The organism is Telluria sp. GW821-FHT07G12, assembly GCF_059418525.1.
In genome coordinates this window covers 1,421,878-1,479,548 of the sequence record NZ_JBWKQA010000001.1, presented here as the reverse complement: position 1 = coordinate 1,479,548, position 57,671 = coordinate 1,421,878, and the positions used below count along the sequence as shown (strand labels likewise).

Sequence of the window (57,671 nt, the reverse complement as noted above, 5' to 3'; positions counted from 1 at the left end):
TGCCATGAGAAATGTCGATGTACATGACCAGATCATTAATCTGATCGTCGGCTGCACATACTGCTTGTCTTGTGACTGTGATTTTCATGGCAAGTGGCAGTCACTGTAACTGCCCATCCGCGTCCCGCACCTCCGGCGCCCCCAGCCCCAGGTTCTTCAACTGCGGCAGCACCCGCGCCTTATCCCCCACCGCAATCACCTTCATCCGCTCCGGCACCAGATATTTGGTAGCCGCCGCCTGCACCTGCGCCGCCGTCACGCGCCGGAACTGCTCCGGCAAGGTCTGCCAGTAATCCGCCGGCAGGTCGAACAGATACGGTTCGGCCAGGCTCGCGACGATGGTGGAGTTGGTCTCGAACTGCCCCGGCAGCGAATACACCTGCGAGTCGCGCGCGCCCGCCAGTTCGGCGGCCGGCATCGTCGTCGAACGCATCCCGCGCACCTCCTTGAAGATCTCGGAGATGGAGGCGCCCGTGACATCGGTGCGCACGCTCCCGGCAATCACGAACGGCCCCGGCGTGCGGTCGTAGCGGAAGGCCGAGAACACGCCGTAGCTGTAGCCCTTGTCTTCGCGCAGGTTGAGGTTGATGCGGCTCGAGAACAGGCCGCCGAGCGCCGCGTTCATCACCTGCAGCGCCGGGTAATCCGGGGTCTTGCGGTTCGCCGCCAGCTGGGTCACGCGCAGCGCGGTCTGCGGGGCGCCCGGCTTGTCGACCATGACCAGGCGCGCCTTCGTCCCTTCCGCATCGCCCGGCGCCACCGGCGTCGGCAGCACGCGTGGCCAGCCGCCGAAGCGGCTTGTGGCCAGCGCGCGCAGGTCGTCCAGGCTGATGTCGCCGGAGACGATCAGGGCCGCGTTGGCCGGCACGTAGTGGCGGCGCCAGAACTGGTGCAGGTCGTCGCGGGTGACGGCGCGGATCGTCTGCTCGGTGCCGAGCTGGCCGTAGCCGTAGGGGTGTTTGGCGCCGTACAGCGCGCCGGCGCCGGCGACCGCCGCCACCTGCTCGGGGTTGTCGCGCTGCTGGGTCAGTGCGCCCATACGCGCGGCGCGCTGGCGCTCGACTTCGGCAGTGGGGAAGGCCGGGTTCTGGACCACGTCGGCCATCACGTCCAGCGCCTGTGCAAAGGTCGAGCGCAGCGACAGCAGCGAAACCGTCGACGCATCCGTGCTGCTGGCGCTGCCGAGGAAGGCGCCGAGCTGCGCGATCTCGTCGGCGATGCGCGGCGCGCTGCGGGTGGCCGTCCCTTCCTGCAGCATCTGGGCGGTGAAGCCGGACAGGCCGGGCGCGTCGTCCGGGTTGGCGTCGGAGCCGCTTTTCACCACCAGCTCGGCCGCCACCAGCGGCAGCGCCGGATTGTAGTGGTGGATCACGCGCAGGCCGTTCGGCAGTGTGAAACTTTCCCCCGTGGGCAGCGTGAACTTCGGCGCCGGGCCGGGTTTCGGCGGCTGGCGGCGCCAGGCTTCGTCGCGGTTGATGCCGGCGGCGGCCGCGGTCCTGACGCCGGCCTTGACCGGCTGGGCCTTCGGATCCGATCCCAGCTCCGGCTTGCCCGGCACGCCTGCCACCACCACGCGCGCATTCGGTTGCAGGTAGCTGCGCGCCACGCGCTGCACGTCGGCAGCGCTCACGCGGCGCAGGCGCGCGATGTCCTTTCCTAGATACCCAGGATCGCCGGTGTACTGGTTGTACTGGTTGACCTGATTCGCCAGGCCCGCGCCGCCCAGCTTCTCGATCGCGGTCAGCATCGCCGTCTCGATGGTATTGCGGGCGCGCTCGACTTCAAGGTCGGAGGGGCCGGTGTCGCGCAGCGATTTCAGCTCGGCGTCGATGGCGCCTTCCAGCTCGGCCGCCTCATGGCCTGGACGGGCCGTGACGTCGATCACGAAGGTGGACGTCAGCGCGTTCGAGTTCTGCGCCGCCGCCGTGTCCTGGGCGATCTGGCGCTCGTAGACCAGCGATTTATACAGGCGCCCGGCCTTGCCGCCGGCAAGGATCTGGGCCGTCACTGCCAGCTCGGCGTCGCCCGGCTGGTAGGCGGGCGGCGTCAGCCAGGCCATGTAGACGCGCGGCAGTTCGACGCGGTCGGCCACCGTCAGGCGGCGCTCGCGCGTGATCGGCGGCGTCGCGACAGTTGGCTTGGCCACCGGCGCACTGCGCTTGAACGTGCCGAAGTACTTCGCCACCAGGGCGCGCGTTTTCGCCTTGTCGATGTCGCCGGCGATCACGATGCTGGCGTTGTTCGGGCCGTAGTAGCGGGTGAAGAAGTCGCGCACGTCGGCCAGTTTCGCATTCTGGATGTCCGCGTGGGAGCCGATCACCGAGGCGTAATACGGGTGATTCTTCGGGAACAGCGCGTGGTTCATCGCCTCCTCGACGATGCCGTAGGGCCGGTTCTCGACGCTCTGGCGGCGCTCGTTACGCACCACGTCCTGCTGGTTCGATAGTGCGGTCTGGTCCAGCACGTCGAGCAGGTAGCCCATGCGGTCGGCATGCACCCACAGCGCCAGCTCCAGCTGGTTTGAGGGCACGGTGTCGTAGTAGTTGGTGCGGTCGTAGTCGGTACTGCCGTTGCTGTCGGTGGCGCCGGCGCCTTCCAGCAGGCGGTCGGCCAGGCCGCGCGGCACGTGGCGCGTCGCGGCGAACATCATGTGCTCGAACAGGTGGGCGAAGCCGGTGAGTCCGGGCGCTTCGTTGGCCGGGCCGACGTGATACCAGATGTTGACCGCGACGATGGGCAGGCGGTGGTCCTCGATCAGGATCAGTTCCAGGCCGTTGGGCAGCGTGGTTTTTTCGAACGCGACCTGCGGCAGGGCGGGCGCCGCGGGCGGGGCCTGGGCGGGCGCGGGCCCGGCGGCAATCGCCAGCATCAGCATCAGGGACGACAGCAAGGGCAGGCGAGCGTTCATGTGCACTCCATCAAACGACAACTCAGTGGCAGACATCGCCGCCACGGTCCGGCGCGGGCAATCCCAGCGGCGTGAGGCGGGCGGATTCCAGGAATTCCCATTCGTAGCGGCCGTCCAGCAGGCGCAATTTCAGCACGCCGGTGCGGCCGCTGTCGCGCATCTCGCTGTTCTTGACTGTTAACAGAAACGGCGTCGGATAGGCGCCGCCGGTGCCGACCACGAACTGGCGCAAGCCGCGTGCTTTGTCGAGACGATTGTCGGCGTCCTGCGGCGCGAAGCGTTCGTAGTCGTGGTCGTGCCCGGACAGCACCAGCTCGGCGCCGGCGTCCTGCAGCAGGCGCCATGCATCGCGCATCTTCGGGATGCTGCCATGTCCGCCGGAGCTGTACAGCGGGTGGTGCCAGAAGGCCAGGGTGCAGCGCGCCGGGTGCGTCGCCAGGTCGGTGCGCAGCCATTCGATCTGGGCGGCGTGCTCGATCGGGGCCAGGTTGCTGTCGAGTGAAACGATGTGCCAGCCCTTGATGTCGAGGCTGTAGTAGCCGCGGCCGGCGCGCTCGCCAAAGTACGCGAAGTAGGGCGCGGCTTTCGGCGTGTAGTACTCGTGGTTGCCGGGCGCCGGCCAGGTGCGGTCCTTGAACTTGCCCCAGGTCGGGCCGTAGCAGTCCGTGAATTCCTTGGTCCTGCCGTGCGGGTAGGTAGCGTCGCCCAGCATCAGGACGATGGCGTCCGGGTCGAGGGCGAGGCCGGCGGCAACGGTGTGCGCAGTGTCGGCCGCGCCCGAATACGCCGGGTCCTTGTAGGCGCAGCGGGCGATGTCGCCGGCTGCATAGACGGTGAGGCCGGATGCGTCGGCGGCCGATGCGGCGGCGGCCAGCAGCAGGCCGCCGGCCGCCACGGCCAGGCGTGTCGCAAGTGCCGGCATCCTCCTTACTCGAGGAAGCGCAGCAGTCCGGTCAGCGCGTGCGCCACGGTCTGCTCGCGCACGGCGCGGCGGTCGCCCTGGAACACCAGGCGCTCGGTATAGGTGGTGCTGCCCTTGGACCAGGCGAAGCAGACGGTGCCGACCGGCTTGCCCGGCACCGCGCCGGTCGGGCCGGCGATGCCGGTGGTGGACACGGCCACGTCGGCATTGCTGTTGGCGACCGCGCCCTCGGCCATGGCGCCGGCCACCTCCACGCTGACGGAGCCGAACTGCGCGATCAGCGCGGCCGGCACATCCAGCATTTCGGTCTTGGAAGCGTTCGAATAGGTCACGAAGCCGCACTCGAACCAGCCGGTCGAGCCGGGGATCTCGGTGATGGCCTGGGACACGCCGCCGCCGGTGCAGGACTCGGCGGTGGCCAGCAGCAGGTTTTTCGTTTCGAGCAGCTTGCCGACCTTGGCCGCAAGTTCAAGAATATCGTTCTCCATGTCGCTCCACTCCCTTATGTTGATGCTGCGCCGGACCATTCTAGCGCGCCTCGGTCCGGTGTGCGCTAAAAACCTTAACCAAAAAACACGCAATAGAAATGATGTAAATACTGATGTTGTGCCGTGCGACATCATCCGAAAACCTGCTGCTATTCTGCTCGCCTGCCGGGCCGCTCCCGGTAGTCTCCATTTATCGATGTAGGAATACCATGCCGTTCGAATGTTCGCGCATGGCCGAGGCGGCATGATCGGCCAGCGCTCGATCCGCACCAAGCTGGTCACGATCGTGATGTCGACCACGCTGGCAGCACTGGCGGTGTCGGTCGGCACCGTGGTCGCCTACGACCTGCGCGGCTATCAGCGTGCGCTGCTGAACGACCTCTCGACCCAGGCCGAGCTGGTGGGCCACATGACCTCGGCCGCGCTGTCGTTCGACGACCCGCGCCTGGCGCGCGAGAACCTGGCCATGCTGCGCTCGCGCCCCACGGTGCGCGCCGCCGCCATCTACGACGCCAACGGCGCCCTGTTCGCGTCCTATCTGGCGCCTGGCGAGGACAGCGCCTTCCCGCCGCATCCCGGCAAGGTAGGGCACCTCAGTAAAAGCTATATTCGGGACGGCGACGAACTGGTCCTGTACAAGTCCATCGTCGAGAACGAGGACCGGCTGGGCACCGTCTACCTGCGCTCCACCAACCAGCTCATGGGCCGGGTGCGCGACTACCTGCTGATCTGCATCGGCACCACCCTGCTGGCATTGCTGGTCGCCTGGCTGCTGGTGCGCCGCCTGGGCCACACGATCACGACCCCGATCGACGCCATCACCACCATCGCGCGCGAGGTGGTCGAGAAGCGCGACTATTCGCGCCGCGCGCCGCGCATCAGCGAAGACGAAGCGGCGGCCCTGGTCGACTCCTTCAATGCGATGCTGACCGAAATCGAGCAGCGCACCCTGGCCCTGGAAGGCTCGAACCGCGAGATCGCGCGCGAGGCCCTGGAGCGCGCCCTCGCCCAGCAGGAAGTTATGCGGCTGAATTCGGAGCTCGAGGAGCGCGTGCACGAGCGCACCATGCAGCTCGAACTGGCCAACTCCGAGCTGGAACTGGCGATCGAGGAGGCGCGCAACGCCAACCAGGCCAAGTCCGCGTTCCTCTCGTCGATGAGCCATGAATTGCGCACGCCGCTGAATGCCATCCTCGGCTTCGCCCAGATCCTGGCCGCCGACAGCCTGCCCACCACACCGGAGCAGAAGAAGGAATTCTCCGGCCACATCCTGAAGTCGGGCCGCCACCTGCTCACGCTCATCAACGAGATCCTCGACCTGGCGAAGGTGGAGGCCGGCGCGCTCACGCTGTCGATGGAGCCGGTCGGCCTGGCCGAGGTGCTGGCGGAATGCCGCACCATGATCGCGCCACAGGCCGCCGCGCGCGGCATCCAGGTGCATTTCCCGGACAACGCCGCAGCCCTGGTCCAGGCCGACCGCACGCGCCTGAAGCAGGTGTTATTGAATCTCCTGTCGAACGCGGTCAAGTACAACCGCGAGGGCGGGGAAGTGGTGGTGGAGTGCACCGCCTGCGGGCCGGACCGGCTGCGCCTCGCGGTGCGCGACACCGGCATGGGCCTGCGCCCGGACCAGGTGGCCGCGCTGTTCCAGCCTTTCAACCGGCTCGGACAGGAGAACGGCGCCCAGGAGGGCACCGGCATCGGCCTGGTCTTCACCCGCCGCCTGGTCGAGATGATGAAGGGCGAGATCGGCGTCACCAGCACCCCGGGCGTGGGCAGCACCTTCTGGATCGAGCTGTCGGCGGCCGCGCCGCTGGTGCAGCTGGCGGCGCCGACGGAAAGCGACGACGGCCAGGCGGCAAGCGCCCCCAGCGGATCGGCGCCGCGCACCATTCTCTACATCGAAGACAACCCGGCCAACCTGCGGCTGGTGCAGGAGATCCTTTCCTTCCGCACCGAACTGCGCCTGCTGAGCGCACCGGACGGCCATGCCGGGCTGGCGCTGGCGCACATGCATCGCCCGGCGATCATCCTGATGGACCTGAACCTGCCCGGCATGAGCGGCTTCGAGGTGCTGGCGCAGCTGCGCCGCGACCCGGCCACCGCGCACATCCCGGTGGTGGCCCTGACCGCGAACGCCATGCCGCAGGATATCGAGCGCGGCCTGTCGGCAGGCTTCGCCCGCTACCTGACAAAACCGATCGACATCGAACAATTTAATGAGGCCATAGACGGCGTGCTGGCCCAGCGCGCCGCAGAAGAAAGGACAGCCCCATGATTTCGCCCTCGGATATCCGGCGTGCGCGCATCCTGGTCGTCGACGACGAACCGGTGAACGTGCAACTGCTCGAATTCCTGCTCAAGACCACCGGCTACGAAAACGTCTCGAGTACCACCGACCCGCGCCAGGTCGCCTCGCTGCATTTGCAGCACCGCTACGACCTGATCATCCTCGACCTGCAGATGCCGCACATGGACGGCTTCCAGGTGATGGAAGCCCTGAAGCCGATGGAGCTCGAGTCCTGGCTGCCGGTGCTGGTGGTGACGGCCGAACCGGACAAGAAGCTGGCCGCCCTCGAGGCCGGGGCGCGCGACTTCATCGGCAAGCCCTTCGACACGGTCGAGGTGCTGACCCGCATCCGGAATCTGTTGGAAGTACGTTTGTTCCATCAGGAGTCGCGCGAGTACGGTGCGCGCATGGAGCGCAAGGTGAGGGAGCGCACCGCCGAGCTGCAGCGCTTCCGCGGCGCGATGGACGCCACCGCCGACGCCATCTTCCTGGTCGACGCGCGCAACATGGCGATGCTCGACGTCAGCGACGGCGCGTGCCGCATGCTGGGCTTTTCGCGCGAGGCGTTGCTGCGCATCGACCCGGTGGCCTTGGGCCTGGCCGAACGGGCCCAGCTCGAGCGCTATGCCGACGATACCTCCACGCCGCGCGAGCACGACATCGTCGAGACCGAACTGCTGCGCGCCGACGGGCAGGGCGCGGTGCCGGTCGAGATCAGCTGGCAGCTGCAGCAGCTGGACCACATGCGCATGCTGATCGCGGTGGCGCGCGACATCAGCGAACGTATCCACGCGGCCCAGCGCCTGAAGCACATCTCGAATTACGACAGCCTGACCGGCCTGCCGAACCGCACCCTGTTCTTCCAGACCCTGCGCGACACCATCGAGCTGGCCCAGGACAAGAACTGGCGCATCGCGGTGCTGTTCATCACCCTCGACCGCTTCAAGGTCATCAACGATTCGCTAGGCCCGGCGCTGGGCGACGAGCTGCTGCGCCAGTTCAGCACGCGCCTGGTGCGCTCCCTGCACCACCGCGACAGCCTCGGACGCCTGGGCGGCGACGAGTTCGCGCTGATCCTCACGACCACGCCCGAGGACAAGGAAGAGGAGGCGGCCAGCGTCGCCAACGAGGTGCGCGAGGCGCTGCGCGCACCGTTCGACTTAAACGGGCAACAGGCCGCGCTGACGGCGAGTATCGGCATCGCCATGTACCCGGACGACGCCGTCGATCCGGGTACCCTGGTCAAGTACGCCGACGTGGCGATGGTCCGTGCCCGCGAGGCCGGGCGCGACGGCTACCGCTTCTTCACGCAGGGGATGAACGTGCAGGTGCTGGCGCGCCTGGACCTCGAGCTGGCGCTGCGCGGCGCCATTGACGACAACCAGTTCGAGCTGCACTACCAGCCCAAGCTCGATTTGAATACAGGAAGGGTGAGCGGGGTCGAGGCCCTGCTGCGCTGGCGCCGTCCCGGCTTCGGCCTGGTCTACCCGGCCGAATTCGTGCCGGTCATGGAGGAAAACGGCATGGTGGTGCGGGCCGGTTCCTGGATCATCAACGAGGCCTGCCGCCAGATCGCCGCCTGGAACAAGCAGGGCGTGCGCGACGTGCGGGTGGCGGTGAACGTCTCCAGCCGCCAGTTCGTCGAGGGCGACCTGGAAGGCGACATCCGCAGTGCGCTGGACAAGCACCAGGTGGAACCGGGCCTGCTGGAGCTGGAGCTGACCGAGAGTGCGCTGATGTCGAACTTCGAGCACACGATCCAGGTACTGGAAAGCCTGAAGGCGCTCGGCATCCGCATCGCGATCGACGACTTCGGCACCGGCTATTCGAGCCTCGCTTACCTGAAGCGCTTCCCGATCGACAAGCTGAAGATCGACATCGCCTTCGTGCGCGACATCACGACCAACCCGGACGATGCCGCGATCGCGCTGGCCATCATCAGCATGGCGCACAGCCTGCACATGCAGGTGATTGCCGAGGGCGTCGAGTCGCGCGCCCAGATGGCCCTGCTGCGCCGCCACTTCTGCGACGAGATCCAGGGCTTCCATTTTTCGCGCGCGCTGCCGCCCGAGGAGCTGGGCAAGCTGGTGCAGGAAAACCGCGCGCAGCCGAGCCGTCCGGCGGCGGACGACCGCAACCTTCAGACCATCCTGATCGTGGACGACGACGTCGACGTGCTGGCCGCCCTGCACCGCCTGTTCCGGCGCGATAACTACCGGGTGCTGACGGCGGCCACGCCGGCCGAAGGCTTCGAGCTGCTGGCGCTGTACCAGGTGCAGGTGATCCTGTGCGACCAGCGCATGCCGGTGATGAGCGGCATCGAGTTCCTGAGCAAGGTGAAGGAGATGTACCCGGACACCATCCGCATCATCCTGTCCGGCTATACGGGCGTGGACACGGTGCTCGATTCGATCAACCGCGGCGCCATCTACCGCTTCTATACCAAGCCGTGGAACGACAACGAGCTGCGCGATAACATACGGCTGGCGTTCCGGCAGTACTGGCTGACGCACGGGCCGTATGACGACCGCAAGAAGCCGCGGGACGAGCGGGCGGCGTGAGCGTCATGCAAAGTGATCCCAGCCGTGCAGGGTCATGTCGAGTGGCGCGCCGTTGGCATCGACCGGGCGCAGCCCGGGCTCCGCTTCAATCGTGCCCACCCGCGTAACCGCCGTCCCCGACCGCACAGCCGCCGCCACAATCGCCTCCCGGTTCGCCGCCGGCGCCGTGAAGCACAACTCATAATCGTCCCCGCCTGCCGCCGTGAAGCGCCGCCGCAGCTCGAGCGGCTGGCGCGCCAGCGCCGGCCCGGCCGGCAAGGCATCGACGTCCAGCACCGCGCCCACCTTCGACGCCGCCAGGATGTGGCCCAGATCGCCCACCAGGCCATCCGAAATATCCAGCGCAGCATGCGCCAGCCGCCGCTCGGCGAGCCGCCGCCCCAGGCTTACGCGCGGCGCCGGCGCATGCATGCGGGGTGCCGCCAGTTCCAGGTCCGCCGGGTCCAGCGCGATCTCGTTCAGGTAGCCGGCCAGCGCCAGGCGGGCGTCGCCCAGGGTGCCGGAAATCCAGATGTCGTCGCCGGGAAGGGCGGCGTCGCGCCGCAGCGCGGTGCCGGGCGCCACTTCCCCGAAGATGGTGATGCAGATATTCAGCGGGCCCTTGGTGGTGTCGCCCCCCACCAGTTCGCAGGCGTGAAGATCGGCCAGCGCGAACAGGCCGCGCGAAAAGCCATCAAGCCAGTCCGGCTCGGCGGCGGGCAGGGCCAGCGCCAGCGTGAAGCCGAGCGGCGCCGCCCCCATCGCAGCCAGGTCCGACAGGTTCACGGCCAGGCATTTGTGGCCGAGATCGTAAGCGTCGGCGCCGGCAAAGAAATGCCGGCCCTCGACCAGCATGTCGGAAGACACCGCCAGTTGCATGCCGGGCGTGGGCGCCAGCAGGGCGCAGTCGTCGCCGACGCCGAGCACGGTACGGCCCGAGGCGTCGGTGCGGTGGCGGCGCGTGAAGTATTGCTTGATGAGGTCGAATTCGGAGAGCATGCGGCGATTCTAATCGACGTCCGGCGCCGGCTGGTATGCTGGCGTGATGAATAAAAAAACGGCGTTTTCCCTGGTACTCGGTTTGATCGCCTTCGCCAGCTACGGCCTGGGTGGCGCTGCCTTTCGGGACTCGCCTTATCTGCCTACGATCATCGGCGCGGCGATTGCCATGCTCGCAGGGCTCATGCAAGCCACGGCAGGCGGATTCTTTGCCGGCATGCTGATCGCGATCGGGTGCTGGCTGCTCCCGGGCCTCATTTTCGGCACTTCCTACGACCGGTACAAGGCTGTCGTCGCCGGTCCCCTGATCGTGGCGTGGGTGCTGGCTGTGGCTGCTGCCTTCTTTCTGCTGGGGCGGCTGCTCGCGATGGGTATCGTTTGGCTGGGACAGAAGTTGGGTGGCCATACGGAGAATTAAGCCGTTGGTAAAAATACGTACACGATTAGAGTATTCACTCTGATAAAATCGTAAGCCCCCCAGTCAGTTCAGTACAGGAAGGCCTGCATAGCATGGATTCGTCAATCGATAAAAAAGAAGAACTACGCCAACAACTGCGTGCTGCAGCGCTCGAATACCACCAGATTCCCCGCCCCGGCAAGATTTCCGTCACCGCCACCAAGCAGCTGCTGAACCAGCGCGACCTGGCGCTGGCCTATTCGCCGGGCGTGGCCGCTCCCTGCGAAGAGATCGTCAAGGACCCGGCCAACTCCTATAAATACACCGCGCGCGGCAACCTGGTCGCCGTCATCTCGAACGGTACTGCCGTCCTCGGCCTGGGCAATATCGGCCCGCTGGCCTCGAAGCCGGTCATGGAAGGCAAGGGCGTGCTGTTCAAGAAGTTCGCCGGCATCGACGTCTTCGACATCGAGATCAACGAAACCGACCCGGACAAGCTGATCGACGTGATCGCGGCGCTCGAGCCGACCTTCGGCGGCGTGAACCTGGAAGACATCAAGGCGCCGGAGTGCTTCTACATCGAGCGCAAGCTGCGCGAGCGGATGAAGATCCCGGTCTTCCACGACGACCAGCACGGCACCGCGATCATCGTCGGCGCCGCCATCCTGAACGGCCTGAAGGTGGTTGGCAAGGACCTGAAGGCGTGCAAGCTGGTGGTATCGGGCGCGGGCGCGGCGGCGCTGGCCTGCCTCGACCTGCTCGTCGACCTCGGCTTCCCGATCGAAAACATCTATGTGACCGACCTGGCCGGCGTGGTCTACAAGGGCCGCGCCGAGCTGATGGACCCGGACAAGGAACGCTTCGCCCAGGACACCCCGCACCGCAGCCTGTCCGAAATCATCCCCGACGCCGACATCTTCCTGGGCCTGTCCGCCGGCGGCGTGCTGAAGCCGGAAATGGTGGCGAAGATGGCGCCGAACCCGCTGATCCTGGCGCTGGCCAACCCGAACCCGGAAATCCTGCCGGAAGACGCCAAGGCCGTGCGCAGCGACGTGATCATCGCCACCGGCCGTTCGGACTACCCGAACCAGGTCAACAACGTCCTCTGCTTCCCCTACATGTTCCGCGGTGCGCTGGACTGCGGCGCGAGCACCATCACGCGCGAGATGGAAATCGCGGTGGTGCACGCGATCGCCGAGCTGGCCCATGCCGAGCAGTCGGACATCGTGGCCTCGGCCTACGGCATCGCCAATCTGTCCTTCGGCCCGGAATACCTGATCCCGATGCCCTTCGACCCGCGCCTGCTGACCCACATCGCGCCGGCGGTGGCGAAGGCCGCGATGGACGGCGGCGTCGCCACCCGTCCGATCCAGGACCTGGCCGCCTACGCCGAGAGCCTGGAGCAGTTCGTGTACCGCAGCGGTTCCTTCATGAAGCCGCTGTTCCAGGTCGCCAAGAGCACCCCGCCGGAGCTCAAGCGCATCGTCTACGCCGAGGGCGAGGACGAGCGCGTGCTGCGCGCGGTGCAGGTGGTGGTCGACGAAAAGCTGGCGCGCCCGATCCTGGTCGGCCGCCCGAAAGTGCTGGAGCAGCGCATCGAGAAGTTCGGCCTGCGCCTGAAGCCGGGCGTGCACTTCGACGTCATCAACCCCGACTTCGACGAGCGCTACCGCGACTACTGGCAGACCTACCACCAGATGGTGATGCGCAAGGGCGTGACCGTGGACATGGCCAAGCTGGCGATGCGCCGCCGCCATACCCTTATCGGCGCGATGATGGTCCACAAGGGCGACGCCGATGGCATGATCTGCGGCACCTACGGCACCACCCACGCCCACCTGGAATTCATCGACAAGGTGCTGGGCCTGCGCCCGGGCGCCAACGTGTATGCGGCGATGAACTTCGTGATCACCGAGGAGCGCCAGCTGGCGATGGTCGACACCCACGTCAACGAGAACCCGACCGCGGAAGAGCTGGCCGAGATCACGATCATGGCGGCCGAGGAGCTGGAGCGCTTCGGCATCACCCCGCGCGCGGCGCTGCTGTCGCACTCGAACTTCGGCACCTCGAACAGCGAGTCGGCGCAGAAGATGCGCGCCGCGCTGGCCCTGGTGCAGCAGAAGGCGCCGAACCTGGAAGTCGACGGCGAGATGCACGGCGACGCCGCCCTGGATTCGAAGCTGCGCGCGAAGATCATGCCGCAGTCGACGCTGAAGGGCGACGCCAACCTGGTGGTCATGCCGAACATCGACGCCGCGAATATCGCCTACAACCTGCTCAAGACCGCGGCCGGCAACGGCATCGCCGTCGGCCCGGTGCTGCTGGGCTGCGCGCGTCCGGTGCACATCCTGACGCCGTCGGCCACCGTGCGCCGGATCGTCAACATGACGGCCCTGTGCGTGGTGGACGCCGTGTCGGCGCGCTGATATTTAACATTTGCAGCCTGGCGCAGTCATGAAAAGGAGGCCGTTCGCGGCCTCTTTTTCATGGGGTTTTCCCCTATGGTTGTGGGAAAAATGTAGAAGTTCCCTACATTTGAAGAACTTGTAATAAACCTTGAGGCAGACGTAACAATGCGTAATCACGCGCCGGTATTCATCCGTTTCAGGTGATAATACTCAAGCATCTGTTGTATCTTTTGCACGATTTCTTCCGTGCAAAGCTTCTGGCATTGGCTCTGTTACAATGCGGGGTTTGTCGGAATTATCTGGTCCGGACTCTCCCTAACGCCAGCCGCCTGCCGCGGCGGCATCCTCGACCAGCACCTGGAATACCTTAGAACATGCAAACAATAAAACGAGCCCTGATTACCGGCATTACGGGCCAGGATGGCGCTTATCTTGCGCAGCTGCTCCTGGAAAAAGGGTATCACGTGACCGGCACCTTCCGCCGGTCCAGCTCGGTCAACTTCTGGCGTATCGCGGAACTGGGCATCGAAAACCACCCCAACCTGTCGCTGGTCGAGTACGACCTGACCGACCTGTCCTCCAGCATCCGCCTGATGGAAGCCACCCGCCCGGACGAAGTCTACAACCTGGCGGCGCAGAGCTTCGTCGGCGTCTCGTTCGAGCAGCCGGTCACCACCGCGTCGATCACCGGCCTGGGCGCCGTCAACCTGCTGGAAGCGATCCGTATCGTGCATCCGAAGGCGCGCTTCTACCAGGCCTCGACCTCCGAGATGTTCGGCAAGGTGCAGGAAGTGCCGCAGATCGAAAGCACCCCGTTCTATCCGCGCAGCCCTTACGGCGTGGCCAAGTTGTATGCGCACTGGATGACCGTCAACTACCGCGAGTCCTATGGCATCTTCGGCAGTTCCGGCATCCTGTTCAACCACGAGTCGCCGCTGCGCGGCCGTGAATTCGTGACCCGCAAGATCACCGACTCAGTAGCCAAGATCGTGCTGAACAAGCTCGAGGTGCTCGAGCTGGGCAACCTGGACGCCAAGCGCGACTGGGGCTATGCGCGCGAATACGTCGAGGGCATGTGGCGCATGCTGCAGGCCGAGCAGCCGGACACCTTCGTGCTGGCCACCAACCGCACCGAAACCGTGCGCGACTTCGTGACCATGGCCTTCAAGGGCGCCAACATCGATATCGAATGGAAGGGCCAGGGCGAGGGCGAGACCGGCCACTGCGGCCGCACCGGCAAGGAACTGGTGCGCGTGTCGTCCAAGTTCTACCGTCCGGCCGAGGTCGACCTGCTGATCGGCGACCCGTCCAAGGCCCAGCGCGAACTGGGCTGGCAAGCCACCACCACGCTCGAGCAGTTGTGCCAGATGATGGTCGACGCCGACCTGCGTCGCAACGAACTGGGATTCTCGTTCTGACATGAACCGCATGGTCACGGAAGAGATCGTTGGCCTGACCGAGCCGCGCGAAGGCGAGGGGAAGCGCGCCCTGATCACCGGGCTGCGCGGTTTCACCGGCTACTACATGGCGCGCGAACTGAGCGCAGCCGGCTATCACGTCCATGGCACCGTGCTGCCGGGCGAGACCACCGGCCCGGACATCTTCGCCGTCGACCTGCTCGACCGCGCCTCGGTGGCCGCAGCCATCGAACAGGTGCGGCCGGACGTGGTCGTGCACCTGGCCGGCATCGCCTTCGTCGCCCACAACGATGCCGATCAGATGTACCGCGTCAACGTGGTCGGCACCCGCAACCTGCTGGAAGCGCTGGCGGCCGGTTCGCACAAGCCGTCCAGCGTGCTGCTGGCGTCTTCCGCCAACATCTACGGCAATGCCGACGTGCCCGTCATCGACGAGCGCGTTGCGCCGGCGCCGGCCAACGACTACGCGGTCAGCAAGCTTGCCATGGAGTACATGGCGCGGCTGTGGATGGACAAGCTGCCGATCGTGATCGCGCGGCCGTTCAACTACACCGGCGTGGGCCAGACCGAGAACTTCCTGTTGCCGAAAATCGTGTCGCACTTCCGCAAGGAGGCGCGCCGCATCGAGCTGGGCAACCTGGCGATCGCACGCGATTTTTCCGACGTGCGCATGGTGACCAGGAGCTACCGCCGCCTGCTGGCCGCCGCTCCGGCGGGGCAGGCCTTCAACGTCTGCTCGGGCCAGCCGCACTCGCTGGAAAGCCTGATCGACATGATGAGCGAGATCGCCGGCTACCGTATCGAAGTGCACGTCAACCCGGCGTTCGTGCGCGCCAACGAGGTGCTCACGCTCACCGGCAGCAACGCCAAGCTGGCCGGGGTCATCGGCAAGATCGAACCGACCCCGCTGCTGGAAACGCTGCGCTGGATGTATACGGCGTGAGTGGAGTGCGAGTCGGCCTGGGAACGACCATGATCGAACCGGGCTTCACTGGCGGACGGCTGGACGGCATCGGGGTGTACACCCGGGCCTTGCTGCGCTACCTGCCGGGTGCGGACTGCGAGGTGCAGCCCTGGTCCTGGCCGGAAGGCGCGACGCCGCCGAGCGAGGGGGCGGCCCTGCCGCAATCCTTCGGGCGCGCCACCCTGGTCGATTTGCTGACGCCCGGCGCGCACCGGATCCACATGCCGGCCGACGTGTTCCACGCCACCGATTACCGCGTGGTGCGGATGGATTGCCCGGTGGTAGCGACCCTGCACGACGCGCTGCCGATCAAGCATCCCGAGTGGTGCAATCCGCGCCTGCGCGGACTGAAGAACTGGCTGCAGCGCAAGGCGGCGCAAAAGGCCGACCACGTGATCGCCGTGTCGCAGTATGCGGTCGAAGAACTGGTCGACTGCTTCGGCGTCGACGAGCGCCGCATCTCGGTGGTGCCGAACGGCGTCGACGAGGAATGGCTGGCGCCGCCGGCGCCGGGCGATATCGCGGCGACGCTGGAAGCCTATGGCCTGCAGCCGGGTTATTTTTTGTTCGTCGGTACGCTGCAGCCGCGCAAGAACGTCGAGCGCCTGCTGGAAGCCTACCTGGCGCTGCCGCAGGCGGTGCGCAGCGAGCGCCAGCTGGTCATCGTCGGCAATGCCGGCGCGCGCTCGGAAGAGCTGCTGCGCCGCATCGCCGCCGCGGTCCAGGATGGCGCCAGGGTGCTGTGGCTGAACCGCCTGACGGACCATGCCCAGCTGCGCCACGTGTATGCCGGCGCCGGGGTGTTCCTGTTCGCCTCGCTGTACGAAGGCTTCGGGATACCCGTGCTCGAGGCCTTCGCCTCCGGGGTGCCGGTGGTGACCTCGAACCTGACCTCGCTGCCGGAGGTGGCGGGCGGGGCGGCGCTGGAAGTCGATCCGCTGGACGTCGGTGCGATTGGCGAGGCCATGCTGGCCCTGGTGCGCGAGCCGGCGCTGCGGGCCCGCTGCATCGCCGCCGGGCGCGCGCGCGCGGCCCAGCTGACCTGGAAGGCAACGGCGCGCCGGACTGCCGACGTCTACCGCTCACTTATTTAATCAAGCCATGCGTATTCTTCACTTCTACAAGACCTACTATCCCGACTCGGTGGGCGGGATCGAACAGGTCATCCGCCAGATGTGCGTCGGGACCGGGCGGCTGGGAGTGACCAACCAGGTCCTGTCGCTGTCGCGCAAGCCGGATCTGCAGCCTTTCGAATTCGAGGGGCATATGGTGCACCGGGTGCCGCAGAACTTCGAACTGGCGTCGAACGCGGTGTCGGTGCAGGCTGTGTCGGAACTGGCGCGCATGGCGCGCGAGGCCGACGTCGTGCACTATCACTTCCCCTGGCCCTTCATGGACCTGGCCCACTTCCTGGCGCGCGTGAACAAGCCCAGCGTGGTGACCTACCACTCCGACATCGTGCGCCAGAAGGCCTTGCTGCGCCTGTACCAGCCGCTGCAGCACCGCTTCCTGCAGAGCGTCGATGCGATCGTCGCGACCTCGCCCAATTACCTCGGCTCGTCGGCGGTGCTGGACCGCTACCGCGACAAGACCCGCGTGATCACCTTCGGCCTGGACAAGACCAGCTATCCGGAACCGGACCAGGCGCGCCTGGACCACTGGCGGCAAAAGGTCGGGCCGAAGTTCTTCCTGTTCGTCGGCGTGCTGCGCTATTACAAGGGGCTGCACATCCTGCTGGATGCAGTGTCGGGCACGGATTACCCGGTGGTGATCGTCGGCGCCGGTCCGATCGAGGAGGAGCTGAAGACCCACGCCGAGCGCCTCGGGCTGAAGAATGTGATGTTCGTCGGGAAGGTGGACGACCTCGACAAGGTTGCGCTGCTCAAGCTGTGCTACGCGGTGGCCTTCCCCTCGCACCTGCGCTCGGAAGCCTTCGGCATCTCGCTGCTGGAAGGTGCGATGTTCGGCAAGCCGATGATCTCGAGCGAGATCGGCACCGGCACCACCTACATCAACATCGACCGGCAGACCGGCCTGGTGGTGCCGCCTTCGGACCACGAAGCCTTGCGCGAAGCGATGCGCACCCTGTGGGACGATCCGGCCATGGCCCAGGAAATGGGCCGCCGCGCCGAGGCGCGCTATTGGCAGCTGTTCACCGCCGAGCAGATGGCGGACGGGTATGCGAGCCTGTACCAGGAGCTGGTGGCGCGGGGGCAGCAGGTGGGATTGACCCCGGCGGCTCGGCTAGGTTGATCGGATCGTGGGCTCGGGGAGCCCACCCTACGTTGCGCCAGTAGGGTGGGCACCCCGTGCCCACGTCGGCACTACGCGGCTTTCAATTCCTGGGCATCTTCCGCCCAGCGCTCCCGGATCGCCCGGATCGCCGGCATCTGCGCAATGAACAGATCCACCAGCGCCGGGTCGAAGTGCATGCCCTTCTGCTTGACCAGGAATTCGAGCGCTTCTTCTTCCGTCCACGCCTTCTTGTACGGCCGCACCGAGGTCAGGGCGTCGAACACGTCCGCGATCGCGGTGATCCGGCCTTCCAGCGGAATCTCTTCCCCCTTTAAACCTTTCGGGTAGCCGCTGCCGTCCCACTTCTCGTGGTGGGTGAGGGCGATGTTGCGCGCCAGCGCCAGCATGCCGCTCGGGTGGTCGCCGATGATTTCCGCGCCGATGGCGGCGTGGCTCTGCATGATTTTCCATTCGTCCGGATCGAGCGGCCCGGGTTTCTGCAGGATGCGGTCGGGGATGCCGATCTTGCCGACGTCGTGCATCGGCGCCGCGTGCAGCAGGTCGTCGGCTTCCGCCTCGCTCATGCCGGCGGCCAGGCCGAGAATGCGCGAGAAGTGGCTCATGCGGATCACGTGCAGGCCGGTCTCGTTGTCCTTGTACTCCGCCGCCAGGCCGAGGCGCTGGACGATCTCGAGGCGCGATTCACGCAGCGCTTCCATGCGCACCAGCGACAGGTGGGTGCGCACGCGCGCACGCACGATCGGCGGGCTGACTGGCTTGGTGATGTAGTCGACCGCGCCGGCCTCGAAGCCTTCCAGCTCGTCGTCGGTGTCGGTCAGGGCGGTCACGAAGATCACCGGAATGCCCGCCGTGCGCGGATCGGCCTTCAGCGCGGCGCAGACTTCGTAGCCGCTCATGCCCGGCATCATGACGTCGAGCAGGATCAGGTCGGGGGCTTCCTCTCGCACCAGTTCCAGTGCGCGCGGGCCGTCCTTGGCGAAGCGCAGGCGGTAGTGGTCCTGCAGGATCTGGCGCAGCAGCTGCAGGTTGCTTGCTTCGTCGTCGACCGCGAGGATCAGCGGAAGGTTGACGGTGTTCATTCGGTCATCTCCTGTGCCATGTCGTCGTCAATGGCGCCCAGCACGGCGTCGAGCTGCTGCAGGGCCAAGTCAAAATCGAAATCGGCGATCGCCGCGTGCACCTGGGCCGCGCGCGTCGCCAGCGGATGGCCGGTCAGCGCGGCCGCCAGGCCGGCCGAGGCGGCGTCGTCCAGGCCGCCGCGGCGCAGGGCCTCGCGCAGGACCTTGCCGGCACGGCTGGCGCGTTCCAGGTCGACGCCCGGACGCACCGCCTGCGCCGGCTTGACGGAAGAAGGCAGAGGCTGGGCCGCGCGGATTTCCGCCAGCGCGCCGTCCAGCAGCACGGCCAGCTGGGCCAGCGTATCGTGCAGTGCTTCTTCCGCGCCCGGATACAGCTTGCCGCTATCGCCGTCGACCAGGCCTTCGAGCTTGCCGAGGGCATCGGCCAGCAGTTCCAGGCCGAGGTTGGCGGCCACGCCGCGCACCTTGTGCGCCAGCATGCGCATTGCGCGGTAGTCGGCCTGGGATGCCTGGGCGGCCAATGCCTGCGCGGCGCCGGCATGCTGGGCTTCGAAATGCGCCAGCGCCTCCAGGTAGGCGTCTTCCTTGCTGCTCCAGCGGCGCAGGCCGGCCTGGCGGTTCAGCGCCATGCGTTCCTGGGCCGGCAGGTCCGGATCCGGCTGGGCGCTGCCCAGGCCCAGCACCCGTGCGATCTCGTGCGACAGCGAGAACCAGTCGACCGGCTTGCCGGCAAAGCCGTCCATGCCGGCGTCGGCGCTGGCGCGGCGGTGCTCGGCCAGCACGCTGGCGGTGGTCGCGATGATCGGCACGCGCTTGCGGCCGCTGCTTTCTTCCCGCTGGCGGATCAGGCGCGCGGCCGAGAGACCGTCGATGACCGGCATGTGGAAGTCCATCAGGATCACGTCGAACTCGTCGCGGCCGGCCAGTTCGACCACCTGGGCGCCATCGCTGGCCGAGGTCATGGTGTGGCCGCGGCGCGCCAGCAGCAGCTGCAGCAGTTCCTGGTTCTGCGGCACGTCGTCGGCCACCAGCACGCGCAGCGGCGGCAGGGCGGCCGGGGTGCGCACGCGCGGCTGCTGCGGCGCGAAGCGCGCCAGCAGCAGCGGCAGCACCACGTGGAAGGTCGTGCCCTGGCCCGGTTCGCTCTCGGCCCAGATGCGGCCGCCCATCAGCTCGACCAGCTGCTTGCTGATCGTGGTGCCAAGGCCGGTGCCGCCGAAGCGGCGCGTCATCGAAGCGTCGGCCTGGGTGAAGGGATCGAAGATCGCCTGCAGGCGTTCCGGCGCGATGCCGATGCCGGTGTCCTTCACCTCGAAGTGCAGCTGCTCGCCCTGCAGCTCGGCGCGCAGGGTGACGCTGCCTTTTTCGGTGAACTTGATCGCGTTGTCGAGCAGGTTGGTCAGCACCTGGCGCACGCGCAGCTCGTCGCCGCGCAGGCAGGTCGGCAGCGCCGGGTCGTAGTGGATGTCGACGTGCAGGCCCTTGGCGCGCGCATTCGCCGCCAGGGTCGACGACAGCTCGTCGATCAGCGACAGCAGGTTGTAGTCGTTCTGTTCGAGTTCGACCGCGCCTTTTTCCAGCTTGGCGGTGTCGAGGATTTCGTTCAGCAGGCGCAGCAGCGCGCGGCCGGCGCTGCGGATCGTATCGAGGTGACGCCGCTGTTCGGATCCAAGCTCGCCGTCGAGCAGCACGTCGGTGAAGCCGAGGATCGAGTTCATCGGCGTGCGGATCTCGTGGCTCATGTTGGCCACGAAGCTGGCGCGCGCGGCGGCGGCCTGCTCGGCGGTTTCCTTCGCTTCGCGCAACGCGTCTTCCATCTCGCGGCGCTCGGTGATATCGAGGATCACGCCGTCCAGCCACTGCAGCTGGCCGTCGTCGTTGCGCACGCCGGTGCCGTTTTCCCATAACCAGCGCACGCTGCCGTCCGCATGCAGCAGGCGGTATTCGACCAGATAGGGACGGTCTTCACGCAGGGCCGAAGAGATGGCCTCCATGACCTGCACGCGGTCGGCAGCGTGGATCAGGCCATCGAAGCTGCGGCGCGCCTTGGCGCCGGGCTGGCGGGCGATGAAGTCGCTGCCGGGATAGCCGGTGATGCGTTCGACGGCGTCGCTGATGAAGACCAGCGGGCGGTCGCCTTCGAGCAGGCTGCGGTAGGAGATGCCGGGGATGTTCCCGATCAGCGAACGGAATTGCTGCTCGCTGGCGCGCATCGCCTGTTCCATCGCGCGGCGCTCGGTGATGTCGGTGATGAAGCAGACGAACAGGTCCTGGTTGTCCAGGCGCGCATGGCCGACCGCGCGGCGGACCGGCACGATGCTGCCGTCCTTGCGGCGGCCGCTGACGTCGGCGCTCCTGGCGGCCGCCGTGATCTCACCCGTCTCCAGCGCGCGCAGCAGGCCGGCGCGCGCCGAGCCTTCCTCGTCGCCGATGATGGTGCGGATGTGCCGGCCGACGATCTCGTCGCGCTGCCAGCCGTAGATGCGCTCGGCCGCGGCATTGAATTCGACGATGGTGCCCTCGGCGTCCACCGTGATGACGCCGTCCACGGTGGTGGTCAGCAGGGCGCGCATCCAGGCTTCGCTGCGCGACAGCTCCTGGAACAGCTGGCGGTAGCGCAGCAGGCCGTTGGCGCCCAGGACGAAGACGGCGAAAGCCATGGTGATCAGGGTGATCGCCAGTGCCAGGAAGGTGTCGGAGCGCGTCTTTTGCGCGGTCAGCGAGACCTGTCCGACGAAGCGTGCGGCTTCCATGCCGGTGTAGTGCATGCCGGCGATGGCGCAGCCCATCACGACGGCCGCCAGGAAGATGCGGCGCCCTTCGCTCAGGCGGTGCGACAGATTCGACAGGCCGAAGCGGACCCACAGCGCCAGCGTGGCCAGCACCACCGCGACCACGATCGACGTCAGGAACATCCAGAGGTCGTAATGCAGCTCGAGGCCCATCTGCATGCCCGCCATGCCGGCGTAGTGCATCACGCCAATGCCCGCGCCGACCACCACGCCGCCCGCCAGCAGGCCCCAGCCGCCCAGGCGCTCGCGCGCGATCAGCCACAGCGCGACGAAGGAGGCGGCGATGCTCGGCACGCCCGAGATGATGGTGGTGACCGGGTCGTAGTCGACGTCGGTGCACAGGTCGAAAGCCAGCATGCCGATGAAGTGCATGGCCCATACGCCGGTGCCCAGCGCCAGGCTGCCGCTGCCCAGCACGATCCAGCGCTGGCTGCGGTTGACGGCGGCCTGGCCGGCGATCAGCAGCGCCATCCAGGAGGCGAAGATCGCCACCAGCACCGACAGGATCACCAGGCCAGGCGTATACATCCCGTAGCTGAGCAGGGATGGGTCGTCGGGCACGTTAAATAATGAAAACAGCATAATTTGATGAATATGACGATATTTTTGGCGGCGGGCACGCCAGTATGTCACTTTCTTGCAGGAAAATGTTGTCGCCGGGAAGACAGGGCGTTACAAATGGAGAGAGTTGTCGCGCGAGCGCCACCAATTTGATGAAAATTGTCGAGTTGCTATGGATTGCCGCGCCTTATATGTTGCTGGTATGCTGGATGCAAGGTCGCTGCCGCTGGCAGCCTTGGCACTGGGTACGCTATGCGAATGAAAACAACCATTTTTGCCGCAATGCTTGCCCTCGGCTGCGCCGCTGCACAGGCACAGCCGGCGCCGCGCTTGTACCTCACCACCGAGGCAGCGCCGCACAGCATGCTGGAAGGGAAGCGCGTGGTCGGCATCGACGCCGACACCGTGCGCGAGATCATGGTTCGCGCCCACATCGACCACACGATCGAGCTGCTGCCCTGGAAGCGCGCCTACACCGCCGCGCTCGAGCGCCACGACACCTGTGTATTCTCCACCACCCGCACCCCTGAGCGCGAGGCCCTGTTCAAGTGGGTCGGCCCGATCGGCGAGGCGGACTGGGTCCTGATGGGGCGCGCCGACCGCAATCTGCACCTGGACAGCCTGGACGATGCACGCCACTACCGCATCGGCACCTACAACGGCGATGCGCGCGACCTCTACCTGCGTGGGCGCGGCTTCGACGTCGATCCGGCGCCGAACGACCTGCTCAATCCGCGCAAGCTGATGGCGAACCGCATCGACCTCTGGGCCGCCAGCATCCGCCGCGGCAGTGTCGCCCTGGAGCGCATGGGCTATGCCGGCAAGATCGTGCCGGTCCTGGTCTTCAACAATATCCGCGTCTACCTCGCCTGCAACCGCGCCGTGCCCGACGAGCTGACGACGCGCATGAGCACCGCACTCGAGACCATGGAGCACGACGGCACCCTGCGGCGCATCATGCACCGCTACGACGACTACGGCATGCCGCAGCGCCGCTGAGTTGCGCGTGCGACCCGACGCGGGTCGTTTAGGTATGATGAAAGCCTGCAAGTTCGATCCCAGAGGATTTGTGACGGCTTCCCTCATCCCGACCGACCGCTTCTCGGTCGCCTCCGTCCAGATGCTGGCGCTGCGCGACGGGGTCCTGCGCGTGTGGGAAGCGCAGTTGCGCGAATCCTTGCCGCGCGCCGGGAATCTGAGCCAGCCGGTGCTGATCGATACCATGCCGGTGCTGTACGAGCGCCTGTGCGCGATCCTGATGCCGGCCTATTTCAGCCGCGACGGCATCGACGTTTCGGCCGTCGGCGCCGAGCACGGCATCGAGCGGGCCAACCTGACCGACTACGACGCCGAGGCCATCCTGGCCGAATTCCAGGTCTTCCGCAGCGTGCTGTTCGACGTGCTGGACGCACACCAGGTGCCCCTGACCGGTCCCGAACGGCGGGCCCTGCACCTGACCATCGACATGGCCGTGCGCGAGAGCGTGCGCGCCTTCTTCGTGGCCGCGAACTCGCTGCGCGAACGCGTCGCCGGCGCGCTCGCGCACGACCTGCGCCAGCCGGTCTCGAACATCGCAATGGGCGCGCAGCTGATCCTGCGCCTCGACCCGCCGCCCGCGATCGCCGACTGGGCCGGCCGCATCGCCAAGAACGGCGAGCGCCTGACGAGCATGCTGAAGGAATTGCTGGACGCGCTGGCGATCCAGTCGGGCGACCGCCTCAAGCTGGCCCTGAGCGAGTTCGACATGCTGGCCCTGGTCGAATCGGTGGCCCAGCGCGCCCGCGACTACCAGGGCGCGAACGTGCGCGTGGAAGGCGTCGCCGTAAGCGGCTGGTGGAGCCATCCGGCGCTCGAGCGCGCGCTGGAAAACCTGCTCAACAACGCCCAGAAGTACGGCGACACCGGCACGCCGATCGACATCCGGCTGGGCCTCGACAATGCGCGCGTCGTGATCTCCGTGCACAACCAGGGCCGGCCGATCCCTGCGGGCGAATCCGAGGCCATCTTCCAGCAGTTCGTGCGCTCGACCGACGCCGGCGAATCGCCGACCGGCAGCTGGGGCCTGGGCCTGCCTTACGTGCGCACGGTGGCGAAAAGCCATGGCGGCAGCGCGGTGGTGTTCAGCGATGCGGAGTCCGGGACCGTGTTCGTGATCGATGTGCCGGTGGATGCGCGGCCGTATCAGGAGCAGGCGGTCTAGTTTGTTGACCGTTAGATAACTCGGGAGGCATCGTGGCGCTCGGCCGGCATTCCGCCGCGCCGCGCTACAATGCTGCCTTCTCTTCAATAGGTATCAGGCATGAGTACTCCCCACATCTACGACATGATCCAGCACGCCTACACAGCCAATGCTCTGTACGTGCTGACCAAGCATGAGATTTTCGACCGTGTGCTGGGCCAGGACAAGTCGGCCGATGCATTGGCACGGGAAGCGGGCCTCGATGAAGCCGTACTGCGCGACCTGTTGCCGCTTGCCGCCGCTTGCGGCTTCCTGAAGATAAAGGGCGATGCCTACGGTATTGCCAAGCCGGGCCTGCTGCTTACCAAGCGTGCAAAATCCTGGCTGCGCTCGTATTTGATGGTGTGGGGCGAGCAATTGAACCCTGCCTTTACGAAGCTGGACGGCTACGCGGCGACGCGCAGCAATGCGTTCGAGGCAGCGCTCGGCGCACCGATCTGGGATTATTACGGCAAAGACAAGACGCAACATGAGTACTTTGTCGAATACATGGCGCAGGTGACCGACCAGGTTCACATCCCGGCCATCGTCAAGGAGCTCAAGGTCGGAAACGCTGCCTCTCTTCTCGACGTCGGGGGCGGAACGGGCAGCCTGGTATGCAGCCTGCTCGACGAGCATCCGGCCTTGCATGGCGTGATTTACGACCAGCCTCGGAATACCGGCGCGGCCAATGCGCGGATTGAAGCGCGCGGTCTGCAAGGCCGCTGCGATTTCGTCGGCGGGAACATGTTTGCCAGCGTGCCCGGCGGTTCGCAACTCTACCTGATCAAGCATGTGTTGCATGACTGGGATGATGGCAACGTCGTGTCGATCCTGAGTTCGATCGCCGGCGCCATGACGGCAGACGCGACACTGGTCATTATCGAAGGGCTGATGGATACCGGAAATGCCGCGACCAATCCTCAGTTTCTGCATACGCGCAACATCGAGCAGCGCGTGTGGACCGAGGGCCGCGTTCGTAACTCCACCGAATGGCGTGCACTGTGCGGAAAAGCGGGACTGGAGATCGGGGAAATCGTCGATTCGAGCTTGTTCGACGTGTCCTACCTGTACTGCAAGCGGAGCGCCTGAATCGACCGGGAAGGCATCTGGCCGAGCGTGAACGGCGGATGCCGCCCGGACGGCGGTGCGGGGACTGCAGATTGCAAGCTGTTGGTGCTCCGGCCGGAATCGATGAGTTCGCCGGCAGCTGCTTGGCTGCTGGGTTTTCTTGGCAAGCTCATCTGTGACGTGGATACACTCATGGATACACAGCCGTTCAGGGTATGGGTGCGGTTTTCGTTTGCGGAAGCTCGTGGTACAGGTTTGACCTGTGCTGCCGGTTCAGGTTCGCTTTGTTTGACACGGCCGAATGGCTGGCGTCGCGGCTGATCGGGCCGAAAATTTCGTCGCGACGAAATTCTCAAAAAGTTCGTCATGACGAACTTTTTGGCCTGCTTGCATGCAAGTTGCTCGAGCTTGGCTGGCTGCGGTTTGCATGTCTTGCGCGATCACGCAGCCTCTGAAGGTCTTCAGTCCTGTCGGCGGGCGCGAATGCAGTCGACTGCCCACTGGTCGACTTCGCTTTTGATCCATGCGGACGACCTTCCGCTGAGCTTCACAGGTTTGGGGAAGTCTCCTTTCTTTATTGCGTCATAGACGCTACTTCGCGACTTGCCGCAGATGGCGAGCACCTCCTTCAATCTGAGGAACCGAACGTCGGCGCGATTGCTCGACGCACGGCGTTCAACCGCAACATTGACCGTTTGCTGATCCATGTACGCCTCCAATGTGAGATTGGAAAGAAGCATCGCAGCCGCTTGGCAGGATCGCAGGTGTCGCCGGCGCTTCACGGGTCAGTTAGCGCGGCTGCGATGCAGATTGCAGTGTGCCGTCGGTAGCGAGCCCAACATTGCGCTGGTACTTATGTAAGCGTCATTAAGCTGGATTCGACGTGTTGAAAGCAGGGTTTTTGGATTTGGTTTTGGAGGGCAGGATAGACTGACGTCTTAAATGTTTAATCTCTTCGAGATCAAACATTCGGTCCTTGTCCCTTGCGGCTGCGGGTGGTAGTCAGTCAGTGGCGTAGTGCCTTCCTGCTTGCTGTTTGAGCAACACAATCGTACACTGAGCTGCCATGAGGTCTGCGGGTAACCAAAAGCGAATGTTGAATTATAGTGAACGTCCGATCCGTATATGCCTATCGAGTAAAACCGTTGATTCCATGGATAAGTGAAAACGGTGATACTTTATAGCCGTGCAACCTGTTGTTTTGTCGATGTAGTGCACGATATTAACGAAAGTTGGCTCTGATGGCCGGGTCATTGCAATGCGCCGGATTATATAGCGAAACGAGGGGTAGATGAAGCTGATCAAGTACCGAGTTACAAATTTCAGGTCTGTAAAAGACAGTGGCTGGATCGATGCGGAGAATGTCACGGCGCTTATTGGAGTCAACGAATCTGGTAAAACAAACCTTCTAATACCGCTTTGGAAAATGAGTCCAGCCCAAGAAGGCGAGTTGCAGCCCACGGCGGATTACCCTAAACGTATGTTTGGCGAAATTCGCGAAAACCCAGCGAATTACAAATTTATTACTGCCGAATTTTCGACTGAGGACCTAGCCCAAGAGCTTGCTACGCTTACCGGGTTGCCTATCGAGAAGGTAACAATTGTACAGGTTCAGCGTTATTACGATGGGCGACATGAAGTAACTTTTCCTGAATATGTTCCAATCGCATCTATTCCTGCGCAAATCGTTCGCGAAGCCTTCGAAAGCTTGGAAGCACTTGCACGGGAAATCGAGCCTTTAAAGCAAGAAGAAAGCGTTAAAGCTGCATTGCTCGCTGAAGTGAAAAAGTTGGTTGAGGGTGTTGATAGTGAGTGGGACGAGTTACGGCTAGTTGCTGCTGCTGAAGCATTAAAAAATACAATTCCAGAGCATCCAGCGAAAACATCTGTGCTGGTTCCACGCGCGACGCAGACTTTAGAAAAGATAGATTGCTGGTTAGCGGAGCTACGTCGACCTGTACCTGAAGAGGTTGGCGGAGTTAAACAGAAAATCGTGAAGGCGCTACCTAAATTTGTTTATTATTCAAACTACGGTAATCTAGACTCAGAAATCTATCTTCCTCATGTTGTTCAGAACCTTAAAAGGACCGACTTAGGCGCTAAAGAGGCAGCGAAGGCCCGGACACTTAAGGTCCTATTTAATTTTGTCCGCCTTCAACCATCCGAAATTCTTGAGCTGGGGCGTGATTTCCGTGACCCGAATCGCGAGCCAACGACTGCTGAAATTGAAACAATAGCCGAAAAGAAGCGACAACGATCCATTCTCCTTCAATCTGCTTCTACGGTGCTTACTGAGCAATTTAAATCTTGGTGGAAGCAAGGTGACTATCGTTTCCGCTTTGAAGCTGATGGCGACCACTTCCGTATCTGGGTCTCTGACGACCGCCGACCAGAGGAAGTTGAGCTTGAAAGCAGAAGTACCGGTCTACAATGGTTTCTCAGCTTTTACCTCGTATTTTTGGTGGAAAGCCAAGCGTCGCATGAGAATGCGGTACTGCTGCTGGATGAACCTGGCTTGTCACTACATCCTTTGGCTCAGCGCGACTTGTCGAAATTTTTTGACGGACTAGCTCAAACGAACCAGATTATTTACACTACACATTCCCCCTTCCTGGTTGATGCCGACCGGCTTGATCGTGTTCGCAAAGTACTAGTCGCTGCCGACGGTTCGACACAATGCTCACCTAATTTGCGGCAGTCTGGTGCTGACGCGGCCCAAGCAGGTGCGGCCTACGCCGTTTACTCGGCCCTCAATCTTAGTGTCGCTGAGAGTTTGTTACTTGGCTGTTCACCTGTAGTTGTAGAAGGTGCATCAGACCAACACTACCTTACAATGTTCAAGGCTCTCTTAATTGGCGCTGGAAAAATCTCTCCTCGTCGCGAGCTCGTTTTTCCTCCTGCAGGGGGAACGAAGACCTTACGCATTATCGCCAGTATTCTTACCGGACGTGATGACAAATTGCCGGTTGTCTTGCTTGATGGAGATGAAATGGGGGCAAAGATGGCGAAGGAGCTTGGCACTAGTCTGTATCAATACGCTAAGGATAAAGTTCTATCGACAGACAGCTTTGTTGGTTTTAAAAGCTCTGAACTCGAAGACCTAGTGCCGCAACGTTGGTTTGTTCAAGCTATTGATCGCTTATACAGGAATACCGATCAGTCGTTCGAGGATAGCGCTGAGAGCGGCCTCCCGATTGTCCCCCAAGTTGAACGATGGGCTCAAAAAGAGGGAGTTGAGTTGTCTCTGGGTTGGAAAGTCGAGGTAGCTAAGCGCGTAAAGCAAACCCTTCTCATAAAAGGAATTGCCGAAGTTGACGCGAGCCTTGTCGAGCAATGGGTGGCGATGTTTGAGTCCTTTGAACGGTTTGCTGACTGAGCCAACAAGCGTAATCAATTTAGTTCCTTTCGGCTTGGGGTCACTTATAAAGGGCTGCACTCGGCCATAAAAGACTGCCTTTGGCTAGTTTCCAATTTACGTTCCTGCAGGAGGTATCTTTGTTTGTGATAGTCGAGACATTCCTAAATGAAGGAGAACCCTCTTCTGCTGAGTACCGCGTTCGTCCAGTAGCCGGTCAGGCGTTTCCGACTTCAATGCGAGTTCAGTGTTCCAAGGCGTTACGCCGGAGTTACCCTCTTGGTACAAAATTTATTTTTCCGGTAACTCCTGTACAACGCGAGGACGGTGGGAAGTTCCTACGTCAAGTTGGATCGGGCCCATGGGAAGTGATCCCTGAGAATTAAAAAGGATAGTATTTAATGCGCAAGCAGATTTCAGCACCAATTATTGCTGCCGTTGCAGAAATACTTTCACAACGCACCACGCATGCATCGCTGGACAATTTGTTCATGCATGCCGGCGCACCAGGTGAACCGCCGGAAGGCAGTAAGTGGGTGAAGGCTCAAGAATGGCTTCGTCGCATCAATCGAGACGAAGCAGTTCAGCCGCTAGACGTCTTGGGCAGATTGATAGAGGGGTATATGGAAGAGGCACCACCTGAGCCTAGTCCCTTCGGCAACGGGATGTCACGAACCGAGACAGATGACCAGGAAAAAATCCGTAAGGCACTGGCTCGTTACGACCTCCAGTATGTTCGTGGGGGCATGATCTCGGGAACGCTCGGTACACCATCAAAAGCGCTGGAAAGTTATATCCGTGACCGTGAGTTGCCCGCAATTGATCAAGAATTCAGCAGAGCATTGGCGAATGTAGCGCGAAGTCCAAGAGAAGCAGTCTCAGCCGCGAGCAACATTCTCGAGAGTGTGTGCAAGGTTTACATTTCGGATCGAGGTCTTGATACTCCATCAAAACAAGATCTTAAGTCTGTTTGGTCAGTGGTCCGCAAGGACCTTGGATTTGATCCTGGTACCGTTGAAGACCAAGATCTTCAAGTCATTCTAACCGGGCTTTTCGCTATCGTAGAAGGAATCGGGGCTTTACGCACTCATGCAAGCTCGGCCCATGGTGCTGGGAAAAAGCAATATAAGCTTGAGCCCAGACACGCTCGCCTAGCAATTCACAGTGCCCATACCGCGACGCTGTTTATCTTAGAGTCGTGGCAACGCAAAGTCTTCTAAGCTGAGAACCTATTTGAATGTTAAGACAGATTTTCTGCTCTTTATGATCTGCTCTCAATTGAGAGCCGCCTACGGACCGTGTCTAAATTCCCATGATTAGCGCATGCGTGCTTTCAGTTTGTCCACATAGCAATTGCATTAGACTTATAACATTGCCAATTTGAAAGAATGATATGAAGGTTTTTTTTAGCTGGTCAGGTGCACGTAGCCGCGCTGCAGCGGAGTTGCTTCGCGATTGGACAAAGTGCGTTATTCAAGCCTCCGAACCCTGGATCTCGACGCGCGACATCGACCGTGGAGCACTGTGGTTCTCCGAGATCAACAGCGGGTTATCCAACACTTCAGTCGGTATTGTCTGCCTGACTCAGGCGAACAAAAACAAGCCGTGGATTCTGTTCGAGGCTGGTGCACTGGCTAAAGGGCTCAGCACTAGCAGAGTCTGCACCTTCCTCGTCGATTTGGAGCCCGCCGATATTCAAGACCCTCTTGCGCAGTTTAATCACACCAAACCGGATGCGGACGGACTTTGGAATCTGGTCATTACCTTGAACTCCACGCTTGAAAAGAGACTGGATGATCGAATTCTTCGCGAGGTGTTCGATACGTATTATCCTCAGTTTCAACGTAAGTTTGCTTTGCTAATAGAGCAGAATCCACCGGAGGAAAACGTACAGCCTCCTTCGGAAGATGAGATGTTGACACAGATTCTCGAAAGCGTGCGCGGTTTGTCTGGTCGGATACGCAACATTGAAAGAGTGCAGGATTCGTTTACAAATGCAGAGATCGGACGGGTTTGGGACACAATACCTGTGTTAAGTAATACAATGATTCGCCCCTCGCCCGAAGTACTTCGAAAGAATGAAATAGATATGGTGGAGGCTGCGTATCGTGCCGGTAAGCCTATCGATATAGTTTTGCCATCCCTACGTAGTAAGATCGTAAGAAAATGGGCTGCCGAGCTTTATGAAAAGGGGCCCTACGACGTGAATCGCCCTATTGATATGGAATAGTTATACCGGCTTAACATGATAGCGTGCCGTTATCAAATTTCGTTAGTCGCCGAGAGTGCTACCACTTCTTTGATTGAGTCAAGGTAGTCTGCCCAACGCTGCATCATCAATCGCCGGGCAGGCAGATGCGCCGTGCGATTGTAAGCGCGCCCGTTAGGATCTTTCACGGCATGTGCAAGCTGATGCTCAATTAAATCCACCCGTTCCCCCAGCACTTCATCCATGATCGTGCGGGCCATCGCGCGGAAGCCATGGCCGGTCATCACGTCCTTGCCGTAGCCCATGCCGCGCAGGGCCGCGTTGACCGTGTTCTCACTCATGCAGCGTGTACTGGTGCGAACGCTAGGGAAGACAAACTTGCCATGTCCTGTCATCGAATGGAGCTCACGTAGCAGCGTGACGGCTTGCGTCGCCAGCGGCACGATGTGATCCTGCCCCATCTTCATCTTCGAGCCAGGGATGCGCCATTCAGCCGCATCGAGATCGATCTCGGACCACTCGGCGGATCGCAGCTCCCCAGGCCGAACGAAAACCAGCGGCGCCAGCTTGAGCGAGGCAACGGCATACGCATGGCCGTTGTAAGCGTCGATAGCACGTAACAGTTCCGCCGCTTCCTTAGGATCGGTGATCGCGGCATAGTGCGCTTCCGGGACCGCTGACAATGCGCCACGCAGGTCTACCGTCATATCGCGATCCGCGAGGCCACACGCTACCGCGAACCGAAATACCTGGCCACACAGCTGCTTGATCTTGTGCGCAGACTCAATCGCGCCTCGCTTCTCGATGACACGAAGTGCGCTCAACACGTCCCATGGCTTGATAGTGGAGATGGGCAGGGCGCCGATAGAAGGAAAAATGTTCCGTTCGAGCCAGGCGGTGTTCTTTTCTTGCGTGCTGGCGGCCCGCTCGGCTGCAGTCCTGGCCAGCCATGCGCGGGCAACCGCCTCGAAGGTATTCAGTGCTGCCTTTTCCCTGGCCTGCTTTTCTTCGCGCTTGGTCCGCCCAGGATCGACCCCTTGTGCCAGCTGCTTTCGGGCTGCCAGCCGCTTGTCGCGCGCCTCCGCGAGCGACACCTCCGGATATTTCCCGAACGTCAGCCGGTTTTTCTTGCCGTTCGGCTGCCGATAGGCCATGCGCCAGAATCGTGTCCCGTTTGGCATGACCTCGAGGTACATGCCTTCCCCGTCTCCCAGGGTATAGGTCTTGTCTCGGGGCTTGGCGTTGCGAATGGCGGTATCCGTCAGCGGGGCGCAGAGCTTGGGCATTTTAGATCCATGACGTTTGGCGTTCGGTATCCGTGAACAAAGTATGGATACAAAAACTATGGCTGGTGATGGACGAGCTCAAACGTCGGCGCACAAAAAAACCGCGCCCCCAGAGGGAGAAACGCGGTTTCATGGACTTCGCTGGATTACTACGGATGAGTAAGTGGTGCCTCCGGCCGGAATCGAACCGGCACGCCTTTCGGCGCTTGATTTTGAGTCAAGTGCGTCTACCAATTCCGCCACAGAGGCTGCAAGCGCAGGCGCGCATCTTAGCACATGCGATGCCAAAAAGACCAGTGCGCGTGTGCCCGGTTCCAGCGTATGATCTCGCCTACCTTGAGAACCGGCCGCCCGCAGTGCGGCGCGCACGATGAAGAACAAGAAGATACGCGAAATCATCCTGGGCAAAGCGCTCGACCCGATGCAGAGCGAGACCCGCCATTCGATGGCGCTGGTGGCCTTCCTGGCCTGGGTCGGGCTGGGCGCGGACGGCCTGTCCTCGTCCGCCTACGGCCCCGAAGAGACCTTCCGCGCGCTGGGCGCGCATACCCACCTCGGCCTGTACATGGCGGTCGCCACCGCGGTCACCGTGTTCATCATCGCGCTCGCCTACAACCAGGTGATCGAGCTGTTCCCGACCGGGGGCGGGGGCTACCGCGTCGCCACCCAGCTGGTTGGGCCCTATCTGGGGCTGGTCTCGGGCTGTGCCCTGATCCTCGATTACGTGCTGACCATCGCGATCTCGATCGCATCCGGGGTCGACGCGCTGGCGTCCTTCCTGCCGCTCGGCTTCCAGCCCTATAAATTGTGGGCCGAGGCTTTCTTCATCGCGCTGCTGATCGTGATGAATTTGCGCGGCCTGAAGGAGGCGATCCAGATCCTGCTGCCGATCTTCCTCGGCTTCGTCGCCACCCACCTGGTGCTGATCGTGTACGGCATCGTCGCCCATGCCTCGCATTTGCCCGGCCTGATCCCGAGCACGATGCTCGAGACGCGCGAGCTGGCAGGCGGCATCGGCTGGACCGGCGTGGCCGGCATGCTGCTGCTGGCGTATTCGCAGGGCGGCGGCACCTATACAGGCCTGGAGGCGGTGTCGAACAACGTCAACCTGCTGGCCGAGCCGCGCGTGCGCACCGGGAAGATGACGATGTTCTACATGGCGCTGTCGCTGGCGATTACCGCCGGCGGCATCATCCTCCTGTACCTGCTGTGGAACGCGCAGCCGGTGGCCGGCGAGACCCTGAATGCCACCACCTTCCGCAGCATCATCGCCAGCATGGGAATGAAAGGCGAGGTGCTGAACCAGGTGCTGCTGGCCGTCGTGCTGGCCTTCGAGGCGGGCCTGCTGTTCGTGGCCGCCAACACCGGCTTCCTGGGCGGCCCCTCGGTGCTGTCGAACATGGCGTCCGACTCCTGGGTGCCGCACCAGTTCCGCTACCTGTCGACGCGCCTGGTGACCCAGAACGGCATCCTGGTGATGGGCATCGCCGCGCTGGCGATCCTGTTCTGGACCGGCGGCCAGGTCACGCTGCTGGTGGTGCTGTATTCGATTTCGGTGTTCCTGACCTTTGCCATCTCCCTGTTCGGGCTGTGCCTGTACTGGTGGCGCCACCGCAAGGACGAGCGCTGGGTGCGGCGCTTCCTGCTGTCGCTGACCGGCTTCGTGATCTGCGCCGGCATCCTCGCGATCCTGCTGGTCGAGCGCTTCACGCAAGGGGGCTGGGCCACCGCCCTGATCATCGCCGCCATCGCCGGCCTGTGCATCTTCATCCGCAACCACTACCGCGAGACCAAGCGCGCCATCCAGTCGGTGGACCAGGTGTTCGAGGACCAGCCTTTCGGGCCGATAAAGGAGTCGGTCGATCCGGCGCCGGAGGCGCAGACGGCGGTGTTCATCGTCGGCACCTCGCGCGGCGGCGGCCTGCATGCACTGCTATGGGTGCTGCGCATGTTCCCGGGCCACTTCAAGAACTTCCTGTTCGTGAACGCGCGCACGGTCGATGCGCTTGCCTACGGCGGCGAGGGCGCGCTGGAAAAGATGCGGGAGAATGCGGCGGAGACGCTGGAATACTTCGTCGACTTCTGCCAGAGCCACGGGATGGCATCGGCGTCCTACATCGGCTTCGGCACCGATGCGGTGGAGGAGGTGACCCGCATGTGCGAGCAGATCAACCGCGAGTATCCGAATTCGATTTTCTTCACCAGTAAGCTGATCTTCGCATCGGATAACTGGTTCACCCGGCTGCTGCACAACCAGGCGGCGCTCGCTGTCCAGCGCCGCCTGCACCTTGAGGGATTACAGATGGTGATCCTGCCGATGAAGGTGTAGAGCGCCTCAAAAATCCTCATGGCGGCGTTGCATCGTCTCGCCGTACTGGCGTACTGTCTTCGACGATGCGCCTTGCCCTGAGAATTTTGTGAGACGCTCTTGTTAGCGGTCCATCTGCCGGCGCAGCGCACGCAGGGCCGGCACCGGGCCGGTGACTTCGAGGGCATGGGCGCGCACGGTCACGGCGATTTCCTTGCCGCCGCGTGCGCGGTAACGCACGGCGCCCGGTGAGCGTTCGGCCGGCACATAGCCGAGGCGGCCCAGCGCATCGTCCAGCGTGACGACCAGGTGGCAGGCGTCGAAGCGGGTCGTCACCTGAAAGCGGCCCGGCATCATGGTCATCATCGGCAGCAGGCCGCCTGCCAGCACCGGCACCACGATGTAGGCCAGCGGCGCGCCCGGGTCCACCTGGCGGAGGCCGAACATCAGCGCCGACAGGCCCAGCGCCAGCGTCAGCGCCAGCCACATCAGGCGCTGCGGCGAACCCAGGGGAGAGGGGCGGCGCGCCTGTTCCGGGACGCGCTCTATATCGGAAAACGTCACGCTTTTCATGATGGCTCCTTGGCTGGCGATGCCGCGGGATAGCGGGCACATCCATCATTCTGATAATTCAGGACCGCGAGGAATTGATCTTCCTCAAGCGAGTCCTTGCCGAGAATGAAGTGTTTTCACTTGGGAAATTATTGGGCCAAAAATACCACTATCGGATGAAAAACGGCTGAGATTTGTGCGCAATCTAACAGTTGAGAGGTAAGCGTGAACTTATGCTGTTATCACGGATCGGTGTCAATACGCCGGCTCCCCGGATAGTAAGTCCCTAAGTACCGACAACTTACCTCAGGAACTATCATGAAACTGAAATCTCTCGTTTTAAGCGCCCTCATCGCGGGCGCGGCGTTCGCCTCCCAAGGCGCCGCCGCGCAGGCGATCGACCGCACCGTTCCGCTAGTGACAGTGGGCGACGGCGTGGGCGGCTTCAACGCGCATTTCGGCGATACCTTCGCGGCCTCGACCGTCGGCAGCAGCTTCAGCGACATCTTCACCTTCAGCATCGGTTCGCCCTTCGACGCTGCGGCTTCTGTCACTTCCTCCTACCTCAACACCCCGCAGACCAAGGACCTGCTGATCACGGGCTTCAGCCTGTACCGCTACGATCCGTCGACCATGACGATGCTGGGCACGGCCATCGCCGGCATCAACGAAACCGGCTTCGGCTCGCATCCGACCGATTCGTGGTCGCTGTCGGCCTATGACCTGGTCACCGGGTCTTACGCCCTGAAAGTGGACGGACGGGTGCTGGGCGCGGGCGGCGGGGCTTTCGGCGGCGACCTGGTCGTGTCGGCGGTGCCGGAACCGCAGACCTGGGGCATGCTGCTGGCCGGCCTGGGCCTGCTCGGCATGGCGAGCCGCCGCAAGCTGGTGCCGCGCAAGATCTGAACGGCGCGACGCGTCATGGATGTAAAAAAGCCACCCGGCGGGTGGCTTTTTCTTTTTGGCGACGACGATCGATCAACGCCGCTGGTACAGGCGGAAGCGCTCGTCACGGTCCGATGGGCGGCGGCCTTCCCACAGCAGGGTCCAGTCGCGCGGGCGGAAGTCTTCCAGCACCACTTCGCCGCCGCGCGGGCCGTCGCCGGTCTGGAGCACGCTCTGCCGGGCGGCATCGCTGCGTGCGCTTTCCGCGGTCTTCCTGAGGCTGTCCTGCAGCAGCAGGTAGCTGCACTTGCGGCCATCGAGGCCGGCGAAGGGCAGGTGGCCGAAGTAGGCGAAGGAAGCGCGCTGCGCCGGGCCGACATTGGTCTCGATGCAGTCGGCGCCGGCCGGCAGGCGCGCCGCGATCTGCTGGGCCACCGAGGCATAGCTGCGGGCGTAATTCAGGTCCGGCAGGAACAGGGTCATCAGCAGCACCCACAGGAGGATCAGGCCGCCGGACGACAGCACCACGGCGCGCCATAGCACCGAAGGCTGGCGCGACAGGCGCCAGTGCACCAGCACGAACCAGCCGGCGGTGGCAGCCGCCGCGACGATGAAGGCGACGATGCCGAATTCGGGATGGAAGCCAGGCACCAGCTTGAGCGCGTTCTTGGCGAACTGGGCCGGCCAGCCGGTCAGCTTGGCGATCCAGAACAGCCATACCAGGGCGCCCAACAGGGTCAGGACCATCACCGAGAACCAGTCGATGGCATTGATGGTGCCGCGCTTCATGGTCGGCAGGCCGAAGGCCGCCATCAGCGCCATCGGCGGCAGCAGCTTGAGCAGGTCGCCGTTTTCCGGCACCGGGTCGCACAGCACCAGCAGCACCAGCAGGCCGACGAAGCAGGTCGGCAGGATGATGTGCAGCATGCCGCGCTGGCGGCGCCAGGCCCAGGCGGCCCAGGCGGCGAAGGGCCAGGCCGGCCAGCAGAACCAGATGCCGACGCGGAAGAATGCCTTGATCGAGAACCAGGTCGGCATGCCCAGCTGGCTGGCGTTCCAGGCCAGCCATTCGCCCACCGGCGACTGGTTATAGGGATGGGCCAGCAGCGCGGGCAGGATCCAGACCAGCATCACCAGGAAGGCCGTGCCGGCGGCCACGCCCAGGTCGCGCAGCACGGGGCGCGGGGGCAGCTTCAGGAAGCGGGTGCACAGGAACAGCGCGCCCAGCAGCACGATGGGGGAGGCGAAGCCGCGCGTCAGCGCCAGCGCGCCCAGTACCAGGCCGGTCAGCGCCGCGTTGCGCCGGGAGGCGTCCTCGATATAGCGCACCGAGCGGTACAGGAACCAGGCCAGCAGCGAGCCCTGCAGGGTCACGGCCAGCGTCTCATGGCTCTGCAGCAGCAGGCCCAGGCAGCCCAGGTAGATCAGGACGGCAGTGTCGGCCAGGGTGCGGCCGTAGTCGTCGGGTTCGGGCTGGCCGCCGAAGGCCAGGCGCAGCGGCTGGGCTTCGGAGCGCCGGCCCAGGCGGAATGCGGTCTGCCACAGCGATACGGTGCCCAGCACGAAGATGCCGATGATCGACATGCGCGCCGCCAGCACGTCGCCCAGCAGCCAGCCGAACAGCTTGATGCACAGCGCGCCCAGCCAGAAGGCCAGCGGCCCTTCTTCGGGCGAGGGCAGGCCGGCGATGTTCGGCAGCAGCCAGTCGCTGAAGCTGCCGTGGGCCATGGTCCACATGATGCCGAAGCTGGCGGCATCGTCCTTCCACGGATCGCGGCCGATCAGGCCCGGCAGGATGTACAACAGGCCAAGTGCGTACAAGGCCCATCGTGGCAGCGCGAGGGTGGCGGCGGCGGGGAGGCGGACTGGTTTCATCGATAGTGTTGCGTGATTCGCTGGAATAATGTCGCGTAGTATAGCGGCAAAAAAAAAGGAAGCCCCAAGGCTTCCTTTCCTGAAAGCCAACAGGCTTCCGAGTGTTCGCTCGCCGGGGAATTAGCCGTTGGCGACGCTGGTCTTCGAGCCGACCGAACCGAACTTCTGGCGGAATTTCTCAACGCGGCCAGCGGTGTCGACGATCTTGTGCTTACCGGTGAAGAACGGGTGCGATTCAGCGCTCACCTCGATCTTGACCAGCGGGTATTGCTTACCTTCGAAATCGATGGTTTCGCGGGTGTTGATGGTCGAACGGGTGATGAATTTGAAATCGCAGGACAGGTCGTGGAAGACGACTTCGCGGTAATCCGGATGGGTATCGGTTTTCATGGTATTGCCTCGGTTAAATTGGTAGCCAAAAGGCACTTCGTCGGTCTTGCTGCTTCTTGACCCGATTGCCGATCACTTGCCACGGTGGTAAAGAACCGGAGATTATAGACGACCCGCCGCCGCGAGGCAACTTTGCCGCCACAGGAACGTGGTGCAGAAAACAAAAAGGCGGCCTTCCGGCCGCCTTGCGCATGCGATTGCAGCGTTGGCGCTTAACCGCCGCGACGCATCATGTCGAAGAACTCGACATTGTTCTTGGTCGCGCGCATCTTGTCGAGGATGAACTCCATCGCCTCGATCTCGTCCATCGAGTACAGCAGCTTGCGCAGGATCCAGATCTTCTGCAGCTGGTCCGGCTTGATCAGCAGCTCTTCGCGGCGGGTACCCGATTTGTTCAGGTTGATTGCCGGGTAGACGCGCTTCTCGGCCAGGCGGCGCTCCAGGTGCACCTCCATGTTGCCGGTACCCTTGAATTCTTCGTAGATCACGTCGTCCATGCGCGAGCCGGTTTCGATCAGCGCGGTGGCGACGATGGTCAGCGAGCCGCCTTCTTCGACGTTACGGGCGGCACCGAAGAAACGCTTCGGACGCTGCAGGGCGTTGGCGTCGACACCGCCGGTCAGCACCTTGCCCGAGGCCGGGATCACGGTGTTGTAGGCGCGCGCCAGGCGGGTGATCGAGTCCAGCAGGATCACGACGTCCTTCTTCATCTCGACCAGGCGCTTGGCCTTTTCCAGCACCATCTCGGCGACCTGCACGTGGCGGGTGGCCGGTTCGTCGAAGGTCGAGGCGACCACTTCGCCGCGCACCGAACGCTGCATCTCGGTCACTTCCTCGGGACGTTCGTCGATCAGCAGGACGATCAGGGTGACGTCCGGGTGGTTGGCGGTGATCGCGTGGGCGATGTGCTGCAGCATGACCGACTTGCCGGACTTCGGCGAGGCCACCAGCAGGCCGCGCTGGCCCTTGCCGATCGGCGAGATCAGGTCGACGATGCGGCCGGTGATGTTTTCGGCGCCGTTCATGTCGCGTTCGAGACGCAGCGGCACTTGCGGGTGCAGCGGGGTCAGGTTTTCGAACAGGATGCGGTGCTTCGAGGCTTCCGGCGATTCGCCGTTGACCTTGTCCACCTTCACCAGTGCGAAGTAACGCTCGCCATCCTTCGGCGTACGCACTTCCCCTTCGATCGAGTCACCCGTATGCAGGTTGAAGCGGCGGATCTGCGACGGCGAGATGTAGATGTCGTCGGTCGAGGCCATGTAGCTCGCATCCGGCGAACGCAGGAAGCCGAAGCCGTCCGGCAGCACCTCGAGGGCGCCGTCGCCGAAAATCTGCTCGCCTTGTTTCGCGCGCTTCTTGAGGATCGCGAACATCAGTTCTTGTTTGCGCAGGCGGGCTGCGTTGTCGATGTCCAGGCTGATCGCCATCTCCAGAAGGGCGGAGACGTGCATTGCCTTCAATTCAGATAAGTGCATGTGTCGGGTGTCCCGTGACGGGAAAGTAAAGGTAGGGGAGGGAACTACGTGGGTTACACAAGGGAAGATATCGAGGTCGACAACTTCCCGGGAATGGCGGCAACGCGGGCGCGCTGCCGCCGGCTATGGTATCAGATGTTGCTATCGATGAAAGCAGTCAGTTGGCCTTTTGCCATCGCGCCGACTTTCTGCGCGGCTGCAACGCCATTTTTGAACAGGATCAGGGTCGGGATGCCACGGATGCCGAACTTGGCCGGCACGGCCTGGTTCGCATCGACGTCCAGCTTCGCGATCTGGATCTTGCCGTCGTATTCCTTGGCGACTTCTTCCAGGATCGGGGCGATCATCTTGCAAGGACCGCACCACTCGGCCCAGAAGTCGACCAGGACCGGGCGCTCGGACTTCAGCACGTCGGTTTCGAAAGATGCATCGCTGATGTGTTTGATGTTTTCGCTCATGTTTTCCTCAGTGAGAGGTAGGTCAATTAACGCCTGCACGCACAATGGTGGAGACACTGTGTGCAATATTCAATAGTGGAAGAGCTGCAAGGAGGTGTCAGGCGGGGGTTAGCTGAAATAATAACCGATTTTCCTGAAACGTGTTCGCAAGCTTTGTACAAAATCTTAACACGTTAGCGCGACTCGCAAGTGCGCCCGGGATGCGATGCCGGTTTGACCGGGTTCCATTATCGCGGACGACAGTGTCGCGTGCACATTTATCGCCGGATTTATTTTACTGCGTGGTCCTTACTGCAAGCGATGTTCAGCCCACGCTGCCGGTGAATTTATACAGCTGTCCCGGATGCCACATGGTCGCCACCGTCGCCACCTTGCCCTGCGAGGTGGTGCGGCGGCGCAGCACCAGGCAGGCGGCCCCGGCGGCGATGGCCAGCATCTCGGCGACTTCGCGCGGCGCCGGCAGCGCCTCGATGCTATAGGTCGCATCCTGCAGGGGCGCGGCCGCCATCAGGTGTTCGTTCGGGGTGACGCGGGTGTAGTCCTGGTCCAGGTAGGCAGGGGCGCAGGCCGGGTTGACCCAGCGGTCCTCGATCTGGATCGGCTGGTCGTTTTCGTGGTGCACGATCACCGAGTGGAACAGCGGCGCGCCCGGCGCCAGCGAGAACTGCAGGGCCAGCGCCTCGCCGGCGGGGGCCTGCTCCAGCAGCAGCGGGCGGCTGCTGTGGGCGTGTCCGCGCGCGCGCACCTCGTCGGCGATATTGCGGATCTCGACCAGCGTGGCCTGGTATTTTTGCGGCGCGACGAAGGTGCCCGCGCCCTGGCGCCGCGTCAGCACCTGTTCCGCCGTGAGCTCGCGCACGGCGCGGTTGACGGTCATGCGCGAGACGCCGAACTGGCGCACCAGCGCCTGCTCGGACGGGACCAGGTCGCCTTCCTTCCAGCGCCCGGAGGCGATCTCGCCCATCAGGTAATCCTTGATGCGCTGAAAAATGGGCGTGGCGTCTTGCGCGAACTGTTCGTCCAAACTACTCTCCGGGTTCAGGAATGGCCTTATGTGACGCCACATTCTAGCATCGTGGATTTGAAAGCAAGACCCGGGATGACGGCGCCGGCGCCATGCCGATACGATGGCTGCATTCGACTCGTGGAGCATGGAGACTATCATGGACAAACCCGCTTTCAACACCGACGACGAACGCTGGGCCGCGGTACAGGCGCGCAGCCCGGAGGCAGACGGTATCTTCTATTACTCGGTGCGCACCACCGGCGTGTACTGCCAGCCCTCGTGTCCTTCGCGCGGTGCGAAGCGCATCAACGTCGCCTTTCATGCATCGCGCGACGCCGCCGAGGCGGCCGGCTTCCGGCCCTGCCTGCGCTGCAAGCCGGACCAGCCGCCGCTGGCCGAACGCCAGGCTGCCGCCGTGGCGCAGGCCTGCCGCTTGATCGATGCGGCGGCTGAGGAGCCAGATCTGGCCAGCCTTGCCGAGGCCTGCGGCATGAGCCGCTTCCACTTCCATCGCGTGTTCAAGGCGCATACCGGGATCACGCCCAAGGCCTATGCAGCCGCGCGGCGTGCGGAACGCCTGCAACAGGGACTCGTGCAGGCGCCGAGCGTGACGGCGGCCGCGTATGACGCCGGCTTCAATTCGAGCGGACGCTTTTATGCGGCGTCGTCCGGCGTGCTGGGCATGACGCCGGTGCGCTACCGTTCCGGTGGTGGCGGCGAAGTGATTCGCTTTGCGGTGGCCGCCTGCTCGCTGGGCGCCTTGCTGGTGGCGGCCACCGACAAGGGCATCTGCTCGATCCTGCTCGGCGACGATCCGGATGCGCTGGTGCGCGACCTGCAGGACCGCTTCCCGAAGGCCGAGCTGATCGGCGCCGAGCCTTCGTTTGAAGCCACGGTGGCGCAGGTGGTGGCCTTCGTCGAAGCGCCGCGTATCGGACTCGAGCTGCCGCTGGACCTGCGTGGCACTGCCTTCCAGCAGCGTGTCTGGCAGGCGCTGCGCGGCATCCCGGCCGGCCGCACCGTCGGGTATGCCGAACTGGCTGCGCAACTCGGCATGCCGCAGGGGGCGCGTGCCGTGGCCGGGGCCTGTGCGGCGAATCCGGTAGCGATCGCCGTGCCCTGTCATCGCGTGGTGCGCAACGATGGGTCGATCTCGGGTTATCGCTGGGGCGTGGAGCGCAAGCGCGCGCTGCTCGAAAGGGAGAGCAGCAAGTGAGCGGCATCGACTGGGACCGTGTGGGCGCCGAGCTGGATGCCTACGGCTGCGCAGTGCTGCCGGCCTTGCTGGACGCGGAGCAGTGCAGGGCCTATGCGGCCGCATATGCGCAGGAGGCCTTGTTTCGCAGCCGCGTCGTGATGGAGCGCCACGGCTTCGGGCGTGGCGAATACCGGTATTTCACTTATCCGCTGCCGCCCGATCTGGCGGCGCTGCGTGCTGCGCTCTACCCACCGTTGGCGCGCATCGCCAACCACTGGCAGGCGGCGCTCGGGCTGGAGGAACGCTATCCGGCGGAGCATGCGGACTATCTGGCGCGCTGCCACGCGGCCGGCCAGACCCGGCCGACCCCCTTGCTGCTGCAATACGGCGCCGGCGACTACAACTGCCTGCACCAGGACCTGTACGGCGAACACGTGTTTCCGCTGCAGGTGGCGGTGCTGCTCTCGCGTCCCTGGGACGATTTCAGCGGCGGCGAATTCGTCCTCACCGAACAGCGCCCGCGCATGCAGTCGCGTGCCGAGGTGGTGCCGCTGTTCCACGGCGACGCCGTCGTCTTCCCGGTCCACACGCGCCCGGTGAACGGCAGCCGCGGCGTCTACCGCGTCAACATGCGGCACGGCGTCAGCCGCGTGCGCAGCGGGCACCGGCATACGCTGGGCATCATCTTCCACGACGCCGCCTGAAAATTCGGGGTCAGAGCACTTTTCCTTCGAAATTCGGGGTCAGAGCACTTTTTCGGGCAAGTTCTTGTGCGCTACTCTCGGGCGACCGCGCCGGCCCAGGCCATCGGGCCGGCCATGTTTGCTGGAGATCTCGTCGACGAAAGCCTTGGGGCCGAGCGGCGCATTGCCATTGCTTGCGTGCCGGATCTGCGCAAGCAGCTGGTCCGATAGCGCTTCCCTGAACAGGTCGCGGTAGCTGGCTCGCCGTTCTCCCTCGTGTCTGCCGAGCCCCGTATAGATCAAGTGGGGCGTGACGAGCGCGTCTTCTGCGCCGAATGCATTCGCCTGGTAGCTCGACCACTTGTAGTGTCCGGGATCGCCGACCATACCTGCCCGCACAGGATTCAGTTCGATGTAGCGCTGGCAGATCAGCAGGTAGCGTTCATCCTCCACCAGGCAGGAGCGAAATCGCCCTTCCCACAAGGTTCCCGTGCGCGCGTGCCGGCGGTTGAAGTACTGGACATAGTGCTGGCCGAGGCGGCGCATCAGCACGCTTGGTCCCGTCGCGTTTCCCGATGACAGCAGCAAGTGCACATGATTGGTCATCAGTACGTAGGCATGCACCTGGCAAGCGGCCTCGGCGGCGTACTGGCGGGCAAGGGTGAGATACACCAGGTAATCGGTCTCGCAGGCGAAGCAGGGATTGCGGTTATTCCCGCGCTGGATGATGTGTAGGGGCACTGCGGGCAGTACCATTCGTGGACGTCGTGCCATGGGATCGAGCGATCATGAAAAAAGCATGACCATATCGAAGCCGGAACAGATGACAGTGGACCCGCCTCAATTGCGCGCGAGTCCTTGCCACAAAAAGTGCTCTGACCCCGAATTTCGATGAAAAAGTGCTCTGACCCCGAATTTGACCGTTGCGCAATTTTCTATACACTCTGCTTCTTTAAGAATACGGAGAGCCTCGCGATGCGTCTGAAACCCCTGCAGTCCGCCCTGTCCACTCTGATCGCCGCCGGTGCCATGGCGGCCGCCCACGCCGACACCGTGATCGACAACGCCAACGGCTACACGCTCAACGCCAAAGGGGACATCGTCCAGTTCGCATCGCTGGCCTTCGACGACAAGGGAAAAATCATCGCGGTGGGCGCCGCGAAGGATGTTGCGGCCAAGGCGCCGAACGCGAAGCACGTCGACCTGCAGGGCCGCACCGTGCTGCCTGGCCTGATCGACGCCCACGGCCACGTGTTCGGCCTGGGCGCGATGCTGACCCAGCTCGACCTGTCCACCTCGATCTCGCTGGACGGCGCCCTGAAGGCGATCGGCGATTATGCGCGCGCCAATCCGCAGCAGGCCTGGGTGCGCGGGCGCGGCTGGAACCAGGAGATCTGGAAGCTGGGCCGCTTCCCGACCGCGAAGGAACTCGATGGCGCAGTGGCGGACCGTCCGGTCTGGCTCGAGCGCGTCGACGGCCATGCCGGCTGGGCCAACAGCCGCGTGCTGGCGCTGGCCGGCATCACGAATTCGACCCCGGATCCGGTCGGCGGCAAGATCGTGCGCGATGCGAACGGCGTCGCCACCGGCGTGCTGGTCGACGCCGCCCAGCAGCTGGTCACGAAAGTGCTGCCGCACGAGACCGAGCAGGAAGGCCGCATGATGCTGGACCGCGCGCTGGAGAACATGGCCAGCGTCGGCCTGACCAGCGTGCACGATGCCGGCATCACCGTCGGCGAGGACAAGCTGTACCGCGACTATGCCGACCACAACAAGCTGACCGCCCGCATCTACGCGATGATCGGCGGTACCGGCCCGGATTTTGACCAGTTGGCAAAAAATGGCCCGCTCCTCAGCTATGGCCAGGACATGTACGCGCTGCGCGCAGTAAAACTGTATGCCGACGGCGCCCTCGGCAGCCGCGGCGCGGCGCTGCTGGCGCCCTACAGCGACGATCCGCACTCGCACGGCCTGCTGTTCCACACGAACAAGGAGATCGACGCGATGATCACCAAGGCCATCAAGAAGGGCTACCAGGTGAACGTGCACGCGATCGGCGACGCCGGCAACAAGCAGATCCTCGACACCTTCGCCAAGGAGATCCCGGCGAACAAGGCCGCAGACAAGCGCCACCGCATCGAACACGCCCAGGTGGTGACCCCGAGCGACATCCCGCGTTTTAAAAGCATCGGCATCATCCCGTCGATGCAGCCGACCCACGCGACCTCGGACAAGAATATGGCCGAGACCCGCATCGGCGCGGACCGCATGAAGGGCGCCTACGCCTGGCGCAGCTTCCTGCACCAGGGTTCGCGCATCGCCTGCGGTTCCGACTTCCCGGTCGAGGCGCCGAATCCTTTCTTCGGCATCCACGCCGCCGTCACCCGCCAGGACAAGGACGGCGCGCCGATCGCCGGCTGGTATCCGGAGCAGGAGATGTCGCTCAAGGAAGCCTTCCGCTGCTTCACGCTTGATGCAGCGTATGCCGGCCATCAGGAAAAGACGCTAGGCTCGCTCGAGGCCGGTAAATACGCCGACTTCATCGTCATCGACCGCGATCTGTTCAAGATGTCGCCGTATGACATCTACAAGACCACCGTGCTGGAAACCTGGGTCGGCGGACGCCAGGTCTACCAGAAGAAGTAAAAAGAGAGGGGTTGACTAGGTTGTATAGACAACTTAGACTTTCTTGACATTCCCAGGAGCCTGCCATGACCAACGCTTCGCCGATGCAAGACCCCCGCTTCGATCCGACCCGAGTTATTCGCGCCCCGCGCGGCAGCCAGCTGCAATGCAAGAGCTGGCTGACCGAAGCGGCCTTCCGCATGCTGCAGAACAACTTGGATGCCGAGGTGGCGGAAAATCCGCAGAGCCTCGTCGTCTACGGCGGCATCGGCCGCGCCGCGCGCGACTGGGCCTGTTTCGACCAGATCCTCGCCTCGCTGCGCGAGCTCGAGGACGATCAGACTTTACTCATCCAGTCCGGCAAGCCGGTCGGCGTGTTCCAGACCCATCCCGATGCGCCGCGCGTGCTGCTCGCGAACTCGAACCTGGTGCCGAAGTGGGCCAACTGGGAGCACTTCAACGAGCTCGATCGCAAGGGCCTGTTCATGTACGGCCAGATGACGGCCGGCAGCTGGATCTACATCGGCACCCAGGGCATCGTGCAGGGCACCTACGAGACCTTTGCGGAAGCAGGGCGCCAGCATTTCGGCGGCGACATGGCCGGCCGCTGGATCCTCACCGCGGGCCTGGGCGGCATGGGCGGCGCGCAGCCGCTGGCCGCCACCTTCGCCGGCGCAGTCTCGCTGACCGTCGAGTGCCAGCAGAGCAGCATCGACTTCCGCCTGCGCACCCGCTACCTGGACAAGCAGGCGCACAGCATCGATGAAGCGCTGGAGATGATCCGCCAGCACAAGCAAAACAGGGACGCCATCTCGATCGGCCTGCTCGGCAACGCCGCCGACGTGCTGCCGGAACTGGTGCGCCGTGCAAAGGAAACAGGCCTGATCCCCGATCTGGTCACCGACCAGACCTCGGCCCACGACCTGATCAACGGCTACCTGCCGCGCGGCTGGACCGTCGAGCAGTGGAAGGCCGCGCAGCAGGATCCGGCCCAGCACGCACGCCTGAAACACGAAGCGGCACAATCCGCAGCCGTCCACGTGCAGGCCATCCTCGATTTCCAGGCAATGGGCGCCAAGGCCGTCGACTACGGCAACAACATCCGCCAGGTCGCGCTCGACGAAGGCGTCAGCAATGCCTTCGACTTCCCGGGCTTCGTGCCGGCCTATATCCGTCCGCAGTTCTGCGAAGGCCGCGGTCCCTTCCGTTGGGTCGCGCTGTCCGGCGATCCGGAAGACATCTATAAAACCGACGCCAAGATCAAGGAGCTGTTCCCGCAGCACGCGCGGGTGCACCGCTGGCTGGACATGGCGCGCGAGCGCATCGCCTTCCAGGGCCTGCCGGCGCGCATCTGCTGGCTGGGCCTGGGCGAGCGCCACATCGCCGGCCTGGCCTTCAACGAAATGGTCCGCAGCGGCGAACTGAAAGCGCCGATCGTGATAGGCCGCGACCACCTCGACACCGGTTCCGTCGCCAGCCCGAACCGCGAAACCGAAGCCATGCGCGACGGCACCGACGCCGTCTCCGACTGGCCGCTGCTGAACGCCATGCTGAACACGGCCGGCGGCGCGACCTGGGTCTCGCTGCACCACGGCGGCGGGGTCGGCATGGGCTACTCGCAGCATTCCGGCGTGGTCATCGTTGCCGACGGCACCGAGGCCGCCGATAAACGCCTGGCCCGCGTGCTGGTGAACGACTGCGCCTCCGGCGTGATGCGCCATGCCGACGCCGGCTACGAACTCGCGATCGAAGCCGCCAAGCGCTTCGGCCTGAAACTCCCCATGATCAAATAAGCACCATGAACCACCTGACTCTCGTACCCGGCTCTCTCACCCTGAACGACCTGCGCACCGTCTGGCAATCCACCGGACGCCTGACCCTCGCAGCGGAAGCCTACGCCGACATCGAAGCCTCGGCCGCCACTGTGCAAGCCATCGTCGCCAAGGGCGATCCGGCCTACGGCATCAACACCGGCTTCGGCATCCTGGCCAAGCGCCACATCCCGCAAGCCCAGCTCGAACAGCTGCAGCAGAACCTGATCCTGTCGCACGCGGTCGGCACCGGCGAGCTGCTGCCGGACCACATCGTGCGGCTGATCCTGCTGACCAAGATCGGCAGCCTGGCGCGCGGCTATTCCGGCGTGCGCCCGCTGATCGTCGACACGCTCATCGCCCTGTACAACGCCGGCATCATGCCTGCCATCCCCTCGCAGGGTTCGGTGGGCGCCTCCGGCGACCTGGCGCCGCTGGCCCACATGACCCTGGCCATGCTGGGCGTCGGCCAGGTGCGCATGAAGGGCGAATTGATGGACGCCAGCGCCGCGCTGGAAGCAGCCGGCATCGAGCCGGTGGTGCTGGCGGCGAAGGAGGGCCTGGCGCTGATCAACGGCACCCAGGTGTCGACCGCGCTGGCCCTGCACGGCCTGTTCATGGCCGAGCGCCTGCTGGAAGGCGCGATGGTGACCGGCGCGCTGTCGCTGGACGCCGCACGCGGCAGCGACGCGCCCTTCGACCCGCGCATCCACATGGTGCGCGGCCAGCCCGGCCAGATCCTGGCGGCGCAGATCTACCGCGAGCTGGTGGCCGGCAGCGCGATCCGCGCTTCCCACTTGGTCGGCGACGAGCGCGTGCAGGATCCCTACAGCCTGCGCTGCCAGCCGCAGGTGATGGGCGCCGTGATGGACTTGATTGCGAATGCCGGCCGCACCCTGCTGATCGAATCGAATGCCGTCACCGACAATCCGCTGATCTTCCCGGACGCGTATGCCGCCGGCGGCGCCATGATTGTTTCCGGTGGTAATTTCCACGCTGAACCGGTCGCCTTCGCGGCCGACACCCTGGCCCTGGCCATCGCCGAGATCGGCGCCCTGGCCGAGCGCCGCATCGCGCTGCTGATCGACTCCACCCTGTCCGGGCTGCCGCCCTTCCTGGTGAAGGAGCCGGGCGTGAATTCCGGCTTCATGATCGCCCACGTGACCGCGGCGGCGCTGGCCTCAGAGAATAAATCGCTGGCGCATCCGGCCAGCGTCGACAGCCTGCCGACCTCGGCCAACCAGGAAGACCATGTCAGCATGGCCACCTTCGCGGCGCGCCGTCTCGACCAGATGGCGCACAATACGGGTGTCATCGTCGGCATCGAACTGCTGGCTGCGGCGCAGGGCATCGAATTCCACCGCCCGCTCACCAGCTCGGACCACCTGGAGCACGTGCACGCCCAGCTGCGCGGCCGCGTGGCGGCCTTCGACGAAGACCGCTTCTTCGCGCCGGACATCGAGGCGGCGAAGCGGATGGTGATGCAGGGCGAGCTGTCCGCCACGTGCCGGGAGCTGTTCGCCGCGCTGCATCCCTAATTTCTCGCATGGGAGACATGATGGATTTCAGGTTCGAGGCGGGCAAGCTGCCGCTGCTGGTATCGATGCCCCACGTGGGCACCGACATTCCCGACGACGTGGCCGCACGCCTGATGCCCTGCGCGGCGGCGCGCGCCGACACCGACTGGCACCTGACAGAGCTGTACGGCTTCGCCCGCGAGATGGGCGCCTCGGTGCTGTCGGCGCGCTGGTCGCGCTACCTGATCGACCTGAACCGGCCTCCCGAGAACACCAACCTGTACCCCGGCCAGGACACGACCGGCCTGTGCCCCGTCGATACCTTCGGGCGCGAGCGCCTGTACCGGGAAGGCATGGAGCCGGACGATGCCGAGGTCCAGCGCCGGCTCGATCTTTACTGGCGCCCCTACCACAACCAGCTGCGCGCGGAACTCGACCGCCTGCTGGCCCTGCACGGCAAGGTGGTGCTGTGGGATGCGCACTCGATCGCATCGCAGGTGCCGCGCTTCTTCGAAGGCCGCCTGCCGGACCTGAACTTCGGCACCGCCGACGGCAAGTCCTGCTCGCAAGGGCTGGAAGGCGCCTTGATCAAGCTGGTGGACAGCCAGGACCAGTTCTCCTTCGTCTTCAACGGCCGCTTCAAGGGCGGCCACATCACGCGCTTCTACGGCAATCCGGCCGGCGGCGTGCACGCGATCCAGCTCGAGATGGCGCAGTGCCTGTACATGAACGAGGCGGCGCCCTTCGAGTACCGTCCCGACCTGGCGGGCCAGGTGCAGCCGCTGCTGCGCGAGCTGCTGGGCGCGGCGGTGGAGTGGGTGCGCACATGAAGGCGCTGTTTGCGCGCCACGCGCTGCTGCCGGAAGGCTGGCGCGACGACGTGCTGCTGGAATGGGACGAGCAGGGTGACCTGAGGTCGGTCCGGGCTGGCGCCGAAGTACCTGCCGGCGCCGAGCAGGCCGACTACGTCCTGCCCGGCATGACCAACCTGCACTCGCACGCCTTCCAGCGCGCCATGGCCGGCCTGGCCGAACAGGCCGGCGAAACCAAGGATAGCTTCTGGACCTGGCGCGAGCTGATGTACCGCTTTGCCGGCCGCATCACGCCGGAACAGATGGAGGCGGTGGCCACCCAGCTCCATGTGGAATGCCTGCGCCACGGCTACACCGGTATCTGCGAGTTCCACTACGTGCAGCGCGACCCGGACGGCGAGCTGTATGCCAACCCGGCCGAGACCGCGCTGCGGATCGCGCAGGCGGCGCGCCAGTCCGGCATCGGCCTGACCCTGCTGCCGGTCATGTATAGCTACGCTGGCTTCGGCGAGCAGCCCTTGAAACCGGCGCAGCGGCGCTTCCGTACCGATCCGGAGCTGGTGCTGCGCATCGTCGATAAATTGGAAGCCTTGCGCGGGCCGCAGCTGGAAGTGGGCGCGGCGCCGCACTCGCTGCGGGCGGCGTCCGGCAGCCAGCTGCGCGAGCTGATGGCGGGCATGCCGGCCGGGCGCCCGCTGCACATCCACATCGCCGAGCAGCAGCTCGAGGTGCAGCAGTGCCTCGAAGCCACCGGTTCCCGTCCGGTCGACTGGCTGATGAACCAGGTCGAGGTCGACCCGCGCTGGTGCCTGGTGCACGCGACCCACCTGTCCGAAACCGAGACCGCCGCGCTGGCGGCCAGCGGCGCCGTCGCCGGCCTGTGTCCGACCACCGAGGCCAACCTGGGCGACGGCCTGTTCCCGCTAGCGCCCTATATCGCCGCCGGCGGCGTCCTCGGGATCGGCAGCGACAGCCACGTCTCCCAGAGTCCGGTGGAAGAGCTGCGCTGGCTCGAATATGGCCAGCGCCTGGCGCAGCAGCAGCGTAATATCGCCGTCGATGAGGATTGCCGCGACGTCGGCACCTGGCTATGGCGCCAGGCCCTGCGCGGCGGCGCCCAGGCCTCGGGACGCGCGGTCGGCAGCCTGGCGGCAGGACGGCGCGCGGACCTGCTGGTGCTGGACAGCGCCCATCCGAATCTCGATGGCGTAGACTCGCATGAGGTGCTCGGCCGCTTCCTGTTCTGCGGTAACGACAACCTGGTGCGCGACGTGCTGGTGGGCGGCCGCTGGGTGGTGCGCGGCGGACGCCATGTCGACCAGGATGCGATCGCACGGCGATATACTGCTGCCGTGCGCGCGCTGCGCGAGATCTAATCGGTAATCGCTGAGGTGACCCCATGACGATGCTCATCCCCTATGCCGGCCTGAGCCCGGTGCCCTGGAAGAACGGTGGCGGCAGCACGACGCAGATGGCGGTGTTCCCGCCAGACGCCGACTTCGAGGAGTTCGACTGGCGCGTCAGCCTGGCGACCATCGCCGAGGATGGCGCCTTTTCCGAATTCCCGGGCATCGAGCGCACCTTGGCGCTGGTCGACGGCCACGGCATGACGCTCGAGATCGACGGCGAGGCCATGCTGCTGTCGAAGGCGGACCCGGTGGCCATCTTCGACGGCGAATCGCGCGTGGTGGCCAAGCTGAATCGCGGCCCCAGCACCGACTTCAACGTGATGACCCGCCTCGACCGCTGCTACCACCAGTTCGGCCGGCGCATGCTCAGCGGCGAGTCGCGCTTCGTCGCGCGCGCGCCCGTCACCGTGCTGTTCCTGGCCGAAGGCGACAGCCTGGAACTCTGCAGCGACGAACAGCGCATCAACATGGTCCGCTACGACGCCGTGCTGCTCGACCAGGGCACGACCTGGACCCTGCAGGCGGGGCAGGGGATGATCTTCATCGCCGACATCCATTACTACGACAGCGAGGAAGACCTCGACGAAGACGACGGCCACTATGAGTGAGCCGGCCGATCTCCTGTTCGTCAACGCGCGCCTGGCCACGATGGCGGACGGCGGCTACGGCATCGTCGACGACGGTGCGGTGGCGGTGCGCGATGGTCATGTCAGCTGGGCCGGACCGCGCAGCGAGGCGCCGGCGGCCGCGCGCGAACACGATTGCGGCGGCCTGTGGCTCACCCCCGGCCTGGTCGACTGCCATACCCACATCGTCCACGCCGGCAACCGCAGCGACGAGTGGGAAGCGCGCCTGAACGGCGCCAGCTACGAAGACATCGCGCGCCAGGGCGGCGGCATCATGTCGACCGTGCGCGCCACCCGCGCCGCCAGCGAGGACGAGCTGCTGCGCCAAAGTGCGCCGCGCATCCAGGCCTTGTTGACCGAGGGCGTGACGACCCTGGAGATCAAGTCCGGCTACGGCCTCGATCTGGAATCCGAAGCGAAGATGCTGCGGGTGGCGCGCCGCGTGGGCCAGCTGCTGCCGGTGAACGTGGCCACCACCTTCCTCGGTGCGCACGCGCTGCCGCCGGAATTCGCGGGCCGCGCCGACGAGTACATCGTCGAGGTCAGCGAGCGCATGCTGCCCGCGCTGGCGAAAGAGGGATTGGTGGATGCCGTCGACGCCTTCTGCGAGCGCATCGGTTTTACGCATGCGCAGACAGCGCAGGTATTCGAGGCGGCGCGTCAATTCCAGCTGCCGGTCAAGCTGCACGCCGAGCAGCTGTCCGACCAGGACGGCGCGGCGTTGGTGGCGGAATACGGCGGGCTGTCGGCCGACCACCTGGAATACCTGTCGCCGCGCGGCGCCGAGGCGATGGCGCGCGCCGGCACGGTGGCGGTGCTGCTGCCCGGCGCCTACTACTTCCTGCGCGAGACCGTCATGCCGCCCCTGGCGCTGCTGCGCGAGGCCGGCGTGCCGCTGGCTGTCGCCACCGACTGCAATCCCGGCACCTCGCCCATGACTTCCCTGCTGCTGGCGATGAACATGGCCTGCACGATGTGGCGCATGACGCCGCTGGAAGCCCTGCGCGGCTGCACCGTCAATGCGGCGCGTGCGCTGGGCCGCAGCGACATCGGCAGCCTCGAAGCGGGCAAGCGCGCCGACTTCGCGCTGTGGGACATCGCCCGTCCGGCCGACATGGCGTATGCGATCGGCGCGAATCCGTGCCGTATGGTCGTGAACGGCGGCATGCCGCGCGATCCACGGGTCTGAACGCCAAACAAAATCCCATGGCGGCGTTGCATCGTCTCGCCGTACTAACGTACTGTCTTCGACGATGCGCCTTGCCCTGGGGTTTTGTTTGACGCTCAGGCCTGCCGGCCTGAACCCGGCTATCATGTGCGTGGCCGGCGGCCCATCCGCCGGCGTCACGACATGGGGACGTATGCGAAGCTTTGCCTTGCTGGTGCTGGTGTGGATCGCCTGCTGCGTGCCGGGCATGGCCTCGGCTGACGAGGTGCTGAAGGTCGGCTCCAAGCGTTTCACGGAATCCTATATCCTCGGCGAGATCCTCACGCAGACCGCCGCCCCCGTGGCGAAGTCCGAGCACCGCCAGGGCCTGGGCAATACCGCCATCGTGCTGAATGCACTGCAATCCGGCGCGATCGACGTGTATCCGGAATACCTCGGCACCATCGATCTCGAGATCCTCAAGAATCCCAAACCTACTTCGCTGGAAGCCATGCGCGAGGCGCTGCGCCCGCTCGGCCTGGGCGTCGGCGTGCCGCTGGGCTTTTCGAACGGCTACGCGCTGGCCACGCGCGGCGATGCCGGCATCACGACCCTGTCCGAACTGGCGAGCAAGCCCGCATTCAAGCTGGGTCTGTCGCACGAATTCATCGGCCGCGGCGACGGCTGGCCGGGACTGGCGGCCCGCTACGGCTTGCCGCAGACGCCGCGCGGCATCGACCACGGCATCGCCTATGAGGCCCTGCAGCAGCGGCAGGTGGACGTCATCGACATCTACTCGACCGATGCCAAGATCCGCCAGTACGGTCTGCGCGTGCTCGACGACGACAAGGCCTACTTCCCGCGCTACGACGCCGTGCTGCTGTACCGGCTCGACTTGCCGCAGCGCGCCCCGCAGGCCTGGGGCGCGCTGCAGGGGATGGAAGGGCGGATCGGTAGCGATGCGATGATTGCGATGAATGCGCAGGCGGAGCTGGATCGCAAGCCGTTTGCGGAGATTGCCCACGATTGGCTCGCCGGCAGCGCCCAACCGGCGAAGAAAGCACGACGCGACGGCCTGCTGGCCAAAACCTTCGGCAACGGCTTCGCCCAACTGGCGCAACAGCATCTGCTGCTGGTCGTCACCGCGGTGCTGCTGGGCTGCCTGGCCGGCGTTCCGCTGGGCGTACTGGCGGCCCTGGCGCCGCGCCTACGCCAGCCTGTGCTGGCGGTGGCGGGCACCCTGCAGACCGTGCCATCGCTGGCCCTGCTGGCGATCCTGATCCCGCTGCTGGGCCGTATCGGCATGATCCCGGCGCTGGTGGCCCTGTGCGCCTATGCCTTGTTGCCCATCGTGCGCAATACCTGTACCGGACTGCTGCAGGTGCCGGCCGGGCTGCGCAACGCCGCGCTGGCGCTGGGCCTGAGCCGCGGCCAGGCGCTGCTGAAGGTCGAGCTGCCGCTGGCGGCGCCGGTGATCCTGGCCGGGGTAAAAACCGCCGCCGTGATGAGCGTGGGGACGGCGACGATCGCCGCCTTCATTGGCGCCGGCGGCTTCGGCGAACGCATCACCACCGGGCTGGCGCTGAACGACAACGACATGCTCCTGGCGGGAGCGATTCCCGCGGCGCTGCTGGCCTTGCTGACGCAGGCGGGATTCGAGGTGGCGGAACGGCTGCTGGCGCGGCGCCGGGCCTGACAGCGCCTTTCGCTTGCGGGGCGGCCTGTATCGCCGCTGTAGCAGTCGTTCGACTGATACAGCATGTGCTTGCAGGCGGCAGCTTGTGCCTTGTCCCTGCCGCGCCGCGCTTCTAGACTAGGGCCTTCTCCACGCTCAGACTGCTTACCATGACCGAACTGCTTCCCCTGATGAGCTATTGCTTTGTGATGTCCGTGACGCCCGGACCGAACAACGTCATGCTTGCCACCACCGGCGCCAGTTTCGGCTATCGTGGCGCGCTGCCGGTGATCCTCGGCATCCAGGTCGGCATCTTTGTGCAGACCATGCTCATGTGCCTGGGCAGCGTGTTCGTCGCGTACCCGATGGCGCATCAGGTACTGCGGATCGCGGGCGCGCTGTACCTGATGTTTTTGGCCTGGAAGCTTGCCGGCGCCTCGGTGGCGGGAACCAGCGCATCGAAGGCCGTTTCCTTTACGCAGGCGGCGCTGTTTCAGGCGCTGAACCCCAAGAGCTGGCTCAAGGCGATCACCATGGCATCGGTCTTCATGCCTTCGCAGAGCAACATGCTCGCCAACGCGCTGCTGGTGTCCTTGATCGGCACCGTGGTGGGCATGCCGTGCAACGTCTTGTGGGCGCTGTTCGGCGTCTCGATCCGCAGTGTGCTGAAAGCGTCCCGCAGCCGGCGCATATTCAATCTGACGATGGGGGGCACCCTGATGGTCCTCGCTGTGGTGTGTTTGCGCTAGACTTGCACGATGTTCCCCATCGACCGCTCGTCACCCATCGCCCTGTTCAAGCAGATCGAGGCCGCATTGCGCCAGCAGATCGCGCAACGCGTCCTGCCTGGCGGGACCAGGCTGCCGTCGATCCGCCAGCTCGCCACGCAGCTCTCGGTCAGCACCAACACCGTGGTGCTGGCTTATGACAGGCTGGTGGCCGCAGGCGTCATCGATACGCACGGCACGGCGGGCTTCTTCGTCTGCACGCCAACTGACGCCAGCCGCGCCATTCCCGACGAGCTTGCGCTGGAGGCGGGCGAGGAACAGGAGCCGGTTTGGCTGATCCAGCAAGTGAACGACCAGCGGCCGGGCGTGCTGCTGGCCAGCAGCGGGGCCTTGCCGCCCACCTGGCTGCAGGACGCGCTGCCGGCGGCCGCCGTGCAACGTGGCCTGGCGCGCAGCGCGGCCGGCATGGCCTCGCGTTGTCCGCCACAAGGGCTAACCGAACTGCGCGAGCAGATCGCGCTGCTGTTGCGCGGCATTGGCATCGCTGCGGACGCCGGCAACATCCTCACCACCTTCGGCGCTACCCATGCAATCGATCTGATCTGCCGCACGTTTCTACAGCCCGGCGATACGGTGCTGGTCGAAGATCCCGGATACTTCCTGATGTTCGGCAGGCTGCGCCAGGAGAACGTGCGCCTGGTGCCCATCAAGCGCCGCCCCGATGGCCTCGACCTGGACGAACTGGAAGCTGCCTGCCGCGCGCACCGTCCGCGCCTGCTGTTCGTGCAAACGGCTTTGCACAATCCCACCGGCTGGAGCAGCAGCGCCGCCAACCTGCACAAGGTGCTGATCATGGCGCAGCAGTATGGCTTCCTGATCGCCGAAGACGACGTGCACGGCCATTTCCAGCAGGGCCACAGCACGCGGCTGGCATCGCTGGCCGGACTGGACGGTGTGATCTACTACTCCAGCCTGTGCAAGGCGCTGAGCCCGGCCCTGCGCATGGGCTACCTGGCCGCGGCGCCCACCCTGCTGAAGCTGCTGATGCGAACCAAGATCCACGCCATCATGACTTTGCCTGCGCTGAACGAATACGTTCTGCTGGAGGTGCTCAAGGCCGGCAACCTGCGCAAGCACCTGGAGCGGCTGCAACGCAAGATCATGGCGGCGCGCAACGCCAGCATGCAGCAACTGAGCGCGGCCGGCGTGCTGTTCGAGCACCCCGGCGACGCAGGAATTTTCCTGTGGGGCAGCATGCCCGAAGGGCTGGACGTGGACTTGCTGGTGCAGGACGCCTACCGCAACAAGATCCTGATGATACGCGGCGCCGCTTTCTCGGCCGACGACACGCCCGACCAGCACATCCGCTTCAACGTCGCCTTCAGCCAGCATCCGCGCGTGGGCGCCTACCTGGAAGAACGCCTGCGCGCGGTGGCTGACGCGCGCTCCAGCCTGGCCCGCGCCAGCGCCGCTTCCAGCATCAAGGGCAAGTCCTGAGTCCACTGACCATGGGCATCACCAACATTACAGCGATTGCAGTTTGGAACGGGTGGCGGAAATCGCCCGATGCAGGATGCGCTCGGCGTAGAAGTCGTTCTCACGCTGGGCGGCAATGATCTGCAGGCTACGCGTGTAGTTGTCGAGCCGGGAGCGCAGCCAAGCTCGGTAAATGATTCTCGTGATCGGTTTGACGCTGAGTTTCATGTCCGTGTCCTCGTCTTGAGGCCACATTGTCGGACACGCCTGCCTGTTGCATTTGTGATCACTCAATCGAGCGCGACAGGGATCTGTCAACTGTTGAACGCTGGAACTTAAGCGTGAGTTAAGGCGCGGTAAGCATTTGTAAAGTACATCCACAAGCGGTCGGGCGAGACGTATATTGAAGCCATTGGATTCAAGTCTCCCCTCCCATCAAAATGGGTTTCACCCACGGCGCCTGTAGCGGCCCGTGGGTTTTTCTTTTGGAGCGACGCTCCATCAAGTTAGTCAGCCCTGCGCCAGCGCCGTCAGCGGTTCGCCCGACACGCGGCAAATGCGCCAATCCGGCATCACTTCCGCGCCCATCGACTTGTAAAAGTTAATCGCCGGCATGTTCCAGTCCAGCACTGACCATTCGAAGCGGCCGCATTCGCGGTCGACGGCGATGCGGGCGAGGTGCTTGAGCATCAGGCTGCCGTAGCCCTTGCCGCGGCGGTCCTGGCGCACGTACAGGTCTTCCAGGTACAGGCCCTTCTTGGTCAGGAAGGTCGAGAAGTTATGGAAGAACAGGGCATAAGTCACCACTTTGCCGTCTTCCTCGCCGACGATCGCTTCGCAGGACGGCTTGGCGC

At 64.3% G+C, this 57,671-nt stretch carries 46 protein-coding genes and 1 tRNA gene (2 of these 47 only partly in view); 28 read left to right on the top strand and 19 right to left on the bottom strand.

Annotated features, from left to right (window positions below):
- The 4 genes in view from AC07PE_RS06910 to AC07PE_RS06895 are tightly spaced (at most 22 nt apart) and all read right to left on the bottom strand, a layout consistent with a single transcriptional unit that may run on beyond the window.
- On the bottom strand, positions 1-88 hold the beginning of the coding sequence (locus AC07PE_RS06910) for a hypothetical protein (RefSeq protein WP_498762655.1). 200 nt of this gene lie to the left of the window's left edge; the window shows 88 of its 288 coding nt (coding positions 1-88); it begins with the start codon at positions 86-88; its stop codon lies beyond the left edge, outside the window.
- A 12-nt stretch (positions 89-100) separates the two neighbouring features.
- A complete protein-coding gene (locus tag AC07PE_RS06905; protein WP_498762654.1) occupies positions 101-2,908 on the bottom strand; it encodes a M16 family metallopeptidase in 2,808 nt (935 codons plus the stop codon).
- Positions 2,909-2,930: 22 nt separating this feature from the next.
- The gene (locus AC07PE_RS06900; protein WP_498762653.1) at positions 2,931-3,830 is read right to left on the bottom strand and encodes a metallophosphoesterase family protein; all 900 of its coding nucleotides are present in this window, start codon (positions 3,828-3,830) and stop codon (positions 2,931-2,933) included.
- A gap of 5 nt (positions 3,831-3,835) precedes the next feature.
- On the bottom strand, positions 3,836-4,318 hold the full coding sequence (locus AC07PE_RS06895; RefSeq protein ID WP_498762652.1) for a CinA family protein: 483 nt from the start codon (positions 4,316-4,318) through the stop codon (positions 3,836-3,838).
- A gap of 220 nt (positions 4,319-4,538) precedes the next feature.
- On the opposite strand from AC07PE_RS06895, the gene AC07PE_RS06890 reads away from it, so the two are divergent.
- Together AC07PE_RS06890 and AC07PE_RS06885 are read left to right on the top strand one after the other, a co-directional pair.
- On the top strand, positions 4,539-6,596 hold the full coding sequence (locus tag AC07PE_RS06890; protein WP_498762651.1) for a sensor histidine kinase, YfiR-like protein-associated: 2,058 nt from the start codon (positions 4,539-4,541) through the stop codon (positions 6,594-6,596).
- The gene (locus AC07PE_RS06885) at positions 6,593-9,169 is read left to right on the top strand and encodes an EAL domain-containing protein (protein ID WP_498762650.1); all 2,577 of its coding nucleotides are present in this window, start codon (positions 6,593-6,595) and stop codon (positions 9,167-9,169) included. Before AC07PE_RS06890 ends, AC07PE_RS06885 begins: the two co-directional genes overlap by 4 nt.
- Before the next feature lie 3 nt (positions 9,170-9,172).
- On the opposite strand, the gene thiL is transcribed toward AC07PE_RS06885, so the two are convergent.
- Positions 9,173-10,147, bottom strand: a complete 975-nt coding sequence (gene thiL / locus AC07PE_RS06880; protein ID WP_498762649.1) for a thiamine-phosphate kinase — start codon at positions 10,145-10,147, stop codon at positions 9,173-9,175.
- A gap of 46 nt (positions 10,148-10,193) precedes the next feature.
- Between thiL and AC07PE_RS06875 the strand changes: the two genes are divergently transcribed.
- The 6 genes from AC07PE_RS06875 (at position 10,194) to AC07PE_RS06850 (ending at position 17,587) form a co-directional block, all read left to right on the top strand.
- Positions 10,194-10,565 (top strand): hypothetical protein, encoded by a 372-nt coding sequence (locus AC07PE_RS06875; protein WP_498762648.1) that lies wholly within the window; start codon positions 10,194-10,196, stop codon positions 10,563-10,565.
- A 92-nt stretch (positions 10,566-10,657) separates the two neighbouring features.
- Positions 10,658-12,970 (top strand): NADP-dependent malic enzyme, encoded by a 2,313-nt coding sequence (locus AC07PE_RS06870; protein WP_498762647.1) that lies wholly within the window; start codon positions 10,658-10,660, stop codon positions 12,968-12,970.
- Positions 12,971-13,326: 356 nt separating this feature from the next.
- Positions 13,327-14,370, top strand: a complete 1,044-nt coding sequence (gmd, locus tag AC07PE_RS06865) for a GDP-mannose 4,6-dehydratase (protein WP_498762646.1) — start codon at positions 13,327-13,329, stop codon at positions 14,368-14,370.
- Between the two features lies 1 nt (position 14,371).
- Positions 14,372-15,313 (top strand): GDP-mannose 4,6-dehydratase, encoded by a 942-nt coding sequence (locus AC07PE_RS06860; RefSeq protein ID WP_498762645.1) that lies wholly within the window; start codon positions 14,372-14,374, stop codon positions 15,311-15,313.
- Entirely contained in the window at positions 15,310-16,428 is a 1,119-nt protein-coding gene (locus tag AC07PE_RS06855) for a glycosyltransferase family 4 protein (RefSeq protein ID WP_498762644.1), read from the top strand. Before AC07PE_RS06860 ends, AC07PE_RS06855 begins: the two co-directional genes overlap by 4 nt.
- 7 nt (positions 16,429-16,435) lie before the next feature.
- Entirely contained in the window at positions 16,436-17,587 is a 1,152-nt protein-coding gene (locus AC07PE_RS06850; RefSeq protein WP_498762643.1) for a glycosyltransferase family 4 protein, read from the top strand.
- A gap of 71 nt (positions 17,588-17,658) precedes the next feature.
- Here AC07PE_RS06850 and AC07PE_RS06845 read toward each other — a convergent pair whose 3' ends face one another.
- Both AC07PE_RS06845 and AC07PE_RS06840 read right to left on the bottom strand, forming a co-directional pair.
- The gene (locus tag AC07PE_RS06845) at positions 17,659-18,669 is read right to left on the bottom strand and encodes a response regulator (protein ID WP_498762642.1); all 1,011 of its coding nucleotides are present in this window, start codon (positions 18,667-18,669) and stop codon (positions 17,659-17,661) included.
- A complete protein-coding gene (locus AC07PE_RS06840) occupies positions 18,666-22,022 on the bottom strand; it encodes an MHYT domain-containing protein (RefSeq protein WP_498762641.1) in 3,357 nt (1,118 codons plus the stop codon). Before AC07PE_RS06840 ends, AC07PE_RS06845 begins: the two co-directional genes overlap by 4 nt.
- Before the next feature lie 258 nt (positions 22,023-22,280).
- On the opposite strand from AC07PE_RS06840, the gene AC07PE_RS06835 reads away from it, so the two are divergent.
- The 3 genes from AC07PE_RS06835 to AC07PE_RS06825 all read left to right on the top strand — a co-directional run bounded on the left by AC07PE_RS06835 (position 22,281) and on the right by AC07PE_RS06825 (position 25,332).
- Positions 22,281-23,021, top strand: a complete 741-nt coding sequence (locus AC07PE_RS06835) for a substrate-binding periplasmic protein (RefSeq protein WP_498762640.1) — start codon at positions 22,281-22,283, stop codon at positions 23,019-23,021.
- A 70-nt stretch (positions 23,022-23,091) separates the two neighbouring features.
- The gene (locus tag AC07PE_RS06830; RefSeq protein ID WP_498762639.1) at positions 23,092-24,222 is read left to right on the top strand and encodes a sensor histidine kinase; all 1,131 of its coding nucleotides are present in this window, start codon (positions 23,092-23,094) and stop codon (positions 24,220-24,222) included.
- Positions 24,223-24,321: 99 nt separating this feature from the next.
- On the top strand, positions 24,322-25,332 hold the full coding sequence (locus AC07PE_RS06825) for a methyltransferase (RefSeq protein WP_498762638.1): 1,011 nt from the start codon (positions 24,322-24,324) through the stop codon (positions 25,330-25,332).
- A gap of 440 nt (positions 25,333-25,772) precedes the next feature.
- Here the strand turns inward: AC07PE_RS06825 and AC07PE_RS06820 are convergent, their stop codons facing one another.
- Complete coding sequence (locus tag AC07PE_RS06820) at positions 25,773-26,018, bottom strand: helix-turn-helix transcriptional regulator (RefSeq protein ID WP_498762637.1); 246 nt, start codon at positions 26,016-26,018, stop codon at positions 25,773-25,775.
- Positions 26,019-26,602: 584 nt separating this feature from the next.
- Here AC07PE_RS06820 and AC07PE_RS06815 point away from each other — a divergent pair.
- The 3 genes from AC07PE_RS06815 to AC07PE_RS06805 all read left to right on the top strand — a co-directional run bounded on the left by AC07PE_RS06815 (position 26,603) and on the right by AC07PE_RS06805 (position 30,896).
- On the top strand, positions 26,603-28,687 hold the full coding sequence (locus tag AC07PE_RS06815) for an AAA family ATPase (protein ID WP_498762636.1): 2,085 nt from the start codon (positions 26,603-26,605) through the stop codon (positions 28,685-28,687).
- Between the two features lie 380 nt (positions 28,688-29,067).
- A complete protein-coding gene (locus tag AC07PE_RS06810) occupies positions 29,068-29,886 on the top strand; it encodes an abortive infection family protein (protein WP_498762635.1) in 819 nt (272 codons plus the stop codon).
- 173 nt (positions 29,887-30,059) lie between these two features.
- Positions 30,060-30,896, top strand: coding sequence for a toll/interleukin-1 receptor domain-containing protein (locus AC07PE_RS06805; protein ID WP_498762634.1), 837 nt, complete (start codon positions 30,060-30,062; stop codon positions 30,894-30,896).
- A gap of 32 nt (positions 30,897-30,928) precedes the next feature.
- On the opposite strand, the gene AC07PE_RS06800 is transcribed toward AC07PE_RS06805, so the two are convergent.
- Together AC07PE_RS06800 and AC07PE_RS06795 are read right to left on the bottom strand one after the other, a co-directional pair.
- Positions 30,929-32,161, bottom strand: a complete 1,233-nt coding sequence (locus AC07PE_RS06800; RefSeq protein ID WP_498762633.1) for a tyrosine-type recombinase/integrase — start codon at positions 32,159-32,161, stop codon at positions 30,929-30,931.
- 164 nt (positions 32,162-32,325) lie between these two features.
- Positions 32,326-32,410 (bottom strand) — tRNA-Leu (locus AC07PE_RS06795).
- A 121-nt stretch (positions 32,411-32,531) separates the two neighbouring features.
- On the opposite strand from AC07PE_RS06795, the gene AC07PE_RS06790 reads away from it, so the two are divergent.
- Positions 32,532-34,490, top strand: a complete 1,959-nt coding sequence (locus AC07PE_RS06790; RefSeq protein WP_498762632.1) for an APC family permease — start codon at positions 32,532-32,534, stop codon at positions 34,488-34,490.
- A 102-nt stretch (positions 34,491-34,592) separates the two neighbouring features.
- Here AC07PE_RS06790 and AC07PE_RS06785 read toward each other — a convergent pair whose 3' ends face one another.
- Positions 34,593-35,042 (bottom strand): hypothetical protein, encoded by a 450-nt coding sequence (locus AC07PE_RS06785; protein ID WP_498762631.1) that lies wholly within the window; start codon positions 35,040-35,042, stop codon positions 34,593-34,595.
- 297 nt (positions 35,043-35,339) lie between these two features.
- Between AC07PE_RS06785 and AC07PE_RS06780 the strand changes: the two genes are divergently transcribed.
- Positions 35,340-35,927 (top strand): FxDxF family PEP-CTERM protein, encoded by a 588-nt coding sequence (locus tag AC07PE_RS06780; RefSeq protein ID WP_498762630.1) that lies wholly within the window; start codon positions 35,340-35,342, stop codon positions 35,925-35,927.
- 72 nt (positions 35,928-35,999) lie between these two features.
- Here the strand turns inward: AC07PE_RS06780 and AC07PE_RS06775 are convergent, their stop codons facing one another.
- From AC07PE_RS06775 to hutC, 5 genes are all read right to left on the bottom strand, one after another.
- Entirely contained in the window at positions 36,000-37,781 is a 1,782-nt protein-coding gene (locus tag AC07PE_RS06775) for an ArnT family glycosyltransferase (protein WP_498762629.1), read from the bottom strand.
- Between the two features lie 120 nt (positions 37,782-37,901).
- Positions 37,902-38,171: a type B 50S ribosomal protein L31 gene (locus AC07PE_RS06770; protein WP_036170319.1), complete on the bottom strand. Its 270-nt coding sequence runs from the start codon at positions 38,169-38,171 to the stop codon at positions 37,902-37,904.
- 212 nt (positions 38,172-38,383) lie between these two features.
- On the bottom strand, positions 38,384-39,646 hold the full coding sequence (gene rho, locus AC07PE_RS06765) for a transcription termination factor Rho (protein WP_047821459.1): 1,263 nt from the start codon (positions 39,644-39,646) through the stop codon (positions 38,384-38,386).
- Positions 39,647-39,777: 131 nt separating this feature from the next.
- A complete protein-coding gene (gene trxA, locus AC07PE_RS06760) occupies positions 39,778-40,104 on the bottom strand; it encodes a thioredoxin TrxA (RefSeq protein WP_498762628.1) in 327 nt (108 codons plus the stop codon).
- 304 nt (positions 40,105-40,408) lie between these two features.
- Entirely contained in the window at positions 40,409-41,128 is a 720-nt protein-coding gene (hutC, locus tag AC07PE_RS06755) for a histidine utilization transcriptional repressor HutC (protein ID WP_498762627.1), read from the bottom strand.
- Positions 41,129-41,267: 139 nt separating this feature from the next.
- On the opposite strand from hutC, the gene ada reads away from it, so the two are divergent.
- Complete coding sequence (gene ada / locus AC07PE_RS06750; RefSeq protein ID WP_498762626.1) at positions 41,268-42,326, top strand: bifunctional DNA-binding transcriptional regulator/O6-methylguanine-DNA methyltransferase Ada; 1,059 nt, start codon at positions 41,268-41,270, stop codon at positions 42,324-42,326.
- Positions 42,275-43,012 carry a 2OG-Fe(II) oxygenase gene (locus AC07PE_RS06745; RefSeq protein ID WP_498763001.1) on the top strand — a complete coding sequence of 246 codons (738 nt, stop codon included), beginning with the start codon at positions 42,275-42,277 and terminating at the stop codon, positions 43,010-43,012. Before ada ends, AC07PE_RS06745 begins: the two co-directional genes overlap by 52 nt.
- 39 nt (positions 43,013-43,051) lie before the next feature.
- Here the strand turns inward: AC07PE_RS06745 and AC07PE_RS06740 are convergent, their stop codons facing one another.
- Positions 43,052-43,747: a transposase gene (locus tag AC07PE_RS06740; RefSeq protein WP_498762625.1), complete on the bottom strand. Its 696-nt coding sequence runs from the start codon at positions 43,745-43,747 to the stop codon at positions 43,052-43,054.
- A 219-nt stretch (positions 43,748-43,966) separates the two neighbouring features.
- On the opposite strand from AC07PE_RS06740, the gene AC07PE_RS06735 reads away from it, so the two are divergent.
- The 10 genes from AC07PE_RS06735 to AC07PE_RS06690 all read left to right on the top strand — a co-directional run bounded on the left by AC07PE_RS06735 (position 43,967) and on the right by AC07PE_RS06690 (position 56,838).
- A complete protein-coding gene (locus tag AC07PE_RS06735; protein WP_498762624.1) occupies positions 43,967-45,637 on the top strand; it encodes an amidohydrolase in 1,671 nt (556 codons plus the stop codon).
- A 65-nt stretch (positions 45,638-45,702) separates the two neighbouring features.
- The gene (gene hutU, locus AC07PE_RS06730; protein ID WP_498762623.1) at positions 45,703-47,409 is read left to right on the top strand and encodes a urocanate hydratase; all 1,707 of its coding nucleotides are present in this window, start codon (positions 45,703-45,705) and stop codon (positions 47,407-47,409) included.
- A 5-nt stretch (positions 47,410-47,414) separates the two neighbouring features.
- Complete coding sequence (gene hutH, locus AC07PE_RS06725; protein WP_498762622.1) at positions 47,415-48,965, top strand: histidine ammonia-lyase; 1,551 nt, start codon at positions 47,415-47,417, stop codon at positions 48,963-48,965.
- Between the two features lie 20 nt (positions 48,966-48,985).
- Positions 48,986-49,774: an N-formylglutamate deformylase gene (hutG, locus tag AC07PE_RS06720; protein WP_498762621.1), complete on the top strand. Its 789-nt coding sequence runs from the start codon at positions 48,986-48,988 to the stop codon at positions 49,772-49,774.
- On the top strand, positions 49,771-51,132 hold the full coding sequence (locus AC07PE_RS06715; RefSeq protein ID WP_498762620.1) for a formimidoylglutamate deiminase: 1,362 nt from the start codon (positions 49,771-49,773) through the stop codon (positions 51,130-51,132). Before hutG ends, AC07PE_RS06715 begins: the two co-directional genes overlap by 4 nt.
- A gap of 23 nt (positions 51,133-51,155) precedes the next feature.
- Complete coding sequence (locus tag AC07PE_RS06710) at positions 51,156-51,773, top strand: HutD/Ves family protein (protein WP_498762619.1); 618 nt, start codon at positions 51,156-51,158, stop codon at positions 51,771-51,773.
- On the top strand, positions 51,766-52,980 hold the full coding sequence (hutI, locus tag AC07PE_RS06705; RefSeq protein WP_498762618.1) for an imidazolonepropionase: 1,215 nt from the start codon (positions 51,766-51,768) through the stop codon (positions 52,978-52,980). The genes AC07PE_RS06710 and hutI overlap by 8 nt, the downstream gene beginning before the upstream one ends.
- Positions 52,981-53,152: 172 nt before the next feature.
- Entirely contained in the window at positions 53,153-54,634 is a 1,482-nt protein-coding gene (locus AC07PE_RS06700) for a glycine betaine ABC transporter substrate-binding protein (protein WP_498762617.1), read from the top strand.
- Positions 54,635-54,783: 149 nt separating this feature from the next.
- Positions 54,784-55,362 carry a LysE family translocator gene (locus tag AC07PE_RS06695; RefSeq protein ID WP_498762616.1) on the top strand — a complete coding sequence of 193 codons (579 nt, stop codon included), beginning with the start codon at positions 54,784-54,786 and terminating at the stop codon, positions 55,360-55,362.
- Positions 55,363-55,371: 9 nt separating this feature from the next.
- Complete coding sequence (locus AC07PE_RS06690) at positions 55,372-56,838, top strand: aminotransferase-like domain-containing protein (RefSeq protein ID WP_498762615.1); 1,467 nt, start codon at positions 55,372-55,374, stop codon at positions 56,836-56,838.
- 27 nt (positions 56,839-56,865) lie between these two features.
- Here AC07PE_RS06690 and AC07PE_RS06685 read toward each other — a convergent pair whose 3' ends face one another.
- Positions 56,866-57,045, bottom strand: a complete 180-nt coding sequence (locus tag AC07PE_RS06685; protein ID WP_498762614.1) for a hypothetical protein — start codon at positions 57,043-57,045, stop codon at positions 56,866-56,868.
- A gap of 282 nt (positions 57,046-57,327) precedes the next feature.
- Positions 57,328-57,671 carry the 3' portion of a GNAT family N-acetyltransferase gene (locus AC07PE_RS06680; RefSeq protein ID WP_498762613.1) on the bottom strand. Its footprint extends 154 nt past the window's final position, so 344 of the gene's 498 nt are visible here — the last part of the coding sequence; its start codon lies beyond the right edge, outside the window; it ends in the stop codon at positions 57,328-57,330.

Excerpts from the sequence above, each read along its gene's own strand:
- AC07PE_RS06905 (WP_498762654.1), bottom strand. The coding sequence starts at position 2,908 with ATGAACGCTCGCCTGCCCTTGCTGTCGTCCCTGATGCTGATGCTGGCG.
- AC07PE_RS06900 (WP_498762653.1), bottom strand. The coding sequence starts at position 3,830 with ATGCCGGCACTTGCGACACGCCTGGCCGTGGCGGCCGGCGGCCTGCTG.
- AC07PE_RS06895 (WP_498762652.1), bottom strand. The coding sequence starts at position 4,318 with ATGGAGAACGATATTCTTGAACTTGCGGCCAAGGTCGGCAAGCTGCTC.
- AC07PE_RS06890 (WP_498762651.1), top strand. The coding sequence starts at position 4,539 with ATGTTCGCGCATGGCCGAGGCGGCATGATCGGCCAGCGCTCGATCCGC.
- AC07PE_RS06885 (WP_498762650.1), top strand. The coding sequence starts at position 6,593 with ATGATTTCGCCCTCGGATATCCGGCGTGCGCGCATCCTGGTCGTCGAC.
- thiL (WP_498762649.1), bottom strand. The coding sequence starts at position 10,147 with ATGCTCTCCGAATTCGACCTCATCAAGCAATACTTCACGCGCCGCCAC.
- AC07PE_RS06875 (WP_498762648.1), top strand. The coding sequence starts at position 10,194 with ATGAATAAAAAAACGGCGTTTTCCCTGGTACTCGGTTTGATCGCCTTC.
- AC07PE_RS06870 (WP_498762647.1), top strand. The coding sequence starts at position 10,658 with ATGGATTCGTCAATCGATAAAAAAGAAGAACTACGCCAACAACTGCGT.
- gmd (WP_498762646.1), top strand. The coding sequence starts at position 13,327 with ATGCAAACAATAAAACGAGCCCTGATTACCGGCATTACGGGCCAGGAT.
- AC07PE_RS06860 (WP_498762645.1), top strand. The coding sequence starts at position 14,372 with ATGAACCGCATGGTCACGGAAGAGATCGTTGGCCTGACCGAGCCGCGC.
- AC07PE_RS06850 (WP_498762643.1), top strand. The coding sequence starts at position 16,436 with ATGCGTATTCTTCACTTCTACAAGACCTACTATCCCGACTCGGTGGGC.
- AC07PE_RS06845 (WP_498762642.1), bottom strand. The coding sequence starts at position 18,669 with ATGAACACCGTCAACCTTCCGCTGATCCTCGCGGTCGACGACGAAGCA.
- AC07PE_RS06835 (WP_498762640.1), top strand. The coding sequence starts at position 22,281 with ATGAAAACAACCATTTTTGCCGCAATGCTTGCCCTCGGCTGCGCCGCT.
- AC07PE_RS06825 (WP_498762638.1), top strand. The coding sequence starts at position 24,322 with ATGAGTACTCCCCACATCTACGACATGATCCAGCACGCCTACACAGCC.
- AC07PE_RS06820 (WP_498762637.1), bottom strand. The coding sequence starts at position 26,018 with ATGGATCAGCAAACGGTCAATGTTGCGGTTGAACGCCGTGCGTCGAGC.
- AC07PE_RS06815 (WP_498762636.1), top strand. The coding sequence starts at position 26,603 with ATGAAGCTGATCAAGTACCGAGTTACAAATTTCAGGTCTGTAAAAGAC.
- AC07PE_RS06810 (WP_498762635.1), top strand. The coding sequence starts at position 29,068 with ATGCGCAAGCAGATTTCAGCACCAATTATTGCTGCCGTTGCAGAAATA.
- AC07PE_RS06805 (WP_498762634.1), top strand. The coding sequence starts at position 30,060 with ATGAAGGTTTTTTTTAGCTGGTCAGGTGCACGTAGCCGCGCTGCAGCG.
- AC07PE_RS06800 (WP_498762633.1), bottom strand. The coding sequence starts at position 32,161 with ATGCCCAAGCTCTGCGCCCCGCTGACGGATACCGCCATTCGCAACGCC.
- AC07PE_RS06790 (WP_498762632.1), top strand. The coding sequence starts at position 32,532 with ATGAAGAACAAGAAGATACGCGAAATCATCCTGGGCAAAGCGCTCGAC.
- AC07PE_RS06785 (WP_498762631.1), bottom strand. The coding sequence starts at position 35,042 with ATGAAAAGCGTGACGTTTTCCGATATAGAGCGCGTCCCGGAACAGGCG.
- AC07PE_RS06780 (WP_498762630.1), top strand. The coding sequence starts at position 35,340 with ATGAAACTGAAATCTCTCGTTTTAAGCGCCCTCATCGCGGGCGCGGCG.
- AC07PE_RS06775 (WP_498762629.1), bottom strand. The coding sequence starts at position 37,781 with ATGAAACCAGTCCGCCTCCCCGCCGCCGCCACCCTCGCGCTGCCACGA.
- AC07PE_RS06770 (WP_036170319.1), bottom strand. The coding sequence starts at position 38,171 with ATGAAAACCGATACCCATCCGGATTACCGCGAAGTCGTCTTCCACGAC.
- rho (WP_047821459.1), bottom strand. The coding sequence starts at position 39,646 with ATGCACTTATCTGAATTGAAGGCAATGCACGTCTCCGCCCTTCTGGAG.
- trxA (WP_498762628.1), bottom strand. The coding sequence starts at position 40,104 with ATGAGCGAAAACATCAAACACATCAGCGATGCATCTTTCGAAACCGAC.
- ada (WP_498762626.1), top strand. The coding sequence starts at position 41,268 with ATGGACAAACCCGCTTTCAACACCGACGACGAACGCTGGGCCGCGGTA.
- AC07PE_RS06740 (WP_498762625.1), bottom strand. The coding sequence starts at position 43,747 with ATGGTACTGCCCGCAGTGCCCCTACACATCATCCAGCGCGGGAATAAC.
- AC07PE_RS06735 (WP_498762624.1), top strand. The coding sequence starts at position 43,967 with ATGCGTCTGAAACCCCTGCAGTCCGCCCTGTCCACTCTGATCGCCGCC.
- hutU (WP_498762623.1), top strand. The coding sequence starts at position 45,703 with ATGACCAACGCTTCGCCGATGCAAGACCCCCGCTTCGATCCGACCCGA.
- hutH (WP_498762622.1), top strand. The coding sequence starts at position 47,415 with ATGAACCACCTGACTCTCGTACCCGGCTCTCTCACCCTGAACGACCTG.
- hutG (WP_498762621.1), top strand. The coding sequence starts at position 48,986 with ATGGATTTCAGGTTCGAGGCGGGCAAGCTGCCGCTGCTGGTATCGATG.
- AC07PE_RS06715 (WP_498762620.1), top strand. The coding sequence starts at position 49,771 with ATGAAGGCGCTGTTTGCGCGCCACGCGCTGCTGCCGGAAGGCTGGCGC.
- AC07PE_RS06710 (WP_498762619.1), top strand. The coding sequence starts at position 51,156 with ATGACGATGCTCATCCCCTATGCCGGCCTGAGCCCGGTGCCCTGGAAG.
- hutI (WP_498762618.1), top strand. The coding sequence starts at position 51,766 with ATGAGTGAGCCGGCCGATCTCCTGTTCGTCAACGCGCGCCTGGCCACG.
- AC07PE_RS06700 (WP_498762617.1), top strand. The coding sequence starts at position 53,153 with ATGCGAAGCTTTGCCTTGCTGGTGCTGGTGTGGATCGCCTGCTGCGTG.
- AC07PE_RS06695 (WP_498762616.1), top strand. The coding sequence starts at position 54,784 with ATGACCGAACTGCTTCCCCTGATGAGCTATTGCTTTGTGATGTCCGTG.
- AC07PE_RS06690 (WP_498762615.1), top strand. The coding sequence starts at position 55,372 with ATGTTCCCCATCGACCGCTCGTCACCCATCGCCCTGTTCAAGCAGATC.
- AC07PE_RS06685 (WP_498762614.1), bottom strand. The coding sequence starts at position 57,045 with ATGAAACTCAGCGTCAAACCGATCACGAGAATCATTTACCGAGCTTGG.